The 57,671-nt window shown below is 73.5% G+C and carries 46 protein-coding genes and 1 pseudogene (2 of these 47 cut by a window edge); 34 read left to right on the top strand and 13 right to left on the bottom strand.

What is annotated here, in order from left to right; genetic code table 11:
* The 3 genes from IE286_RS14835 to IE286_RS14845 form a co-directional block, all read left to right on the top strand.
* Positions 1 to 1,103, top strand: partial view of a glycosyltransferase family 4 protein gene (locus IE286_RS14835; RefSeq protein WP_229862733.1) — the 3' portion only. Its footprint begins 1 nt before the window's first position; the window shows 1,103 of its 1,104 coding nt (coding positions 2-1,104); only part of the start codon is in view: it crosses the left edge, with 2 bases visible at positions 1 to 2; the stop codon is at positions 1,101 to 1,103.
* A 325-nt stretch (positions 1,104 to 1,428) separates the two neighbouring features.
* Positions 1,429 to 2,919 (top strand): MFS transporter, encoded by a 1,491-nt coding sequence (locus IE286_RS14840; protein WP_372462552.1) that lies wholly within the window; start codon positions 1,429 to 1,431, stop codon positions 2,917 to 2,919.
* Positions 2,920 to 3,135: 216 nt separating this feature from the next.
* Positions 3,136 to 4,143 carry a zinc-dependent alcohol dehydrogenase family protein gene (locus IE286_RS14845; protein ID WP_189797237.1) on the top strand — a complete coding sequence of 336 codons (1,008 nt, stop codon included), beginning with the start codon at positions 3,136 to 3,138 and terminating at the stop codon, positions 4,141 to 4,143.
* A gap of 58 nt (positions 4,144 to 4,201) precedes the next feature.
* On the opposite strand, the gene crcB (IE286_RS14850) is transcribed toward IE286_RS14845, so the two are convergent.
* The 3 genes from crcB (IE286_RS14850) to crcB (IE286_RS14860) are packed head-to-tail and all read right to left on the bottom strand — an operon-like array spanning position 4,202 to position 5,435.
* On the bottom strand, positions 4,202 to 4,576 hold the full coding sequence (gene crcB, locus IE286_RS14850) for a fluoride efflux transporter CrcB (protein WP_189797184.1): 375 nt from the start codon (positions 4,574 to 4,576) through the stop codon (positions 4,202 to 4,204).
* On the bottom strand, positions 4,573 to 4,968 hold the full coding sequence (locus IE286_RS14855; RefSeq protein ID WP_267969805.1) for a DUF190 domain-containing protein: 396 nt from the start codon (positions 4,966 to 4,968) through the stop codon (positions 4,573 to 4,575). The genes crcB (IE286_RS14850) and IE286_RS14855 overlap by 4 nt, the downstream gene beginning before the upstream one ends.
* Positions 4,953 to 5,435, bottom strand: a complete 483-nt coding sequence (gene crcB / locus IE286_RS14860) for a fluoride efflux transporter CrcB (RefSeq protein WP_189797186.1) — start codon at positions 5,433 to 5,435, stop codon at positions 4,953 to 4,955. The genes IE286_RS14855 and crcB (IE286_RS14860) overlap by 16 nt, the downstream gene beginning before the upstream one ends.
* Positions 5,436 to 5,880: 445 nt before the next feature.
* Between crcB (IE286_RS14860) and IE286_RS14865 the strand changes: the two genes are divergently transcribed.
* The 13 genes from IE286_RS14865 (at position 5,881) to IE286_RS14920 (ending at position 19,205) form a co-directional block, all read left to right on the top strand.
* A complete protein-coding gene (locus tag IE286_RS14865; RefSeq protein ID WP_189797187.1) occupies positions 5,881 to 6,438 on the top strand; it encodes a DoxX family protein in 558 nt (185 codons plus the stop codon).
* 306 nt (positions 6,439 to 6,744) lie between these two features.
* Positions 6,745 to 7,074 (top strand): putative quinol monooxygenase, encoded by a 330-nt coding sequence (locus IE286_RS14870; RefSeq protein WP_189797188.1) that lies wholly within the window; start codon positions 6,745 to 6,747, stop codon positions 7,072 to 7,074.
* Positions 7,075 to 7,497: 423 nt separating this feature from the next.
* Positions 7,498 to 10,806 carry a GH92 family glycosyl hydrolase gene (locus tag IE286_RS14875; protein WP_372462551.1) on the top strand — a complete coding sequence of 1,103 codons (3,309 nt, stop codon included), beginning with the start codon at positions 7,498 to 7,500 and terminating at the stop codon, positions 10,804 to 10,806.
* A gap of 201 nt (positions 10,807 to 11,007) precedes the next feature.
* A complete protein-coding gene (locus IE286_RS14880) occupies positions 11,008 to 11,814 on the top strand; it encodes an SAM-dependent methyltransferase (protein ID WP_372462550.1) in 807 nt (268 codons plus the stop codon).
* A 159-nt stretch (positions 11,815 to 11,973) separates the two neighbouring features.
* The gene (locus IE286_RS14885; RefSeq protein WP_189797189.1) at positions 11,974 to 13,197 is read left to right on the top strand and encodes a Tm-1-like ATP-binding domain-containing protein; all 1,224 of its coding nucleotides are present in this window, start codon (positions 11,974 to 11,976) and stop codon (positions 13,195 to 13,197) included.
* A 161-nt stretch (positions 13,198 to 13,358) separates the two neighbouring features.
* Positions 13,359 to 14,186 (top strand): phosphoenolpyruvate hydrolase family protein, encoded by an 828-nt coding sequence (locus IE286_RS14890; RefSeq protein ID WP_189797190.1) that lies wholly within the window; start codon positions 13,359 to 13,361, stop codon positions 14,184 to 14,186.
* A 337-nt stretch (positions 14,187 to 14,523) separates the two neighbouring features.
* Positions 14,524 to 14,703, top strand: coding sequence for a hypothetical protein (locus tag IE286_RS14895; protein ID WP_189797191.1), 180 nt, complete (start codon positions 14,524 to 14,526; stop codon positions 14,701 to 14,703).
* A complete protein-coding gene (locus IE286_RS14900) occupies positions 14,688 to 15,671 on the top strand; it encodes a ThiF family adenylyltransferase (RefSeq protein ID WP_189797192.1) in 984 nt (327 codons plus the stop codon). Before IE286_RS14895 ends, IE286_RS14900 begins: the two co-directional genes overlap by 16 nt.
* Before the next feature lie 113 nt (positions 15,672 to 15,784).
* Positions 15,785 to 16,171 carry a VOC family protein gene (locus IE286_RS14905; RefSeq protein ID WP_189797193.1) on the top strand — a complete coding sequence of 129 codons (387 nt, stop codon included), beginning with the start codon at positions 15,785 to 15,787 and terminating at the stop codon, positions 16,169 to 16,171.
* A 153-nt stretch (positions 16,172 to 16,324) separates the two neighbouring features.
* Complete coding sequence (locus IE286_RS27630) at positions 16,325 to 16,453, top strand: hypothetical protein (RefSeq protein ID WP_268255396.1); 129 nt, start codon at positions 16,325 to 16,327, stop codon at positions 16,451 to 16,453.
* A gap of 26 nt (positions 16,454 to 16,479) precedes the next feature.
* Positions 16,480 to 16,758 carry a hypothetical protein gene (locus IE286_RS14910; protein WP_189797194.1) on the top strand — a complete coding sequence of 93 codons (279 nt, stop codon included), beginning with the start codon at positions 16,480 to 16,482 and terminating at the stop codon, positions 16,756 to 16,758.
* Between the two features lie 172 nt (positions 16,759 to 16,930).
* Positions 16,931 to 17,875 (top strand): RNA polymerase sigma factor SigJ, encoded by a 945-nt coding sequence (gene sigJ / locus IE286_RS14915; RefSeq protein ID WP_189797195.1) that lies wholly within the window; start codon positions 16,931 to 16,933, stop codon positions 17,873 to 17,875.
* Between the two features lie 133 nt (positions 17,876 to 18,008).
* Complete coding sequence (locus IE286_RS14920; protein WP_189797196.1) at positions 18,009 to 19,205, top strand: NAD(P)/FAD-dependent oxidoreductase; 1,197 nt, start codon at positions 18,009 to 18,011, stop codon at positions 19,203 to 19,205.
* A 145-nt stretch (positions 19,206 to 19,350) separates the two neighbouring features.
* On the opposite strand, the gene IE286_RS14925 is transcribed toward IE286_RS14920, so the two are convergent.
* On the bottom strand, positions 19,351 to 20,190 hold the full coding sequence (locus IE286_RS14925) for a TetR/AcrR family transcriptional regulator (RefSeq protein WP_189797197.1): 840 nt from the start codon (positions 20,188 to 20,190) through the stop codon (positions 19,351 to 19,353).
* Positions 20,191 to 20,493: 303 nt separating this feature from the next.
* Between IE286_RS14925 and IE286_RS14930 the strand changes: the two genes are divergently transcribed.
* The gene (locus IE286_RS14930) at positions 20,494 to 22,206 is read left to right on the top strand and encodes an MFS transporter (protein WP_189797198.1); all 1,713 of its coding nucleotides are present in this window, start codon (positions 20,494 to 20,496) and stop codon (positions 22,204 to 22,206) included.
* 57 nt (positions 22,207 to 22,263) lie between these two features.
* Here IE286_RS14930 and IE286_RS14935 read toward each other — a convergent pair whose 3' ends face one another.
* Both IE286_RS14935 and IE286_RS14940 read right to left on the bottom strand, forming a co-directional pair.
* On the bottom strand, positions 22,264 to 24,723 hold the full coding sequence (locus IE286_RS14935; protein WP_189797199.1) for a SpoIIE family protein phosphatase: 2,460 nt from the start codon (positions 24,721 to 24,723) through the stop codon (positions 22,264 to 22,266).
* Positions 24,723 to 25,499, bottom strand: coding sequence for a TetR/AcrR family transcriptional regulator (locus IE286_RS14940; protein ID WP_189797200.1), 777 nt, complete (start codon positions 25,497 to 25,499; stop codon positions 24,723 to 24,725). The genes IE286_RS14935 and IE286_RS14940 overlap by 1 nt, the downstream gene beginning before the upstream one ends.
* A gap of 445 nt (positions 25,500 to 25,944) precedes the next feature.
* On the opposite strand from IE286_RS14940, the gene IE286_RS14945 reads away from it, so the two are divergent.
* Both IE286_RS14945 and IE286_RS14950 read left to right on the top strand, forming a co-directional pair.
* Positions 25,945 to 26,532: a hypothetical protein gene (locus IE286_RS14945; protein ID WP_229862736.1), complete on the top strand. Its 588-nt coding sequence runs from the start codon at positions 25,945 to 25,947 to the stop codon at positions 26,530 to 26,532.
* Between the two features lie 172 nt (positions 26,533 to 26,704).
* Positions 26,705 to 27,343 (top strand): annotated as a pseudogene (locus IE286_RS14950) (HAD-IA family hydrolase).
* Between the two features lie 39 nt (positions 27,344 to 27,382).
* Here IE286_RS14950 and IE286_RS14955 read toward each other — a convergent pair.
* Together IE286_RS14955 and msrA are read right to left on the bottom strand one after the other, a co-directional pair.
* Entirely contained in the window at positions 27,383 to 30,307 is a 2,925-nt protein-coding gene (locus tag IE286_RS14955; protein WP_189797201.1) for a type 1 periplasmic-binding domain-containing protein, read from the bottom strand.
* Between the two features lie 125 nt (positions 30,308 to 30,432).
* Positions 30,433 to 30,945 (bottom strand): peptide-methionine (S)-S-oxide reductase MsrA, encoded by a 513-nt coding sequence (gene msrA, locus IE286_RS14960; protein ID WP_189797202.1) that lies wholly within the window; start codon positions 30,943 to 30,945, stop codon positions 30,433 to 30,435.
* Positions 30,946 to 31,320: 375 nt separating this feature from the next.
* Between msrA and IE286_RS14965 the strand changes: the two genes are divergently transcribed.
* Positions 31,321 to 31,779: a nuclear transport factor 2 family protein gene (locus IE286_RS14965; RefSeq protein ID WP_189797203.1), complete on the top strand. Its 459-nt coding sequence runs from the start codon at positions 31,321 to 31,323 to the stop codon at positions 31,777 to 31,779.
* Positions 31,780 to 31,862: 83 nt separating this feature from the next.
* On the opposite strand, the gene IE286_RS14970 is transcribed toward IE286_RS14965, so the two are convergent.
* Positions 31,863 to 32,291, bottom strand: a complete 429-nt coding sequence (locus IE286_RS14970; protein ID WP_229862738.1) for a hypothetical protein — start codon at positions 32,289 to 32,291, stop codon at positions 31,863 to 31,865.
* Between the two features lie 64 nt (positions 32,292 to 32,355).
* Between IE286_RS14970 and IE286_RS14975 the strand changes: the two genes are divergently transcribed.
* The 6 genes from IE286_RS14975 (at position 32,356) to IE286_RS15000 (ending at position 42,622) form a co-directional block, all read left to right on the top strand.
* Positions 32,356 to 32,850, top strand: a complete 495-nt coding sequence (locus tag IE286_RS14975; RefSeq protein WP_229862742.1) for a nucleotide exchange factor GrpE — start codon at positions 32,356 to 32,358, stop codon at positions 32,848 to 32,850.
* 65 nt (positions 32,851 to 32,915) lie between these two features.
* Positions 32,916 to 34,487 carry an Hsp70 family protein gene (locus IE286_RS14980; RefSeq protein ID WP_189797205.1) on the top strand — a complete coding sequence of 524 codons (1,572 nt, stop codon included), beginning with the start codon at positions 32,916 to 32,918 and terminating at the stop codon, positions 34,485 to 34,487.
* Between the two features lie 64 nt (positions 34,488 to 34,551).
* A complete protein-coding gene (locus IE286_RS14985; RefSeq protein ID WP_189797206.1) occupies positions 34,552 to 37,224 on the top strand; it encodes a SaeA-related protein in 2,673 nt (890 codons plus the stop codon).
* A gap of 63 nt (positions 37,225 to 37,287) precedes the next feature.
* Positions 37,288 to 38,382: a TRAFAC clade GTPase domain-containing protein gene (locus tag IE286_RS14990; RefSeq protein WP_229862745.1), complete on the top strand. Its 1,095-nt coding sequence runs from the start codon at positions 37,288 to 37,290 to the stop codon at positions 38,380 to 38,382.
* 172 nt (positions 38,383 to 38,554) lie between these two features.
* Complete coding sequence (locus IE286_RS14995; protein WP_189797207.1) at positions 38,555 to 40,345, top strand: GAP1-N2 domain-containing protein; 1,791 nt, start codon at positions 38,555 to 38,557, stop codon at positions 40,343 to 40,345.
* 3 nt (positions 40,346 to 40,348) lie between these two features.
* Positions 40,349 to 42,622 (top strand): hypothetical protein, encoded by a 2,274-nt coding sequence (locus tag IE286_RS15000; protein ID WP_189797208.1) that lies wholly within the window; start codon positions 40,349 to 40,351, stop codon positions 42,620 to 42,622.
* 33 nt (positions 42,623 to 42,655) lie between these two features.
* Here IE286_RS15000 and IE286_RS15005 read toward each other — a convergent pair whose 3' ends face one another.
* Positions 42,656 to 45,361, bottom strand: coding sequence for an NACHT domain-containing protein (locus IE286_RS15005; protein WP_189797209.1), 2,706 nt, complete (start codon positions 45,359 to 45,361; stop codon positions 42,656 to 42,658).
* A gap of 216 nt (positions 45,362 to 45,577) precedes the next feature.
* On the opposite strand from IE286_RS15005, the gene IE286_RS15010 reads away from it, so the two are divergent.
* The 4 genes from IE286_RS15010 (at position 45,578) to IE286_RS15025 (ending at position 50,347) form a co-directional block, all read left to right on the top strand.
* Positions 45,578 to 46,006, top strand: coding sequence for a MarR family winged helix-turn-helix transcriptional regulator (locus IE286_RS15010; RefSeq protein WP_189797210.1), 429 nt, complete (start codon positions 45,578 to 45,580; stop codon positions 46,004 to 46,006).
* Entirely contained in the window at positions 46,003 to 47,523 is a 1,521-nt protein-coding gene (locus tag IE286_RS15015) for an MFS transporter (RefSeq protein WP_373312705.1), read from the top strand. The genes IE286_RS15010 and IE286_RS15015 overlap by 4 nt, the downstream gene beginning before the upstream one ends.
* A 736-nt stretch (positions 47,524 to 48,259) precedes the next feature.
* Positions 48,260 to 48,790: a hypothetical protein gene (locus tag IE286_RS15020; protein WP_229862748.1), complete on the top strand. Its 531-nt coding sequence runs from the start codon at positions 48,260 to 48,262 to the stop codon at positions 48,788 to 48,790.
* Between the two features lie 318 nt (positions 48,791 to 49,108).
* Positions 49,109 to 50,347 (top strand): MFS transporter, encoded by a 1,239-nt coding sequence (locus IE286_RS15025; RefSeq protein ID WP_189797212.1) that lies wholly within the window; start codon positions 49,109 to 49,111, stop codon positions 50,345 to 50,347.
* 450 nt (positions 50,348 to 50,797) lie between these two features.
* On the opposite strand, the gene IE286_RS15030 is transcribed toward IE286_RS15025, so the two are convergent.
* Positions 50,798 to 51,847, bottom strand: a complete 1,050-nt coding sequence (locus tag IE286_RS15030; RefSeq protein WP_372462549.1) for a glycoside hydrolase family 64 protein — start codon at positions 51,845 to 51,847, stop codon at positions 50,798 to 50,800.
* Between the two features lie 423 nt (positions 51,848 to 52,270).
* Here IE286_RS15030 and IE286_RS27905 point away from each other — a divergent pair, with 423 nt between their 5' ends.
* Together IE286_RS27905 and IE286_RS15040 are read left to right on the top strand one after the other, a co-directional pair.
* Positions 52,271 to 53,032 (top strand): lectin, encoded by a 762-nt coding sequence (locus IE286_RS27905; RefSeq protein WP_372462555.1) that lies wholly within the window; start codon positions 52,271 to 52,273, stop codon positions 53,030 to 53,032.
* A 104-nt stretch (positions 53,033 to 53,136) separates the two neighbouring features.
* On the top strand, positions 53,137 to 54,237 hold the full coding sequence (locus tag IE286_RS15040; RefSeq protein WP_373312706.1) for a lectin: 1,101 nt from the start codon (positions 53,137 to 53,139) through the stop codon (positions 54,235 to 54,237).
* 682 nt (positions 54,238 to 54,919) lie between these two features.
* On the opposite strand, the gene IE286_RS15045 is transcribed toward IE286_RS15040, so the two are convergent.
* On the bottom strand, positions 54,920 to 55,078 hold the full coding sequence (locus IE286_RS15045; RefSeq protein ID WP_189797214.1) for a hypothetical protein: 159 nt from the start codon (positions 55,076 to 55,078) through the stop codon (positions 54,920 to 54,922).
* A gap of 146 nt (positions 55,079 to 55,224) precedes the next feature.
* Here IE286_RS15045 and IE286_RS15050 point away from each other — a divergent pair, with 146 nt between their 5' ends.
* Positions 55,225 to 55,938, top strand: coding sequence for a chitinase (locus IE286_RS15050; RefSeq protein ID WP_189797246.1), 714 nt, complete (start codon positions 55,225 to 55,227; stop codon positions 55,936 to 55,938).
* 279 nt (positions 55,939 to 56,217) lie between these two features.
* Positions 56,218 to 56,700 carry a GNAT family N-acetyltransferase gene (locus tag IE286_RS15055; protein ID WP_229862764.1) on the top strand — a complete coding sequence of 161 codons (483 nt, stop codon included), beginning with the start codon at positions 56,218 to 56,220 and terminating at the stop codon, positions 56,698 to 56,700.
* A gap of 206 nt (positions 56,701 to 56,906) precedes the next feature.
* Here the strand turns inward: IE286_RS15055 and IE286_RS15060 are convergent, their stop codons facing one another.
* Positions 56,907 to 57,671: the 3' end of a TIM-barrel domain-containing protein gene (locus tag IE286_RS15060; protein WP_505014456.1), read on the bottom strand. It continues 2,520 nt past the right edge of the window; the window shows 765 of its 3,285 coding nt (coding positions 2,521-3,285); its start codon lies off the right edge, out of view; the stop codon is at positions 56,907 to 56,909.

Genomic DNA, 57,671 nt, shown 5'->3' on the forward strand with positions numbered 1-57,671 from the left:
TGAGCAACCGGCCGCTTCGTATCGCCATGGTCGCGCCGCCGTGGTTCGAGCTTCCGCCGCGCGGCTACGGAGGCATCGAGGCGATGTGTGCCGACCTCACCGACGCCCTGGTCGACCGCGGCCACGACGTCACCCTGATCGCCGCCGGCCGCAACGGCACCCGGGCGCACCGGATGCTGCGCACCTACGACCTGCCGCAGGGCTCGCGGCTGGGCGAACCGCTGCCGGAGGTGCTGCACGCCGCGGCCACCGCCCGGCTGCTGGAGGACCTCGACGTGGACGTCGTGCACGACCACACGCTCGCCGGTCCGCTGCTCGCCCGCGGCCACCGGGTGCCCACGGTGGTCACCACCCACGGGCCGCTGGACGGCGAGCCCGGCGACTACTACCGGCACCTGGGCGGCAGCGTGCACCTGGTGGCGATCTCGCAGTCGCAGCGGTCCCAGGCCCCGGATCTGAACTGGGCGGGCACCGTGCACAACGCGCTGCGCGCCGCCGACTTCCCCTACCGCCGCGACAAGGAGGACTGGGTCTTCTTCCTTGGCCGCTGCACCCCGGACAAGGGCATGCACCTGGCGATCGACGCGGCTGTCGCCGCCGGCCGGAAGATCAAGCTCGCCGCCAAGTGCAACGAGCCGGCCGAGCGCGCCTACTTCGAGGCCGAGATCGAGCCGCGGCTGGGCCCGGGCGTCGAGTGGCTGGGCGAGGTCACCGGCGACCGCAAGAAGCGCCTGCTGGCCCGGGCGCGCTGCCTGGTGTTCCCGCTGCAGTGGGAGGAACCGTTCGGCATGGTGATGATCGAGGCCATGGTGTGCGGCACTCCCGTGGTGACGCTGCGCCGGGGCTCGGTGCCGGAGGTCGTGGTGGACGGGGTGACCGGCCTGGTCCGCGAGGACGCCGCCGACCTGCCCGACGCCATCGAACAAGTGTCCGTCATCGATCCGCGGGCCTGCCGGGACCATGTGATCGACCACTTCCAGCCGGAGACCATGGCGGCCGGCTACGAGGCCGTCTACCGCAAGGTGCTCGAGGCCCGCACCCCGGCTCCGGCGGCCCCGCTCAGCTCTCCGCCGGCCCAGCAGGGCATGCGGCCGGTGGCCTGACCGGACACCCGGCGGTGCGCTGGGTGCCGCCGGTGTGTCATCGGTGTGCCGGGGCGGCGTGGCGTGCGGTGGTGCGGGCCGGACCGCCGCACGCCGCGCCGGACGCCGCCCGGCCGGGGTGCGCCGCGCCTGGCGCGGGACATGGCCGGCCGGGTGCGGCCCCGGACCGGCCGGAGCACGGGGTCCGTCCCGCGGACCGCTCGCACCGGCGACCCGGGACTCACGGGGATCCCGGACCGCTGTGGCGGCCGGGCCGCTTTCGCGGTAGACCGGTCTGCAGCGCCGTCTCTTCCCCGGCGCTCCCGGCGGCGGAAGGCCGACGATCGTGGACCACTCCCCTGTCCCGGCTCCGGTGCGGGTCTCCAGCCGCACCGGCCGCTGGATCCTGGTGACCACGGTGCTCGGTTCGAGCATGGCGCTGCTGGACTCCACCGTCGTCAACGTCGCCCTGCCGCGCATCGGCCGGGATCTGCACGCCGACCTCGCCGTGCTGCAGTGGACGGTCAACGCCTATCTGGTCACGCTGGCCGGGCTGATCCTCCTCGGCGGCTCCCTGGGCGACCGCTACGGCCGGCGGAGGATCTTCGTGCTCGGCGTCTGCTGGTTCGCCGCGGCCTCCGCACTGTGCGGACTGGCCCCGAACGCGGCCGTGCTGGTCGTCGCCCGCGCCCTGCAGGGGATCGGTGGTGCCCTGCTCACCCCGGGCTCCCTGGCGCTGATCCAGGCCTCGTTCCACCCCGACGACCGGGGCCGGGCCGTGGGCCTGTGGTCCGGATTCGGGGGCATCGGCGCGGCGGTCGGCCCGTTCCTCGGCGGCTGGCTGGTGGACGGCCCGGGCTGGCGCTGGGTGTTCCTGATCAACGTGCCGCTGGCCCTGGTGTGCGCGCCGGTCGCGCTGCGGCATGTGCCGGAGTCCTCCGGCACGCCCGGGCACGGCCGGTTCGACGTGCTCGGCGCCGCCCTCGGCGCGCTGGCCCTCGCCCTGGTGACCTACGCCCTGATCCAGGCCCACAGCGGTGCCGTCGTCGTCGCGTCCACCGCGGCCGCCGGAGTCGTCGCCGCCGTCGCCTTCGTCCTGGTCGAACGCCACGTGTCCGATCCGATGATGCCGCTCGACGTCTTCTCCTCCCGGCAGTTCAGCGCGGTCAACGCGGTCACGCTGGGCGTCTACGCGGCGTTCGGCGGTTTCTTCTTCCTCGTCGCTCTCCAGCTGCAGGTGGTCTCCGGGTACTCGCCGCTGCGCGCGGGCACCGCGCTGCTGCCCACGACGGTGCTCATGCTGCTGTTCTCGGCCCGCTCCGGCGCGCTGTCCGACCGGATCGGCCCGCGTCTGCCGCTGACCCTCGGCCCGGTGCTGTGCGCGGCGGCGATGCTGCTGATGCTGCGGGTCGGCCCGCACGCCCACTACCTCACGGACGTGCTGCCGGCCCTGGTGATCATGGGCGCCGGCATGGTCACGCTGGTGGCTCCGCTGACCGCCTCGGTCCTCGCCTCGGTGGACACCGCCCGCGCGGGCCTGGCCAGCGGCATCAACAACGCGGCGGCCCGCGCAGCCGGTCTGCTCGCGGTGGCCGCGCTGCCGCTGCTGTCCGGGATGGGCCCGCAGTCCTACCGTTCGGCCGAGGGCTTCGACGCGGCGTTCCGGCGGGCCATGCCGATCTGCGCGGCGCTGCTGGTGGCGGCAGCGGTCGTCGCCTTCGCCACGGTCCGCCGTCCGGTCGCCGGCTGCCGGCGGCCGCAGTGCCGCACCCACGGCTTCGTGACGGCCCCGCCGCTCGAGGACGGCCGCAACGGCCCGCCGCCCCGCACGGGGTGACCGTACCGCGGCAGCAAGGGGGGTTGGCCCGGGAGCGGAGGGCCGTCCCCGCCTCGACCGCCGGAGCGGACCGCGGTCTCATGGACATGGGGGCGGACGCGGTCGGGCGGACGCGGTCGCACGGACGGACGTGAATGCGGTCTCGCGGACGGACAGGGAGCGGTCGCACGGCGAGACAAGGAGGTGCCGCGTATGGGAGAGACGATTCCGCCGGTGATGCGGGCCTGGGTGGTCTCCGCGCACCACCCGGGCAAGGTCGAGCCCGCCGAGCTGCCGGTTCCCATCCCCTCGGGCGACGAGCTCCTGGTGCGGGTGACGGCGTGCGGAGTGTGCCGTACCGATCTGCATGTGCGGGACGGCGACCTGCCCGCGCACCGGCAGCGGGTGGTGCCGGGACACGAGGTGGTCGGTGAGGTCGTCGCGACGGGCCCGGACGCCGCCGGATGGGAGCCCGGCACCCGGGCCGGGATCGCCTGGCTGCGCCGCACCTGCGGGACGTGCACGTACTGCGTGCGCGGGCAGGAGAACCTGTGCCCGTCGTCCCGTTACACCGGCTGGGACGCCGACGGCGGCTACGCCGAGTACACCACCGTCCCCGCCCCCTACGCCTACCGGCTGCCGCCCGGCCGCCCCGAGGAGGAGCTGGCCCCGCTGCTGTGCGCCGGGATCATCGGCTACCGGGCGCTGCGGCGCGCCGAGCTGCCTGCCGGCGGTCACCTGGGGATCTACGGTTTCGGCGCCTCCGCCCATCTCACCGCGCAGATCGCTCTCGCCCAGGGCGCCACCGTGCATGTGTTCACCCGGTCCCCGGCCGCCCAGGAGCTGGCGCTGCGCCTGGGCGCCGCGTCGGCCGCCGGCTCCGCGGTCCCTCCGCCGCGCCCGCTGGACGCCGCGATCCTGTTCGCCCCGGCCGGTGAGCTGGTCCCCGTGGCCCTGGAGGCTTTGGACAGCGGCGGCACGCTCAGCATCGCCGGGATCCATCTCAGCGACATCCCGGGGCTGGACTACCAGCGGCATCTGTTCCGCGAGCGGACGGTGCGCAGCGTCACGGCCAACACCCGCGCGGACGGACGGGAACTGCTCGCCCTGGAGGCCGAGCGGCCGCTGCGCGTGATGGCCGGCACCTACGACTTCGAGCAGGCGCCCCAGGCCCTGGACGACCTGGCCGCGGACCGCGTCACCGGGGTGGCTGTCCTGCGGGTCGCGTCACCGGCGCCGTCGTGACCGGCTCGGCGCGGCCGCCGCCGGGGCGCGGCCTCGTCCTCGTCCGCGCCCGCGTACGTCACGCCCACAGGGCGTCGGCGAGCGACGCCCCGAGGAGCGCCGCCCCGAGCCCCGCCACCACACTGGCGACGGCATTGGCCACGGCGAAGAGGCGTGCCCCGTTCTCGGCCAGCTTGAGCGTCTCGTAGGAGAACGTCGAGTAGGTCGTCAGCGCCCCGCACAGCCCGGTGCCGATCAGCAGCTGCACCTGCGGCGAGGCGACCCCGGCCGCCACGGCGCCCGTCAGCAGGCCCAGAACGAGGCTGCCTGCCACGTTCACCGTGAAAGTGCCCCACGGGAAGACGGTGTCGTGCCGCCTCTGCACCGCCCGGTCGGTCAGGTACCGCAGGGGCGCGCCGGCCATGGCACCGACGATCACGAGCACCCAGGTCACGCGTCCTCCTCCCGGTCCGCGCCGGTGGTCTCCCCGCGCGGGCGCAACGGGGGCCGGCTGAGGGCGACCTCGCACTCGTCCAGCACGGCCAGGCCCTGTGTCACCAGCTCGTCCAGCTCGGGCAGGAAGGCCCGCACCTTCTCCTCGGTGTCCACGATCACGATCGCCACCGGCAGGTCCTCGCTCAGCGACAGAAGTCGCGAGGTGTGGATCAGCGAGGAGGCACCGAACCCCTCCATGCCGTGGAAGACGGACGCACCGGCGAGCCCGGCCCGGTGCGCGCGGTGCACGATCTCGCTGTACAGGGGCTTGTGCCGCCAGACGTCGTTCTCCCCGACGAAGATCGTCAGGCGCAGGGCGCTGCCCGCCGTTCCGGTCACCGCTGCCTCCATGCCACCAGGCGGCGCGTCACCGTCGCCGCGAGCCGGACCGCCGCCAGCGCCGCGCACGGCGTCAGGGCGAGATACGCGAACCCGGTCCGCGGCCGGCCGCCGTCCAGAAGCGTGTGCGCGTCCACGGCGTAGGTGGAGAACGTCGTGAACCCGCCCAGCACCCCGGTGCCGAAGAAGGGCCGCAGCAGCGGATGGACCGTACGGACCTCGGTGATCAGCACCATGAACACGCCCATGACCGCGCAGCCGGCCACGTTGACCCACAGCGTCGTCCACGGGAAGGCACCGGCGGCCGTGGGCCACAGCAGCGACGCCCCGTACCGGGCCGAGGCGCCGACGGCGCCGCCGAGCGCCACCGCCGCGACCGCCGGCGCCTGGTCCCATGGGGGCCGGCGGCGTGCGAGTGTGCGGGGACGGGCGTCCGCGCGGGCGGACGTGCCGGTGGTGCTGGATCGCGGGACTGTCATGAACGTACGTCTCCTACTCGCCGGGGCCCGGCGATCCGGGCCACACGTCATCGCAAGTAGGGACTGTCGGCGGCACCTGTGCCGCGGTCCGGGTACGGCGAGCCCCACCGCCGCGCTGCGGTCGCGACCGCAGCTGCCCACCACCTTATCATTCCTTCCTCACGGTCCTCACCCTGCCCTCGCCGCCCGGTACCGGGCCCGGCGGCACGGAGGACCGGGGACGGGCCGGTCGCCCGGCCGTGCGCGAGGCGCGCCGGGGAGGTGCCGCACGCCCGGGCGCAGGCAATCCGCGTGCTCCGGATGCACGCGTCCCGCCGGTGCGGAAGCGTGGCCAGGGGCGGCGGATCGAGGTGCGGTGCGGTGCGCGCGAGGCCGGTCGCCGCCCGGTGACGCGGTGTCCCCGCCCAGCGGGGGCCGAACTCGGTGGCTTTCTCTGGAGCATCCCATGATCGTCAAGCGCAACATCCTCCGGCCGCCGGTGTCCGCGGAACCGGTGGCGCATCCCGGCGCGACGGCCGGGTCGTCGGCCGCCGCGTGGGGACTTCTGCTCATCAGGCTGACGTTCGGCCTGCTGATGGCCGGCCACGGGGCGCAGAAGGTGTTCGGTCTCTTCGGCGGCGGTGGCCTGGCGGCGACCGGCCGAGGGTTCGAGGCTCTCGGCTATCGCCCGGGAGAGGTCTTCGCCGTGATCGCCGGTCTGTCCGAGATGCTCGGCGGCCTCGGTCTGGCGCTGGGGTTCCTCACGCCGCTGGCGGCCGCCGCGGTGATCGGCGTCATGATCAACGCCATGGTGACGGTGACCGCGCCCCGCGGTCTGTGGGTGACGGACAACGGTGCGGAATACAACATCTGCATCGCGGTCGTCGCCCTGGCGCTCGCCGCCATCGGTCCCGGCCGGCTCGCCGTCGACCGGTTCTTCCGGTGGCGCGACGGCGGCTGGACCGCGACCGCCGTCGCGCTGGGCCTGGGAGGTGCCGGCGCCGCCCTCAGCCTGGGCCTGTGAGCCGCGGCGACCGCCACGGCGCCGGGACAGGCGACCGTTCGAGCGGGTGCGGCGGAGGGCCGGCGGCCACGGGTCCGGCACCGCCTTCAGTGAAGATCGACTTCACGGGTACTCTCGTGAGCAGCCGCATCATCCTGTGCGGGCCAGGGGGTGCCCGCCGCCCGGAAGCTGGTGCGGCCGCACCCGACCGCGTACCCGCTCGGCCGGGGCCGGGGCGGCCGGCCTGGACGCCGGTCGGGTCCGCGGACCCATGGTCACCGTGGCCCGCAGCCGGGCCCGGTCCGGCCGGCACGGAAGGAGAGTCCCTTGATTTTCATCACGGCGAAGTTCCAGGTGCTTCCGGAGCACGCGGACCAGTGGCCGCAGATCACCGAGGAGTTCACCCGCGCCACCCGGTCGGAACCCGGATGCCTCTGGTTCGACTGGTCCCGCAGCCTGGACGACCCCTCGGAGTATGTGCTCGTCGAGGCGTTCCGTGACGACGAGGCGGGCGCCGCGCACGTGCAGTCCGACCACTTCCGGGCGGCGCAGGAGAAGCTGCCGCGCTACCTGGCCGCCACGCCGAAGATCGTGAACACGACGATCGACCAGGACGACTGGTCGGAGCTGGGCGAGATGGCCGTCAAGCAGCAGTAGACGTCGCGCCGCCGCCCCGGCGGCGTCGGCGTCCCTCGGCCCCCGGCCCGTGCACCGGACCGGGGGCCGACGGCATACCGGGCCAGGCCCGGTCCCGCGGGGTTGGTGGACGCCTGCCGCTGTGCCACGGCCTCGGCCGCCACCGCCCCGACCACCACCGCCCCGACCGCCCGGCCCTTACCGCCACCGCACCGCCCGCCACTCGGCTGAACGCCTGCTTCCGCGACTCTTGACATCGTTCCCGGCGCGGGAGAGCATCCTCGCGTTCCGTTGACAACGTTGTCTACAGTCCGTGCGGGAGCGCCAACACGCCGTCGGGTGGCGTGCTCTGACCTTCTGTCGGACGTGAAGGGCAGGAGCGCGGTGTCAGGTCCATCGATATTCCACACGCAGGCGAAGGGCGGACCGCGTCACAGACGGCGCGTGCTCGGTGTCGTCGCCGCGGGTGCGCTGGCGGTCGCGGCGACGGCCGTGACCGTCACCCCCGCCTCGGCCGCGGCGGCGGGCCACGGCGCGGTCAAGGACCCGGCCGCCTATGTCGACCCGTTGATCGGCTCGTCCAACGCGGGCAACACCTACCCGGGCGCCGTGCGGCCGTTCGGCATGCTGGCCTGGAGCCCGCAGAACACCCGCGGCAACCAGGTCTCCACGCCCGCTCCGGGCGGGTACCAGTACGACGCCACGAAGATCCGTGGCTTCAGCCTCACCCATCTCAGCGGCGTCGGCTGCTCGGGCGCCAACGGCGACGTCCCGATCATGCCGATCGTGGGCGACGTCGACTCCTCGCCCACCGCCGACACCACCGACTCCCGCTACGCCAGCACCTTCTCTCACGACAACGAGACCGCGGCGGCTGGCTACTACACGGTGCGTCTGGACAGCGGCGCCTCCGTCGAGCTGACGACGACCGAGCGCACCGGCTCGGGGCGGTTCGGCTTCCCGGCGGACAAGCCGGCGAGCATGCTGTTCCGCACCTCCAACTCCGAGACCGGCTCCACCGACGCCGAGGTGACGGTGGACGCCGCCAGGCGGACGGTGACCGGGTCGGTCAGCGCGGGCAACTTCTGCGGACCGCAGAGCGCCAACAACCGCAAGGACCTGTACACGCTGTACTTCACGGCGCACTTCGACACGCCGTTCGCGAAGGTCGGCACCTGGACCGACGGCACCCTGCATCCCGGCGCCACCACCGCCTCGGGCGGCACGGGCTTCAGCTCCTCCGGCAACGCACAGGCCGGCAAGGGCTCGGGGGCGTACGTCACCTTCCCGTCGGGCACCACCAAGGTGCAGGCGAAGGTGGCGATCTCCTACGTCAGCCCGCAGAACGCGGAGGCCAACCTGCGTGCGGAGAACCCGCCGGGCAAGACCTTCGACGCGGTGCGGTCCGCGTCGTACGCCGCCTGGAAGCGCGCGCTGAGCGCGATCGAGGTGAGCGGCGGCACCGACGCCCAGCGCACCACGTTCTACACGGCGCTGTACCACTCGATGCTGGAGCCGACCCTCACCAGCGACGTCGACGGACGCTACCCGGGCGCCGACCGCAAGCCGCACCGGCTCGCCAAGGGCCAGAAGGCGCAGTACGGCACCTTCTCCGGCTGGGACCAGTACCGCGCCCAGGTGCAGCTGATGACGCTGCTGAACCCGAGGGCGGGCAGCGACTACGCGCAGTCCCTGTTCAACTATGCGCAGCAGCGCGACGGCGAGTGGGACCGCTGGCTGCTGGAGAACGGCAAGACCAGCGTGATGTCCGGTGACCCGTCGGATCCGGCGCTGGCGAGCATCTACGCCTTCGGCGGCCGTGACTTCGACGTCAAGGGTGCGCTGAAGTCGCTGGTGACGGCCGCGACCGTGCCGACGGAGAACGATCTGAGCAGCGCCGGCTGCAACGTGGAGTGTGTGGGCCAGCGCCCGGCTTTGGACCAGTATCTGACGCTGGGTTACGTGCCGGCCGACGGCTGCCACTGCTGGGGCGGTGCCGCCGAGACGCTGGAGGACGCTGTCGCCGACTTCGGCATCGCCTCGCTCGCCGAGCAGACCGGCGACCACGCCACGGCGAAGACGTTCCTCGCACGCAGCGGCGCCTGGACCAAGGTCTTCGACCCGAACGCCACACCGCAGGGCGGCTACATCCGCGACCGCAGGTCCGACGGGACCTGGGCGGGCACGTTCACCCCGGACACCGGCAGCGGATTCGTGGAGGGCACCAGCGCCCGGTACACCTGGATGGTGTACTCCGACGTGACCGGTCTGGCCCGGGCGATGGGCGGTGACGACGCGGCCGTGTCCCGTCTGGACGCCTTCTTCCGCACCCCGGACGGCGCCTTCGACTTCTCGGCGAAGGACGGCACCCGCTACGACCCGACGAACGAGCCCGACATCCACGTCCCGTACCTGTACGACTACCTGGGCGCGCCGTACAGGACGCAGGAGACGGTCCGGGCCGAGATGGACCAGCTGTGGACGGCCGGCCCGGGCGGCATCCCCGGCAACGACGACGCGGGCACGATGTCGTCCTGGTACGTCTTCTCGGCGCTGGGCATGTACCCGGTGGTGCCCGGCCGGGCCGACATGGCGCTGACGGCGCCGCTGTTCCCGCACGCCGTGATCCACGCCGGCAACCACCGGACGATCACCATCGACGCGCCTGCGGCGTCCGCGGACAACATCTACATCCACGGTCTGAAGGTCGACGGCCGCCCCTCGGGCAAGCCGTGGGTGCCCGCGTCGTTCGTCACCCGCGGCGGCACCCTGCAGTACACGCTCGGCTCGCGGCCCGACACCTCCTGGGGCAGCGCGAAGGCCGACCGGCCGCCGTCGTTCCCGAGCGGCACCGCGACGTACTTCACCGGGATCACCCCCTCGTCGCTGAAGACGGAGCCCGGCGGTGACGCGGCCGCCGCGACCGTCAAGGTGCAGACGCTGCAGGACCAGGCCACCGAGGTGCACTGGCGAGCCGCCGCACCGGAGGGCATCACGGTGACACCGTCCGAAGGGGACATCACCGTGCCCGCCGGCGGGACCGCCGAGGCACACCTCACCGTCTCGGCGGCGGCCGGGACGGACGAGGGCTTCTACACGATCCCGGTGACGCTGACCACGTCGTCCGGCACCCAGCTGCCGAAGACGTCCGCGTCGGTGACGGTCGCCGAGAAGAACAGCATGCTGTGGAACGCCAACAACAACGGCATCTCGGCGGACGACTCCGACCCGCGGGCCAACTTCGACGGCGAGGGCTGGAGTTACTCGGCCGCCGCGCTCGCCGCGGCCGGTGTGGAGCCGGGCGGCACCGTCTCCGCGGGCGGGTTCGACTTCACCTGGCCGGAGGCCGCCGCCGGTGAACCCGACAACATCGAGGTCGTCGGGGGCGGTCAGGTGCTGGCCGTGCGGCCCGTCGCCGGGGCGACGAAGCTGAGTTTCCTGGGCAGCGCCGCTGAGGGTGCGGCGAGCGGGACGGTGACGCTCACCTACACCGACGGCACCACCCAGCAGGCCACCCTCGGCTTCAGCGACTGGACGCTGGGCGGCGGCACGCAGCAGCCGTCGTTCGGCAACATCGTCGCGGTCCACACCGAGTACCGGGACATCCAGGGAGGCGGCAAGGACCCTGTGGGCACCGAGGTGTTCGCCAGCGCGCCGATCACGCTGCATGCGGGCAAGCAGCTCGCGAGTGTGACGCTGCCCGCCTCGACGGACGGCGGCATCCTGCACGTCTTCGCGGTGGCGACCGCCTGACGCGCAGCACCGCGGACGGCGACGTGTCCGCCGTCCGGCCGTGCCACGGGGCCGGTCCCCAGCGGGGCCGGCCCCGTGGCGTGCGGGCTGCGGCGGCGACGTGCCCCGGTGCGCGGGCCGTCGGCGGACGTCACCGATCGAGTACGGGAGTTGGCTGTTTCCGATCATGAAAGAGCGCCGCGCGTGTGTGATGCTTCCGCCATGATGCACTCCGACGAAACCTGGCGCGCGCGACTGCAGTCCGACCGGCCCCACTCGGCGCGGGTGTGGAACTACCTGCTGGGCGGCAAGGACCACTATCCGGTGGACAGCGCGGCCGGCGAGATGATCCTTCGGAACTTCCCGCAGATCGCCGCGATCGCCCGCCAGCAGCGGGCCTTCCTCAAGCGGGCGGTGCGGTTCCTGACCGCCGAGGCGGGCATCCGCCAGTTCCTGGACATCGGCACCGGGCTGCCCACGGCGGACAACACCCATGAGGTCGCCCAGAGCATCGCACCGGAGTCCCGCGTCGTCTACGTCGACAACGACCCGATCGTGCTGGTCCACGCCGAGGCGCTGCTGCGCAGCACGCCCGAGGGGGCGTGTGCGTACATCGACGCGGACGCCCGCGACACCGGCCACATCCTCGCCCGCGCCGCGGACACCCTCGACTTCTCCCGGCCCATAGGGCTCATCATGCTGGGCATCATGGGGCAGCTGCCGGACAGCGACGACCCGGCGGGCGTGGTGAAGCGGTTCGTCGACGCGCTGCCGCCGGGCAGCTACGTGGCGCTCAGCGACGGCACCGACACCAGCGAGGGCCTCAAGAACGCGATCGCCGCCTACAACAGCCGGTCCGCGAACTCCTACCATCTGCGGCCGCCGGAGCAGATCGGGTCCTTCCTCGACGGTCTGCGCCTGGTCGAGCCGGGTCTGGTCAGGACCGCGCAGTGGCGTCCGGACGAGGAGGCCTCCCGGATCGCCCCGGAGGAGGACCACGCGGTCGCCGCCGTCGCCGTCAACGAGTAGCCATTGTCGAGGAGTTGACGGGGGGCGGCTTTCCGTGTCCGCCGTTCGCCCGGGCGCACCGCGGGCCGCTGGGCCGCATGGCCGGAAGCGGACCCTGGCGGTCCGGCGGTGCGCCGGGAGAATGGGCGGGTCGGCTCGACGGTGAGCGGAGGTGGCTGCATGGCGACGGTGGTGCTGGTCGGCACGCTGGACACCAAGGGCGCCGAGTACGCGTGGCTCGCGCAGCGTTTGCGGGGACACCGGGTGGACGTGGTGACCGTCGACGTCGGTCCGCTGTCGGACGCCGCCGCGGACGTCACCGCGGCCGAGGTGGCGCGGGCGGCCGGCGCCGATCCCGCGGCCCTGCGGTCGGCGGGCGACCGCGGGGCGGCGATGGCGGCGATGGCGGCGGGCGCGGCGCGGGTCGTGGCGGACCTGCATGCCGCCGGGCGGCTCGACGGGGTGCTCGCGGTGGGCGGGTCCGGCGGCACGTCGGTGGCCGCCCGCGCGGTGCAGGAGCTGCCGGTCGGCGTACCGAAACTGCTGGTGTCCACGATGGCCTCGGGCGACGTCGCCCCGTACGTGGGCGCGGTGGACGTCACGCTGATGTACGCGGTGGTGGACGTGGCCGGGATCAACTCCGTCTCCGCGCAGGTGCTCGGCAACGCGGCCGCGGCGATCGCCGCGATGGCACGGGAGTACGCGGCCCGCCGCACGGCTCCCGCCGCCGGGCACCGTCCGCTGGTGGGGCTGACGATGTTCGGTCTGACCACGCCCGCGGTGGACGAGGCCCGCGCGGAGCTGGAGCGGCTCGGCTACGAGCCGCTGGTGTTCCACGCCACCGGCGCCGGCGGCCGCACCCTGGAGAAACTGGCCGGTGACGGGCGTTTCGCGGGGGTGCTGGACCTGACGACGACGGAGCTGGCCGACGATCTGGTCGGCGGTGTGCTCAGCGCAGGACCGGACCGTCTCACGGCGGCGGGCGCGCGCGGTGTCCCCCAGGTCGTCTCGCTGGGCGCGCTGGACATGGTGAATTTCGGGCCGCGCGAGACGGTGCCGGCGGCGTTCGACGGCCGCAGGTTCGTGGTCCACAACCCGGCCGTGACCCTGATGCGCACCACGCCCGCGGAAGCGGCGGAGCTGGGACGCCGGATCGGCGCCCGGCTGGCCGCCGCCCGCGGGCCGGTCACGGTGTTCGTGCCGCTGCGCGGGCTGAGCGGGATCGACCGGGACGGCGGACCGTTCCGGGACGACAAAGCCGATGCGGCGCTGTTCGCCGCGCTGCGCGCGGAGCTGGCCGGGTCGGCGGTGGAGCTGGTGGAGGTCGACGCGCACATCAACGACCCGGGGTTCGGGCGGCGGGCCGCGCACCGGCTGCACGAGCTGATCGGCGCGGCGCGGTGACCCGGCACCGGTGCGGTGGACCCCGGTCGCCGTTCGCGGCGGCACAACGGCAGCCGCGTGTCGGGCGTGCCCGGGGCGCACCGGTACCACGACCATCCGGAACGACCACATGACGTGATCGGTTGCCTGTGACACGTAAGGCAGAAAGGCAGGACGACAGCATGGACCGTGACACGGCTCTGCGGTGGCTGCGGGCGACGGTGGCGTCCGGCCGCCCGGTCATCGGCGGCGGTGCCGGCACGGGCATCTCCGCCAAGTCCGCGGAGGCGGGCGGCATCGATCTGCTGATCATCTACAACTCCGGGCGCTATCGCATGGCCGGCCGGGGCTCGCTGGCGGGCCTGCTGGCGTACGGCGACGCGAACGCGATCGTGGTGGAGATGGCCGGCGAGGTGCTGCCGGTGGTACGGGACACCCCGGTGCTCGCCGGGGTCAACGGCACCGACCCGTTCCGGGTGATGGGCCGGTTCCTGGACGAGCTGAAGGAGATGGGTTTCGCCGGGGTGCAGAACTTCCCGACGGTGGGCCTGATCGACGGTGTCTTCCGGCAGAACCTGGAGGAGACCGGGATGGGGTTCGGCCTGGAGGTCGAGATGATCGCCGCCGCGCACGAGCGGGACCTGCTGACCGCTCCGTACGTCTTCGACCCCGCCCAGGCGGCCGCCATGGCCGAGGCCGGCGCCGACATCCTGGTGCCCCACCTCGGGCTGACCACCAAGGGCACCATCGGCGCGACCACCGCGCTGAGCCTCGACGAGTGCGTCGAGAGGATCCAGGCGATGCGCGACGCGGCGGTGGAGGTCGACCCCGACATCATGGTCCTGTGCCACGGCGGGCCGATCGCCGAACCCGAGGACGCGCAGTACGTGCTGTCGCGCACACGCGGCGTCGTCGGGTTCTTCGGCGCCAGTTCGATCGAGCGGCTGCCCACGGAGACGGGCATTCGCCGGCAGACCGAGGCCTTCAAGGCGCTCAGCCTGCCGTCCTGAGCGACGGGCCGACAGGGGCCGCACGCCGTGCCGAGCGACCGGCCTTCCTGACCGGCGACCGGAGCCGGCCAGGTTCCGTCCGGCCGCCGTCCGGCGACACGGTCCCGCGAGCTGCCGCGCCAACGCCCGGACCCGGCCCGGCGACCCCTGCGCTGCCGGGATGCGAGGTGCATACCGGGGAGTAGCGTGGGAAGAGCGGATGGGCCGTCCCGCAGCCTGGTGTGCCCGTCCGGTTCCGCGGTCCGCACGCGCATGCCGCCGGCAGGCCGTGTGGGACGGAACGAAATGGAACACCGCGCACACGCCGTCGCCCCAGAGACCGGGAGGAGTGGTTCGCGTGGGTGCAGCACCGAACAGCCTGCAGCAGGCGGAACTGACCGAGGAACAGGCGCGCGAGAAGGAGCGCGAGTGGTTCCTCGACGCCGAGACCGGAGAACTCAAACCGGACGAGCGTCCCGGTGACGACCCGCGGTCGCAGCCGCGTCCGGTCCGGGCCGCACGATGGACCTTCGACTGACCGAGCGCTCGGCCGAGCCGCTCACCGAGGACCGTGTCTGGGCGCGGCATCCCCGGCGTACGGGTGCGGTCCTGATCGTCGGTGCGGGGGCGGTCGGCGGCTTCGTCGCCGAGGAACTGGCGCGGATCGGCTTCAGCCCGCTGCATCTGGTCGACCCGGACACGCTGGCGCTGGAGAACATCGTGCGCCACCCGCTCGGGGCGCCCGAGCTGGGGCAGCCGAAGGCGACGGCGCTGGCCGGCCGGATCCGCCGCGACTTCCCGTCCTGTGCCGCCGTGGGCCACTGCGCCGACTTCACGGCACTGCCCGACGAGGAGCGGTGGTCGCTGGTGCGCTGGGCCGACGTGCTGGTGGCGGCGACGGACTCGGCCGCGTGCCAGCGCGCGGTCAACAAGGCCGCGCTCATGGCCGGCAGGCCGGCGGTCTTCCCCGCGGTGTGGGTGGACCCGAGGATCCGCGACGCGGAGGTCGGCGAGATCCTGTGGACGCTGCCCGGCAGGCGCACGCCCTGCTACGAGTGCGCCGCGGCCTTCCGGCGGGCGGCGTCCGACACCCAGGCGGCTCGCGGCGCCCGGGTGGACATCCAGCTGATCGCCCTGGCGACCGCGCAGGTGGTGACCGCGCTGGCGCATCCCGACGACGCCCGCTCGGCGCTCCTGGACCGCCGGCACACCGCCATCTACCTGCACGGCTTCACCCCCACCTCACCGGGTGTGGAGGCCGTCTTCCCCACCGACGGACTGAGCAGCCGCAGCGTGCGGGTGCCGTTCCCGCCCCGGCCCTGCCCCGTCTGCCGGGGCTGGCGGTACGTGGCCTCCACCGACGCGTCGGCGGGCCGGGACGACGGCCTGCCCCCTCCGCGCGGCGGCGCGCAGCCGCGGTGGCCGGTGGGGGCCGTGCTCACCGCGGTGCTGCTGCTCGTCACGGTGCTGTTCGTCGTCTCGCTCGCTCAGAGCACCCACTCGTGAGACGGCCGGCCCGCGCGCCCGGCGCGTCGGCGTCGTCCGGCGTGAGGAACGGCCGCCGGACCCGCACCGTCGGCTCGGACCGTGGCCCCGGCAGCCAGGCAAGGAGGCCGAGAATGACCGTCGAACTCAACCACACCATCGTCGCCGCGCACGACAAGTGGGCGTCCGCCCGGTTCCTCGCGGACCTGCTGGGCCTGGAGGTGTCACCGGAGTACGGCCCCTTCGCGCCGGTGGAGATACCGAACGGCGTGACCCTCGACTTCATGGAGACGGACGGCCCGGTCACGCCGCAGCACTACGCGTTCCTCGTCTCCGAGGACGACTTCGACACGATCTTCGCCCGGATCCGGCAGGCCGGCCTGGCCTACTGGGCGGACCCGCATCACCACCGGCCCGGCGAGATCAACCACAACGACGGCGGCCGCGGAGCCTACTTCGACGATCCGAACGGCCACCGCCTGGAGATCCTCACCAGGCCCTACGGCAGCGGGGCGGACTGAATCCGCACCATCGAACGCAAGCCGCCTCTCCCACGCCGGCCCGCGGGCTTGGTCCGCCGGACGGTGCGCCGGCGCACGGCGCCCCCTTGCCGGACTGCGGGCGGCTGCACCATGCTGTGCGGCACCTGGTGCCACGCGCGGGCCGTGCGCGGGGTGACCCGGCCGCAGCTGGTGCTGCCGTCGACCGCGCACACGGCGTTCCACGAGGCGGCGCACCGCCTGGGCCTGGAGACTCTGGTCGTGCCGGTCGACCCGGTGACCTGCCCCCGAACCTGCATCTGACCCTCACCCCCGCCACCGGCGACCGGGTGGATGCGCTGCTGACGGATCCGGCCGCGTCGGTCGCGGCGGCCCGGGCGAGCGAGCCGGTGACCGTGGATCCTGCGCTGGCGGAGCTGGCCGCCGGGCTCGACCCCGACGCGCTCACCGCCGAGAAGGCGGCCCGGCTGCCGGCGTTCCCCGGGCTGGACGCCGCGCGGGGCCTGTCGTCCAGGACCGCGCCGGTGCCGGCCTTGCTGGACTCCCTGCCGCCCCGGCTGAAGGAGCGGATGCTGACCGAGTTCATCGGGTTGCTGCCCCGCATCTGACGGCTGACGGTGCGCCAGGTGCCGGGCTGTCGCGTCTTTCGCCGGTGAGGGCGCCGGTGTGTACCGCACACTCCAGGGCAGGCGCCGGTGTGGACCGCGCAGCCCACGGCAGGCACCGGGTGGTGCCGTGAATTCCAGGGCAGGGAACGCGCCCGGCCCGTAAGATCCTGGCATGGCCCTGAGCGCGAGCGCCGTCCAGCTGTTCCAGGCCGCCAGGCCGCGCCTGGAGGCCACCGCCTACCGTCTGCTGGGCTCGGCGAGCGAGGCCGAGGACGCCGTGCAGGAGACGTTCCTGCGCTGGCAGGGCGCCGACGTCGAGCGGATCGAGAAACCCGAGGCGTGGCTGACCAAGGTGCTCACCAACCTGTGTCTCAACCAGCTCGCCTCGGCCCGGGCACGGCGCGAGACGTATGTGGGCCAGTGGCTGCCGGAACCGCTGCTCGCCGGTGACCCGATGCTCGGCCCGGCCGAAACCGCCGAGCAGCGCGAATCGGTCTCGTACGCGGTGCTCGCCCTGCTGGAGCGGCTGTCCCCGTACGAGCGGGCGGTGTATGTGCTGCGGGAGGCCTTCGGCTGTCCGCACCGGGAGATCGCCGAGATCCTCGGCATCACCGAGGCCGCCGGCCAGCAGATCTTCCACCGGGCCAAGAAGCACGTCGCCGACGGCAGGGCCCGCCTCGAGGTCGACGAGGCCGCCGCCCGGCGGATCGTCGAGGAGTTTCTCGAGGCCGCCGCCAGCGGCCGGACCGAGCCGTTGGTGCGGTTGCTCACCCAGGACGCGGTGTCCGTCGGTGACGGCGGCGGGAAGGTCCCGGCGCGCGCCAAGGCGGTCGAGGGGGCTTTGGCGGTCGCGACGTTCCTGCGGGGCCTGTTCAAGCCCAGCGCCGCCAAGCGTGCCCTGGCCGGCGGGTCGCCGCAGCTGTACGCCGCGATCGCGAACGGCGGCCCGGCGGTGGTGGCGGTCCTCGACGGCCGGGTTGCGGGCGTGCTCTGCCTGGAGGTCACCGCCGACGGCATCGCCGGGCTCCGCAATCAGCTCAACCCCGACAAGCTCCGGCGTGCGTCCCGGCAGTGGGCGGCCACCGGCCACGGCGAGCCGCTGCTCACCCTCTACTGATCCGATGTGACCTCTCCACCGGCCTGATGTGACTTGTTTCACACACCGCTGCTGTCAGGAAACGGCGCGTCATCCGGTTCAAGAAGCGAACCAGTTCAGACAGCAGTCACGCGTGCGAGACGGGAGTCAGCACATGCAGCACCGCATCGTCGTTCTCGGCGCCGGATACACCGGGGCCCTCGCCGCCGGGCGCCTGGCCGGACGTCTGCGTCCCGAGGACGTGTCCGTCACCCTCGTCGACGCCGAACCGGACTTCGTCGAGCGGGTCCGGTTGCACGAGGTGGCGGCCGGCCGCCCGCTCCGGCCGCGGCCGTACCGCGAGATGTTCGCTGGCACGGGCGTCGGTCTGAGGACCGCCAGGGTCACCGGCATCGACGTGGACCGCAGGAGCGTCACCGTCAGCACGGCCGGCGGCACCGAGGAACTCGGCTACGACACCCTCGTGTACGCCCTCGGCAGCGGCTGGGACGCCGAGGGCGTCCCCGGAGTCGCCGAGCACGCCCACGAGATCGCCGGCCGTGCCGGCGCACTCCGGCTCCACGACCGCCTGGCCCGGCTGGAGGCGGGCCGGCCTGTGGTCGTGGTCGGCGGTGGTCTCACCGGCCTGGAGTGCGCGGCCGAGATCGCCGAGGCCCGCCCCGATCTGCAGGTCGCTCTCGCCACCCGCGAAGGCCTCGGTGACCGGCTGTCGGACGCGGGCCGCCGGCATCTGCGGCGGGTCTTCCGCCGGCTCGGCGTCACCGTGCACGAGCACACCGACGTCACCCGGGTCGAGGCCGGCCGCGTCCTCACCGCCGACGGCACATCCATCCCGGCCGCGGTCACCGTGTGGGCCACCGGCTTCGCCGTCCACACGATCGCGAAGGCCACCACGCTGGAGGTCGCCGGCACCGGGCAGATCGTCGTCGACCGGACCATGCGCTCGGTGTCGCACCCGGAGGTGTACGCGGTCGGCGACGCGGCCTGGGCGCTGGGCCCCGGCGACAAGCCGCTGCGCATGTCCTGCGCCTCCGGTCTGCCCACCGCATGGCAGGCCGCCGAGGCCATCACGGCCCGCCTGACCGGTGCGACGCCCCCGAAGGTGCCGCTGCGCTATGTCCAGCAGTGCGTCTCGCTGGGCCGCGCGGACGGTCTGATCCAGTTCGTCACCGCCGACGACCGTGCCGTCCCGGCGATTCTGACCGGCCGGCCCGCCGCCGGCTACAAGGAGCTGACCTGCAAGGCCGCCGCCTGGGCCGTCACCCACCCGCGCCTGCTGCGCCGGCGCCACCGGCCCGCCGTCCGGGAGCGGCGGCACCGGGCGGAACCGGCGGGCGCGTCGGCGGCCTGACACCCGGCGAGGCGGGGGCCAGGGCACCTCGTGGAAGGGGGATCCTGCGCGGAAGGGTCCTGTGGCTCCCCTCGGCGCAGGGCGCCCGTCCTCTCGTACGGGTCCTCGCTCGGCGGGCCCGCGGACGAAATTCGTCCGGGGCCCGTCAGCTCTTGTCCTTCTTGTCGTTCTCTCCCTTGCCGTCCTTGCCGTTCTCTGCGCCCTCGCGGCGCTCGTCCGGCAGATAGCTCGCCAGGCCGCGCAGGATGATCTCCAGACCGATGTCGAATCTGTCGTCGGAGGAGTCGGTGACCATCAGCCCGGCCAGGGCGTGCAGATGGGGGAAGTCCTCGGCGGGCAGGGACGCCAGATAGTCCCGCATCTGTTCGGCCATGCCGCGCCCGTCGCCGGAACCGCCCCCGGCGGAACCGTCGCCGCCGTGGGCGGCCATCCGGTCCTGCCACAGGCTCTCCTCCAGGACGAACCCGTCGATGTAGGTGGAGATGAGGTCGCCGGCCTCGGCCGCGATGCGGTCGGGCAGCCCGGCGGCGCGGAAAATGGCGAGGACGCCCTCCACGTGCGGCAGCAGTTCGGCGGTGAACGGGGCATGGGCCATGGAGATCCTGGCCATGTCCCGGTGCTCCGTCAGGCGCCGGCGCCCGAAGTGCGCGTACTCCCGGACCTGCTCCTGCCATCGCTCCGGGTCGGGCGCCGGCATCGTGAAGCCGTCGAAGAGCCGCGTGTACATCAGCTCCACCAGTTCGTCCTTGGAACTGACGTGGGCGTACAGGGCGGAGACGGTGACCCCCAGAACGGCCGCGACCCGGCGCATCGTCAGCCCTTCGTAGCCCTCCCGGTCCAGCACGGTGAAGGCGGCGTCGACGATCCGGCCACGGGTCAGCGCCGGCCGCGCGGGGGCGCCGGAGACACGCGCCGGGCGGGCGCGGTTCCAAGGGGACGGCGGAGGGACGGGCGGGGTGTCGGGGTCGGCGGCCGCATCGGTCATGGGCTCAGTCTAGGTCGCGGGAGAACAGTGTTCACCGCTGGCCGACGGCCCGGCGGAACGCGGTACACGATATAGCTTGATTGAACCGGCACACTTGCGCTATATCTTGATGAACAGCGTTCCTTCTGCTGAGCAGTGTTCTGTTACGGTGAACACCGTTCTCCCGGTGTCGTGGGCCACCCGTGCCCACCGGATCGCCGTGTCCGCACGGGGAGCCGGCGCGTCACCAGGTCCGTCCGTCCCGTCGTGCCCGCGGTTCGCGACCGCGGGGGCGCGACCCGTTCCGTGAATCAGGAGTCGCCGATGTCCACCACCGGTGTCGCGTCCGCCGAGACGCCCACCGACGCTCCGGCGCCGTACCGCTGGCGCTGGCCCGCGCTCTTCGTGATCCTCGCCGCCGAGGTGATGGATCTCCTCGACGCGATGGTCACGACCATCGCCGGCCCGTCCATGCGGGCCGACCTCGGCGGCGGCGCCGCCACCCTGCAGTGGCTCACCGCCGCGTACACCCTGTCCATGGCCGTCGGGCTGGTCACCGGCGGCCGGCTCGGGGACATCCACGGACGCCGGACCGTGTTCCTGGTCGGCGCCGTGGGCTTCACCCTGGGTTCGCTGGTGTGTGCGGTGTCCGTCACACCCGGGATGCTGATCACCGCCCGCGTCCTGCAGGGACTGTTCGGCGCGGTGATGCTGCCTCAGGGCCTCGGCATGATCAAGGAGATGTTCCCGCCGCAGGAGTCGCAGAAGGCCTTCGGCATGTTCGGCCCGGTCATGGGGCTGTCCGCGGTGTGCGGCCCGGTCCTGGCCGGCTGGCTCGTCGACGCCGACTGGTTCGGCACCGGCTGGCGCATGATCTTTCTGATCAACCTGCCGCTGGGCGCCGCGGCTGTGCTCGGTGCGCTGCGCTTCCTGCCGAGGACCCGTTCCGGCAGCGCTCCGCGCCTGGACATCCCCGGCATGCTGCTGGTCTCGCTGGCCGCGCTGCTCGTCATCTTCCCGCTGGTCCAGGGCCGCGAGTACGACTGGCCCTGGTGGACGTTCGCGATGATGGCCGCCTCGCTGGCCGTCTTCGTCCTCTTCGGCCGGTACGAGTCGCGCCGCAGTGCGGCCGGCCACGACCCGCTGGTCGTCCCGAGCCTGTTCCGCAAGCGCGGCTTCGTCGGCGGTCTGGTCCTCGGGCTGGTCTTCTTCTCGACCATGCAGGGCTTCATGCTCGTCTTCACTCTCTACACCCAGATCGGCCTCGGCTACGCGCCGCTGAAGGCGGGGCTGGTCATGGTGCCCTGGTCGGGCGGCATGATCGTCGGCTTCGGGATCGCGCAGGGCGTGGCCCGGTTCGGACGGGCCGTGCTGCAGGCGGGTGCGCTCGTCATGGCGCTCGGCGTGTTCGGGGTGTGGCTGACCCTGGAGAGGGCCGGCAGCGGCGTCGGCCCGTGGCACTTCGTGCCGTCCCTGCTCGTCGCCGGCATGGGGATGGGCCTGCTCATGGCCCCGTTCTTCGACATCGTGCTCGCCAGTGTCGACCGGCACGAGACCGGGTCGGCGTCCGGCACGATGACGGCGATCCAGCAGCTCGGCGGCGCGTTCGGCGTGGCCCTGCTCGGCACCGTGTTCTTCGGTCTGCTGGGCGGCGGCATCGCCACCGCCGTCGACCACCGTGCGGACGGTCTGCGGGCCCAGCTGTCCGCCGCGCACGTGGCCCCGGCCGTCCAGGACCGTGTGATCGCCGATCTGCGTGCCTGCGCCTCGGACCGGGCGACGGCCAAGGACCCCGCGGCGACTGTGCCGTCCTGTGCGCGCCTGGAGCGGGACACGCGGTCCGCCGTGACGTCCCCTCAGGCCGCTGCACGGATACCCGGTGCGCTGGAGGCCACCGCGTCGTCCGCCTTCCGCGGCGGTTTCGGCTCCGTGATGAAGACGGTGCTGTGGATCGTCGACGGCATGCTCGCCGTGACCTTCCTGCTGGCGTTCCTCCTGCCGCGCCACGCACGTCCCGAGGAGACACCCGGGCACTGAACCAGCGCCCCGGGCCGGTGGCGGGCCGGGTCGTGCAGGCCCTCGAAGCCCGGCCTTTCAGGCCTCCGGAGGGGTCAGCTCCTGCTCGGCCCAGACGACCTTGCCCTCGGCCGTGGTGCGGGTGCCGTGACGGCGTGACAGCCGGGCGACGAGGAACAGTCCCCGGCCGCCCTCGTCGGTGGCACGGGCGTGACGCAGACGCGGGATGCTGTCGCTGGCGTCGAAGACCTCGCAGGCCAGGACGCGGTGACGGATCAGCCGCAGGGTGATCGGTCCCGCACCGTGCCGGACGGCATTGGTGACCAGCTCGCTGACGATGAGTTCGGTGGTGGGCGCCAGGTGCTCCAGGCCCCAGCCGGCCAGCAGGCTCTGGGTGAGCGCCCGGGCGTGGCCGACGACGGCCGGATCCCGGGCCAGACTCCAGGTGGCGACCTCGCCCGGGCTGAGGGCGTGCGTCCGGACCAGCAGCAGCGTGGCGTCGTCGGCCGGCGCCGAGGACGGCACGGTGTCGAACACGGAGGTGCACAGCTCGTCCAGGGAGCGGCCCGGCCGTGCCACCGCCTTCCCCAGGCGGCGCATCCCCGCGTCGATGTCGGCGCCGCGTTCCTCGACGAGCCCGTCGGTGTACAGGGCGAGGACGCTGCCCTCGGGCAGTTCCAGCTGCACGGCCTCGTAGGAGGCCATGCCCACGCCGAGCGGCAGGCCGGTGGGCAGCCGGGGGATGGCGACGTCGCCGTCCGGTGAGACGATCACGGGCGGAGGATGCCCGGCCGTCGCCATGGTGCAGCTCCGGTTCACCGGGTCGTAGACGGCGTACAGGCAGGTGGCGCCGAGGACGGTTCCGGTCAGGGCGTTGGCCTCCAGGTCCTCGTCGCTGAGGCGGAGGATCGTCTCGTCGAGCCGGGTCAGCAGCTCGTCGGGGGGCAGGTCCATGGTGGCGAGCGTGTGCACCGCGGTACGGAGCCTGCCCATCGCCGCCGCCGCGTGGATGCCGTGTCCGACCACGTCGCCCACGACCAGGGCGACCCGGGCGGCCGACAGCGGGACGACGTCGAACCAGTCACCGCCGACACCGTCCTCCCGGTCCGCCGGCAGGTAGCGGGACGCCACGTCGACGGCGGCTCCGCCATGGAGACGATGCGGCAGCAGATTGCGCTGGAGGGCCAGGGCCGTGGCACGTTCCCGGATGTACTGGCGGGCGTTGTCCAGGGCCAGCGCGGCGCGGGAGACGAGTTCCTGGGCGAAGAGCAGATCGTCCGCCTCGAACGGCGTGGGGTCGGCGCTGCGCACGAAGACGGCCACGCCCAGGACGGCGCCGCGGGCGTGGATCGGCACGATCATCAGGGAGTGCATCCCGTGGCGGCGGACCTTCTCCGCCCGCATCGCGTCCTGGGCGAGCCATCCCCCGGGCGAGGTGTCCAGCACCGGTTCCAGATAGGGGGTGCCGGAGGTGAGGACAGCGCTGAACGGCGAGGACTCACGGACGAAGACATGCTCCCCGCGGGGCCACAGGGACTCCGGCGCACCGTCGTGCACCGATGCGAGGCCGGCGCGCCGGAAGGCCGGTGTGCTTCCGCCCGCCGCGCCGATCCTCACCGGGAGTTCCTCGCCGAGCCGTATCTCCTCGGCCAGGTCGACCGTGACGTAGTCCGCGAGCGACGGCACGGCGAAGTCGGCCAGTTCCTGCCCGGTCCGCATCACGTCCAGGGTGCTGCCGATCCTCGTGCTGGCCTCGGTGAGGACGGCCAGCCGCTCACGAGCCCGCTCACGGTCCGTCACGTCCAGACTCATGGTGCACACGCCCGAGGGACGGCCCTCGCCGTCGTCGAGACGGAAGAACGATACGGAGTAGGTGCGTTCCCGGTGCGGGTGGCGCGGGTCGCCGCGCCGGAACTCGTGGTCGACCACCGGGACACCGTCGGCGAGGACCTGCCGCTGCGCGGCCTCGGCCCGCTCGCCCTGCTCACCGGACAGCACCTCGGAGACGCGGCGGCCGAACCGCTGCTCCCGGGTGACACCGTCGTGCATGGCCAGGGCGTCGTTCGCCCAGGTGCAGCGCAGCTGCGCGTCGCGGACACAGATGCCGAGGGGGGCAGCCGACAGCAGCGACTCCACGTCCAGTCCGTCCACCGGTGAGGGCCGGGCGCCGGCGGGGGCCGCACAGACGAGCCACTGCCGCTTCCCGTCGAGCCGGGCCAGCGGCCGTACGCGCAGGGTCAGGTCGATCGGACCCTGATCACGGCGGCGCACACCGGCGACGCCCGACCAGCCGTCCTCGGCGCGGCAGCGCCGGGCCTGTGCCGCCGCCCGGAGGGCCGCCTTGGCCGGCACCAGCATCTCCACGGCTCTCTTGCCGACCACGTCCTGGGCGGTGAACCCCGTGAGGCTCTGTGCGGCACCGGTCCAGCCGATCACCGTACCCTCGTCGTCGAGGACGGCGACGGCCGCACCGGCCGACCGGCCTGCTCCGTCGTCCGCGGGCACCGCGCGGGGCGGCGTCCTGTCGTCATGCGTCATCACGGCCGTCCCTTCCTGCCGGATGGTTCGTTCCTGCGGCCCGTCGCGGCCGCCGCACCGGCGGAGCCGGCGTCGTCCGTGTCGGCGAGGCGATCGAGCCAGTCGGCCAGCAGCGCGCTCTCCGACCGGGTCAGCACCGTGGTGCCGCTGGTGTGCAGGGCCTCGCGCAGGGCCGCGGCCCGGTCAGCCACGCCGGACGGTGCGCCGGCCGCGCTGTCGCCGTCGACGGTGATGGTGCGCAGCACATGCTCGAAGGCCGCCGTCGCCAGTTCCGGATCCCGCTCGAGCGGCGGCATGGCGATCAGCGACAGCACGGCTCCGACGCCGTTGGCGTGCAGCAGCCAGGTCGCGCGGTCCACGCTCATCCGCAGCCGGCCCGCGGCCGCGATGCGGGCGACGTTCCGGCGCAGCAGGCCCATGGTCTCCGCCCCGGCCTCGGTGAACCCGCGGCGCCGGCCCTCCCCGTACATCAGGACGTAGCAGGCCGGACGGGACAGACCGAAGCCGACATGGAGATCCCAGGAGCGACGCAGGTCGGCGACGGGGTCGTCGGTCTCCTCGAGCGCCTGTTTGCCGGCGAGGTACTGCTCGAAGCCGTAGGCGGCGAGTGCGTCGAGCAGCCCGGCCTTGTCGCCGAACAGACGGTAGAGCGTCGGCGGCTGGACTCCTGCGGCAGCGCTGACGGCCCGCGTGGACAGCGCCGAACGGCCCTCGCGGTTCAGCAGCTCCGCCGCGGCGCCCAGGATGCGCTCCCGCGTATGTACAGCTCGCACCATATCGATACATTAACACCGTTATTATGATGTTCTATATCAATGATGACATTCACGCGTTGAGCGGCGAAGGCGCGCACACAAGGAGGCGCCGGCACATCGGCCCGAGGCACGCCGAGGCGGCATGGATCACATGACAGTCCACTCATCAAGCACCGACACGCCGGACTCGGGCGGACCCCCGCAACCGCGGAGGGTGAGGCGACACGAAAAGATCACTATTCCGGCCTATTAGTCATTCAATCATCCCGATTTCCGACACACTTGACCTTCCATCAGGTCGACCGACAGGCCACGGACACCACTCTTCTGTACCCCATTCGGCCCCGTACACCTTCCGCCTGTTTCCACTCGATATGACAGCAATTGCGGTGATCAGTACGTTCGATCATGCGTCGGCCGACACAGCCGATCACTCTCTGAGTCCGAGACAGGAGCAGAAGCGACCATGATCATGAAGCGTTCCCACGCGATCACCGCGGGTATCGCGGCCGCCGCGGCACTGACCGCGACCGGCATCACCTACGCCACGGCCGCCCCCGCCCCCGAGGCGGCCCCGGCCGTGCAGGCGGCCCCGGCCCCCGCACCCGCCCAGGCCCCTGCGCCCGCGCAGGCCCCCATGGGCGGTGACAACGGAAACAACAACAGCAAGGGCAACGAGGGCGACGACCACGACGACTACGACGACTACGACCACGACAAGGGTGGCCACCACCGCGACAAGAAGCACGACGAGGGGTGGATCCACATCAACGAGCGGTCGTACTCGGCGCACCCCACCGGCTGCGTCACCGTCGTGAGCGGACTGGGCTCCAAGAGCTTCAACATCCGCAACGACAGCCACAAGACCGTCGAGGTGTTCCGCGGCGCCACCTGCGACAACGGCGCCCCGATCGCCACCGTCGGCCCCCACAGCACCAGCAACGGTGTCGACCCGGGCTGCTTCCGCGGCGTCAAGGTCAAGGACGGCGTGGTGGCCAGCTTCCGGATCGTCCACCGTCACGACCACGACGGGGGTGGCAAGGGCGACTACTGAGCCGTCCACGGCACCTGGGCACCGCCCCGGGTGACGCAGGACCCCGGCCAGCCGTAATCGGGCCGGGGCTCCACCCCGAGGCATGGCACCGCACCCCGGCCCGGTACGAGCGGGCCGGGGTTCGGTGTACTCCGCGCCGGCACATACGAGCGGACGAGCACCCGGGGGTCACGTGGGCGAGGCCTGCGTCGTACTGGACATCGGCGGCGTGCCGGAGATCACGGCGCCGACGGGGTGGGAGGCACGGTGGGAGAAGCGGCTGGGTCTGCCGCCGGGCACCGTGGACGAGCGGCTGGACGACGTGTGGCGCGCCGGTGCTGTCGGCACGATCAGCGAGCAGGAGGTCCGCGAGCAGGTGGCGGCCCGCCTGGGGCTGGACGCACCCCGGACCGAGGCGTTCATGGACGGTCTGTGGACGGAGTACCTGGGCACGGCGAACGAGGACCTCATCGCCTCCGTGCGCGGCCTGCGGGGACGGTGCAGGCTGGGCATCCTCAGCAACAGCTTCGTCGGTGCGCGGGAGCGGAGGCGGCGGCGCGCGGCTTCGACGAGCTGGTCGACCACATCGTCCACTCGCACGAGACCGGGGTCGGCGAACCCGACCCGCGCGCGTTCCGGGCAGCATGCGACGCGCTGGGCGCGGCCCCGCGGGACTGCCTGTTCACCGACGACGCCGCCCCTCATGTGCAGGCCGCCCGGGCGGTGGGGCATGCAGGCGCATCTGTTCCAGGACGACGCCGCCACGATCGCCCGGATCGCCGCCCACCTGGACGCCGGGCCCGTGCCGGAGGGGCCTGTGCCGGTCGGCTGACGTGGTGTCCGCCCACCCGCGCCCGCAGCGGCGGACCCCTCAGTCCAGGCGGCACACCGTGTGCGGGTCGGCCCCCTTCGCCCCGGGCGGTGCGGTGAGCCGTTCCTCGCTGCCGGCCGGACGGCCGCACACGCTCTCCGACCGCACCGTGCCGTCCCGGTAGGTCACCCGCGTGATCTCGTAGCCGTGGCCGCGCTGGTCGGCGTACGGGCGGCTGCCGGCGAAACTGACCGTCCCCACCGGCAGGTTGGGGTTGGGGCGCCAGCGCAGGTCCGCCCAGGTCTCCGCGGCGGACTGCGGCCGGTCCCCGTTCTTCGCGGCGCGGTAGAGCACCGCCGTGGCGCTGTAGGACATCGCCGTCTGCCCGCTGGAGAACATCGGGTCGCTCCAGGGACGGGCGGGGTCGGTGAACGCCGGGGTCGGTGAGCCGACGGGCAGCAGAGCGGTGAGCGTGCGCTGCGTGTCCTCGTAGAAGCCGCGGGTCGCGGCGAGGTCCATCGGCGCGAGGGAGAAGTGATAGAGGGTCACCTGCTCCGGGATCCGCAGGGTCTCCCCCTCGTCGTAGGCGCTCTTGGTGAGGTCGTCGCCGGTGAACACCGTGATGGGGCGGCCGGAGCAGCCGGGCGTGGAGCCGAGCTGGGCCATCAGGTTCGGTACGTCGTCGACCCGGCCCGCGAAGTACACCGCCCGGGGCACCGGATCGCTGGAGCAGATGGTGCCGACGGGCTCGGTGAGTTCCGGTTCCCCCTGTGCGCTGAGCCGGTAGCTGCGGGCCGGGGCGAGGGTGAAGCCCGCCTCGGCCAGCATGCGCCGGCCGACCCTGGCCTGCTCGGTGGTGTACAGGTCCTTCTCGCTGCCGACGGACCGGGACAGCACCACGGCGTGCGCACCGGGCTCGCGGGCGGCCAGCTGCCGGGCCAGGACCAGCAGCGCGTCCGCCTCCTCCTCGTCGGTGGCGGCCAGCCCGAACCAGTTCGACAGCCGGCGCGCCAGATGGCTGCCGGAGTTCGTGGTGCTCACCACGGGCAGACCGGCGCTCTTGAGGATCCGGGCCGCCTGCTCGGTCTCCGTGGTGTCCCGGCCCATACCGACCACCCCGACCACCGACCGGTCGTGCCGGGCCAGACCGGCGATGTGCCGGGCCATGGGCAGCACGTGCAGCATGTTCTCGCCGGCGTTGGCGAGCAGCACCTTGATCTTGGTGGGCTGGTCGGTGATCACGTTGGTGTAGTGCTGGTAGAGATACACCCCCGTGATCTCCTCCAGCCCCTTGCGGGTGCCGGCCGGGTCGGCCGCGGTGACGGGGCCGGCGTAGACGATCGTGACGTGCGGGTCCTTCGGTCCGATCGCCGCGTTCTCCGCCCTGATGGCCTCCTCGACGGTCTCGAAGGTGACGTCCTTGCCGATGCCGAACAGGCTCAGCCGGTTGTCCTTCGCCAGCCGGACGTCCCCGGTGGCCACCCCGATGCACTCGCCGTCCAGGCGCTCGGAGTCGGTGTTGACGCCCAGCAGCCGGCCCTGGCAGTACTCCTGGGCCAGCCGGTGGTTGCCGAGGAAGCCGGCGCCCAGGACGAGGGCCAGGATCACGATCAGGCAGGGCCGGGACCACAGCAGCCAGGCGGCCGTGCGGCGGATCCGGGTGGTGGAGTGCTGGACGGAGTGACGGTGCAGCAGTTCCTCGGTGGACAGCGGTATCCGCAGGATCCACGGCGAGGACGCGGCCCGGCCCGGGGACTGGCCGATGTTCAGGCCGGTCACCCAGCGCTGGTACCGGGCGTCCGCGTTCGGGTTCTGCTCCTCGTCGCCGGGGGCGATGCCCGGATCCCCGCCGGCTCCCAGGTGGCGCAGGCGCTCATGGGCCGGTACGGCGGCCAGGACCAGCAGCGGGTCGACCTCGCTGCGCCGGCTGCGCACGTCGCTGATGGCGCGGAGCAGCAGCAGGCCGCCGTTGTCCTCGGTGGCGCGGGGCAGGTACACCACGGGCGGCACGGTGCGTTTGCGCCGGCGCATGTCCAGGGCGTGCGGCCGGAAGTTCTGCCGCAGGTCCTCCAGGAGCGCCAGCACCCGCAGCTCCACGTGGAACTGGCGGGCCGTCGGGTCGCCCGCCTGTGCGGCGGCCACCTGCTGGGCCACCGCGAAGGCCCGCCCGCGGATGGTCTCCCAGGACTTCGCCGGCCGCCAGCGGGACCAGTCCGCGGCCTCCGGACGCTCGCTGAGCGGAGCCAGGAAGGTCGTGGTGGCGAACCACCGGCTGGCCCGGCGCAGCCACAGCAGCGGGGGCGCGCTCCGCGCCAGCAGGTGCACCAGACCGAACGCCACCAGGGCCAGGACGCCTCCCCAGACGGCCGTCCGCCAGCCGCCCTCGCCCAGCAGCACGCTCAGGCAGGCGATGAACACCGCGCCGGCGAAACCGGAGGGGTTCATCACGGCCCCCGCCGTGTCCAGCAGGGCCGAGGTGCGCCGGCCGCCGGCACCGTCCATGCCGCCGGCGGGCCGCCAGCGCAGTTCGGCCAGCCGGCGCATCAGCCGCTCACGGCGCTGCGGTGCCGTCCAGACCGTCGGCTCCTCCGGCCCGACCTCCGGGGCGGCCTGCTCGATGGCCCGCAGCAGCCGCGAGCACGGGAAGGAGAAGGGCTTGTACTGCGACTGCCGGTGGTTGTCCCAGGGGTGCTCGCACAGCTGGCGCACCATGCCGATCGCCGAGGAGTAGGCGTCCGGTCCGTCGCCCCCGTCGAGCCGCATGGCGAGCAGTCCCCGGGGCAGCTGGCTCTGGCGGACGAACTCCACCACCCTGGCCACATGGCCGTCCAGCAAGCCCGAGGGGTCCTGCTCCTCGGCCTGGAGCACCACCAGCGGGGTCACCGGCGGATTGCGGCGGAATCCGTCGATGAGCCGCCTCATCAGATCGAAGACCGTGTCCGCCGCCTCCAGTCCGGCGCTCCCGGTCCACACCTGTCTGGCCATCCGCTCCGCCCCCCGTGGCATCCGCCGGATCGAACCTGCCGCGCTCGATGGGGATACCCATACAGGAGCGGCGCCGCACCACGGAAGTGGTGTGCACGTCCGCGGCGGGCGCCGCTGGGCCCGGATCAGGACGCCGCGCGCTTGGGCAGCACCCAGTTCGGACGCGGGAAGTGACAGGTGTACCCGTCCGGGTAACGCTGCAGGTAGTCCTGGTGCTCGGGCTCGGCCTCCCAGAACGGGCCGGCCGGCACGACCTCGGTGACCACCGGTCCCGGCCACAGCCCCGACGCGTTCACGTCGGCGATGGTGTCCTCGGCGATGCGCCGCTGCTCCTCGTCGAGGTAGAAGATCGCCGAGCGGTAGCTGGAGCCGATGTCGTTGCCCTGACGGTTCTTCGTCGTGGGGTCGTGGATCTGGAAGAAGAACTCGAGGATGGTGCGGTAGTCGGTCACGGCGGGGTCGTAGACGATCTCGACCGACTCGGCGTGCCCGTCGTGCCGCAGATAGGTGGGGTGGGAGATCTCCCCACCGCTGTAGCCGACCCGGGTGGACACCACGCCGGGGAGCTTCCTGATCAGCTCCTGCATTCCCCAGAAGCATCCGCCCGCCAGCAGGGCCTTGCGTACGTCGTTGCTCATCTGCCTCACCTTCTCTGCGAGCCGGGCAACGTTCTCCACGGCCGTTCTGTTCCCGGGCCGACGACCGGTACTCCCGGCGGCGGCCCGCACACCGGCCGGAACCGGTCACGCTCTTCCGGCCCGGCAGGCCGTGGTCCTCCTCGCCCGGCCGCCGGGTCAGGCCCGCCGTCACCAAGGACCGGACCGGCTCGCCGGGTCTCGGGGCCCATGGCGTCGAGGTGATCTGCGGCTTCGGCCCGAGGTGAGGACCCGGCCCGCGGGTGAGCCGGCGCCGTCGCCGCCGCGTCCCTCGGGTGCGCCGAGGGACGCCGTCGCCTACCGTGGCCGGCAGCACCGCCGTCCCCGTACGTCTTTTCTTGTGTCGAGGAGGCCACCGTGACCGACCGGCCGCCCCTGCCCCCGTTCACCCGTGCCACCGCCGCGCAGAAGGTCCAGGCCGCCGAGGACGCCTGGAACACGCGGGATCCCGAGAAGGTCGCGCTCGCGTACTCGGAGGACTCCGTCTGGCGCAACCGTGATCTCTTCCTCACCGGCCGCGCCGAGATCGTCGCCTTCCTGACCGACAAGTGGCGGCGCGAGCTGGACTACGCGCTGCGCAAGGAGCTGTGGGCCTTCGACGACAACCGCATCGCGGTGCGGTTCCAGTACGAGTGGCACGACACGCACGGGCAGTGGTGGCGGTCGTACGGCAACGAACTGTGGGAGTTCGACCGCCACGGCCTGATGACGCGGCGCGAGGCGAGCATCAACGACGTGCCCATCGCCGAGCACGAGCGCCGCATCCACGGCCCGCGCCCCGACAGCGAACGGGGCCGTCCCCTCCCGCTGCGCTGAGGGACGGCGGCTGCCGCGGGCCCGCCCGGGCAGGGAGCACGGTGCGAGACGCCGTGCTCCACCGGGCGCGGCGCTGCCGCGTCTCAGCCGCCGAAGCTGATGGAGCCGTGGATGTCCCGCGCCTGGACGACGTTCGTCTGGGTGCCGCCGGAGACGGTGTTGTGCACGTCGCCCCGGCCGGCCGTCTCCTCGCGGGCGGCTTCCGCCCGCCGGCGCCACTGCTGGAGGGCCTCGGCGAACGCCGGGTCCTGCCGGGCGCGCCGGGCCAGCACCTCGGCCAGCTCACGGGCCCGCCGCGCGTCGTCGCTCACCTCGTCCAGGGCCCGCCACCGGTCCTCACCCTCGGACGTGAGGTCCTCGCCGTTTGCACCGGCGGACCGGGAACGGCGGCGCACCAGGTCCCGCAGGGACGTCCACAGCTGCTGGCCCGCGGCGCTCGCGGCACCGCCGGCCAGCGTCATGAGCAGTTCGGGTGCGATCGGGTCCACGGCCACCCCCGTGTGTCGGCGCATGCGTCGGAACCCGAGAGTAACGCTTCGCTGACGCGGAGCACCCGACTGGGCTAGTGTGATCCGCGTGACGGATCGTGCCGAAGCCTGCGCGCTGGCGAACGAGTTCACGGCGGCCCTCGCCCGCCAGCAGGAGCTCGCCCTGCGCCGCGAGGAGATCGTCACCCGCCTGCACGACGAGGTCGAGCGGTTGCGGCGGGGCGAGACACAGACGGCGCTGGACCTCGTGCGCCACTCGCTGATCCGGCTGCACGACCAGATCCTGCGTCAGGCCGAGCAGGTGTCAGGACCGCTGGAGGCCGAGCACGTACGGGAGTTGCTGACCGCGCTGGCCGACGAGGCCGCGGACGCGGTGGCCAGGACGGGCGTGGACCGGGACGTGCCGGAGCCGGGCGAGGCGTTCGACCGGGGGCGGCACCGTCCGGTCGGCCGGGTCCGCGCCGCGACGCCCGAGGAGGATCTGACGGTGGCCCAGGTGGTGGCGGCCGGGTTCGTGCAGGGAGACCGGGTGGTGCGCAAGGCCGAGGTGGTGGTCGCCCGGTGGGACGCAGAGGCGGGCTGAGGCCTCGGCGCGCGCCCGCGGATGGTGCGGGGCGAGCGGACGACGACGGACGGGGGTGAGGCCGCATGGCCGTGTACGGAATCGATCTCGGGACCACCTACTCGTGCATCGCACGGCTCGACGAGGTCGGCCGGCCGACGGTGCTGCGCAATCTCGAAGGGGAGGACACCACGCCGTCGGTCGTCTACTTCGAGAGCGCCGACAGCGTCGTCGTCGGGCAGAGCGCCAAGGACGCCACCGTCCTCGATCCCGGCCACGTGGTGCAGCTGATCAAGCGGGACATGGGCGAGTCGGTTCCGCGCGAGTTCCACGGGCGCAGCTACACCCCGGAGGAGATCTCCGCCCGGATCCTGCGCAAGCTGGCCGACGACGCGCAGATCACCGGCGGCGAGCCGGTGCGGGACGTGGTGATCACGGTGCCCGCGTACTTCGGGCTGGCCGAACGCGACGCCACCAAGAAGGCCGGAGAGATCGCCGGGCTGCGCGTGCTGGACGTGGTGGCCGAGCCCATCGCGGCGGCGCTGGACTACGGGGCCCTGGACGGCGACGAGGACCGGCCCGACCGGGCGCTGCTCGTCTACGACCTGGGCGGCGGCACCTTCGACACCACCGTGCTGACCCTGCGCGGGCGCGACCTGAGCGTGCTGTGCACCGACGGTGCCAAGGAGCTGGGCGGCAGCGACATCGACGACCGGGTGGTGCTGCATCTGGTGGAGCGGTTCCGGCAGCGCTTCCCCGACGCCGGTGACCCGCTGTCCGACCCGCAGTCGGAGACCCAGCTGCGCAAGGACGCCGAGGAGGCGAAGAAGGCGCTGTCCTTCCGGGAGCGCTACATGGTGCGGGTCATGCACCATGGCCTGGTGGAGCCGGTGGAGCTGACCCGCTCGCTGCTGCAGGACCTCTCCCGCGATCTGCTCGACCGCACCCTGGACATCACCCGCCGCACCCTCGACCTCGCGGCGGAACGCGGCGTGACCCGTTTCGACGACGTGCTGCTGGTGGGCGGCGCGACCAAGATGCCGGCCGTCGCCGAGGCCCTGCGCAGCGAGTTCGGGTTCGCCCCGCGGCTGCACAACCCGGACCTGGCGGTGGCCCGCGGTGCCGCTCTGTACGCCCGGGACCGGGCCGCCCGGCTCGTCGCCGACGGCGAACTGCCCGCCGACCAGGTCCCGGAGCTGCCCGACGGCCTGACCCACCGGCCCTATGAGATCACCACGGTCGCCTCCCGCGGCTACGGCATCAAGGTCACCGACCCGGACACCGAGCGGCAGTACGTCACCCACCTCGTGCACGCCAACGACGTCCTGCCCGCCTCCGTGACCGACGACCTCTACACGCTGCGCGCCGGGCAGCGGCGCGTGCTGATCGAGGTGATGGAGCAGGCGGGCGCGGTGGAGTCGGAGGAGGTGGAGCACAACACGGTCGTGGCCCACGGCACGCTGCGGATCCCGCCGGACAAGCCGGCCCGCTGGCCGTTCCAGTGCGTGTTCACCCTCGACACCTCCGGGCTGCTCACCGTCGTGGCCACCGAACGGGAGACCGGCGAGCAGATCGAGATCTCGGTGCAGATCGGCGGTCTCACCCAGGAGGCGGTCGACGAGGCACGGGTCGCCATGAAGCGCCAGCGCATCACCTGACCGGGGCACCGGCGGGCACGGGGACACGGGCGGCAGACGGACGGGGAACGGGGGTGAGCGGGCAGTGGCGTTCGACGAGATGCGCTACCGGCGCGAGGTGCTCGACGCCGGGCTGCCCGTGCCGGAGGACCTCCGCATCCGCTACCAGCTGCCGCCGGGCCTGGACCCGGACGGGGTTGCTGCCGTCGTGGCGGCGGTGCGCGCCTGCTGGCGCCGCCACCGCACCCGGCTGAAGTACCGCCCGGTCATCGAGGAACTGGAGGCCGGATACCTGCTGCACGCCCCGCTGCTCAGGGCCGCCGCTCTCGGCGACACCGCACCGCTGCGGGAGGCCCTCGGCACCCAGGAGCAGCGCTTTCGCGCGGAGCGTGAACGGCTGCGCAGCGCGCTGCTGGAGGCGGCGGGCGGGCTCGGTGTGCTCGCCGAGACCACCGCCCGGGATCTGGCCGCCGCCCACGGGGTCGCCCCGGCTCTGGTGCAGCAGATGCTGCCGGACCTCGGGCTGCGCGTCGCCGACCCCGACCGGCTGCCCCGCACCCCGCCGCATCCCGCCTACGGCCGCTGCGCCGGCCATCTTCAGGTGCTGCGGCTGCGCCACCTCGCCGACTTCCTCGCCACCGGCACGCCCGGCGGCCGTGCCGAAGGGCCGGTCCGGGTCTTCGGCGGCCCCGGCGGCGGGCCCGCTGCCCCGGCGGACGAGGCCGGCGTCCAGGCGGCCGCCCGCCGCTGGGCCCGGCTTCCGCACGGTGCCGCGCACACCGCCGCGCAGGCCGTGGTCGCCGCCGTCCGTGTCGTCCTGGCCGAGCGGGGCGAGGCGGGGCTCGCCCAGGCGCTGCTGTACGACCTGGCCGAGCCGCTGCGGCGCCGCCGCGCCGCCCGCGCCACGCCCGCCACGCTGCTCGACCACGCGGTGCGGGACCTGTCGGTGGCCGAGGAGGACGCCCGGCGGCTGGTGTTCGCGGTGCTGCACGAGACGGACGAGGACCCGGCGGTGCGGCGGCTGCGGCAGCTGGCCGCGGACGGCCGGCTGGCGGAGGCGGCGGCCGTCGCGGACCGGGTGCCCGAGGACGTGCTGCCCGAGGAGGCACGCGAGCTGGCTGGTCATGTCCGCGCCCGGCTGGCCGAGGCCCGTGCCCTGGTGGAGCAGGCCCGCCGGCTGCCGGCGCCGGAGTCCGACCGGGCGTGGGAGCTGCTGGAGCGGGCCGAGGAGACGGTCCGCGACCTGCCGGAGGCGGACGCGGTGCGCCGCGCCCTGCCCGTGCCGCCCGCCACCGGCGTCACCGCCGATGCGGACGGCACCGGCATCACCGTCCGCTGGCAGCCCTCGCCGGCCGCCACGGGCAGCCCCGGACACACCGTGCTGCGCACCGAGGGCCGTCCGCCGCGCGACGCCGACGACGACACCGCGACCCGTATCGCGCCGCCGACGCCGCACGCCACCTCGTGCACGGACCCGGCGCCGCCACCGTGCGTCCCGCTGTACTACGCCGTCGTGGTCCGCCGGACCGCGGAACCCGGCAGCCCGCCCTCCCCGCCGGCGGTGTGCGGACCCGTCGTGCACCTGCCGGAGGTGTCCGCGGTGCGCGTGGCCGCCGGGGACGGCGAGGTCCGGGCCACCTGGACCTGTCCCGCGCCGGCCCGCTCGGTGGAGGTCCACCGGGTGGCGTCCGACGGCACCGAGACCCCGGTCCCGGCCCGCCGCGACGGGTTCACCGACCGCGGGCTCGCCAACGGCACGGCGTACCGGTACCGCATCCGTGCCGTGTACGACGCCGTGGCCGGTACCGGCGGCGACGGGCCGGTGCGCACCGCGGGCGTGTGGCACACCGCCACGCCGCTGACCGCGCCGGAACCCGTGGCGCGGCTGGAGCTCGAACCGGTGCCCGGGGCGCCGGGCACCCTGCTCGCCCGCTGTCCCGAGCCGGCCTCCGGGGTGGTGCGGCTGTACGGCTTTGCCGGCCCGCCTCCGTGGCCCGCCGGCACCCGGATGCGCGTCGCCGAGCTGCCCGCGCGTCCGCTGCCGGCCCGCCGGGAACCCGACGGCCTGCGGGTGGGTCCGCTGTCCGGGCCCACGGTGGTGGTCGCCGTCACACAGGCCGGGGAGCGCTGCGTGGTCGGCGCGCACGCGCTCGCCTGTCCGCACGTTCTGGGGCCGCTGGTGCTCTCCCGGCACGGCGGGCGCGGCGCGACCGCCGTGTTCGACTGGCCGGCGGGTGCCGGGGACGAGGCCGAGGTGGTCTGGCGTGTTCCCGGCACCGGCGGCACCGGGCGCCGCCTGATCACCCGGGCGGGCTACCGCGCCGAGGGAGGTGTGCGGCTGCCGGTGCCGGGCGGCGCCGCGGTCGAGGCGGAGGTGCGGCCGGTGGTGACGGTGGGCGGGCTGCGCGCCCACGGTCCGGTGACGCGTGCCGCGCTGCCCGCCCGTGCCGAGGCCGGCTACCGGATCGTCCGGGGCGGGCTGCCCGGCCGGCGCACGGTCACCGCCGTGTTCACCGCGCCCGCCGCCACGCACGTCCGGCGCCTGCTGCTGGTGCGCTCGCACGGGCCGGTGTGGCCGCTGGAGCCGGGCGACGGGGAGATCCTCGCGCAGGCCGCCGACGTCACCCTCGGGCCCGGCGACGACGTGCGGCTGTCCGTACGGCTGCGGCGCGGACCGGGCCGGTGGCTGCGGTGTTTCGCCGAGGGCGACGGCCTGGTGCTGCACGACCCGCCGCACTCCACGCTCCTGACCCGCTGAACGCCGGCGGGTTCCCCGGAGCAGCACACCGACGCACGACGACAGGGAAGGGAGGGCGATGCGGTGAGACAGCCCGGGCGGCGCACCTGGGTGTGCCCGCACTGTTTCCGGCGCATCGGCCGTGGCCGGCTCGCCTACCTGTGCCCGACCCCGGGCTGCGACGGCCGCGGCCTGTCCCGGGCCGACCCGCTCGCCGGCACCGCGGTGTGCGCGAGCTGCGGCCGCGCCACCACCCGTGTGTGCTGCACCGTGTGCGGCGACCGCCTGCCCGAGGGGTATCTGCGCACCCCGGGCCGGTTCGTCGCGCTGGCCGGGCCGGTCGGTTCCGGCAAGAGCACCTACATCGGGGTCCTGGTGCACGAGTTGCTGCACGGGCTGGGCGCCGAGCTGGGCGCCGCCCTGGTGCCCTGCGACGACGACACCATGGCCGACTACCACGAACGCTACGAGCGGCATCTGTACGGCGCGCGGCGCACCGTGCCCAAGACCGCCGAGCACGACGGCGGGCGGCCCCTGGTCCACCGGCTGTCCCGCACCCGGCGCGGCCGCTTCGGGCGGCGCCGCGACGAGGTGCTGACGCTGGTGTTCCTCGACACCGCGGGCGAGCACTTCGCCTCCCAGGAGCGGCTGGAGACCGAGCTGCGCTATCTCGCCGCCGCCGACGCGGTGATCGTCCTGGTGGATCCGCTGGACCTGCCGGGTGCCCCGGTGCACGGCCCGGGCGGCGCCCCCGGCCGCTCCGGCGAGGTGCTGGTCCGTGTCCTGAACCATCTGCGCAGCGTCCACGGTGTCGGCGGCTCGGACCGGCTGCGTCTGCCGGTCGCGGTCGCGGTGACCAAGGCCGATCTGCTGTGGCCGCACCTGCCGGACAACTCGGCGCTGCACCGCACCCGCCGGCCCGGCCCGGTGTTCGACGCGGAGGACCGTCTCGCGGTCCACACCGAGCTGCGGGCGCTGCTGCGGCGCTGGCAGGAGGACCAGCTCGGCCTGCGGCTGGAGCAGCTGTGCGCCGATCACCAGTTGTTCGCGCTGTCCACGCTCGGCACCCCGCCGCAGGCCGGCGGTGCCCTCGGACACGGCGGACTGGTGCGGCCGCACCGCGTGGAGGACCCGCTGCTGTGGCTGCTGCACCGGTTCGGGGCGCTGGACCGGGGGTGAGGCCGCCCGGGCACACCCCACGGTCCGCTGCCGCGGCGACCGGCGCCGAACTCCCCTTCCGCGGGCGGCACCGGAGCCGGACGGCCCTGCCCACGGCTCAGAGGAGAGCTCAGAGGAGAACGGCCCTGCCCACGGCTCAGAGGAGAGCTCAGAGGAGAAAGGACGCAGCGGTATGGCCGGACAGGCCCACTACACCTCGGCCCCGCCGGGCACCAGCGGGCGGTACGGCGGGTTCCGGTTCACTGCCGTCTCCCCGGCGGCCCGGCCCGCCCTGGAGATGCTGCGCCCGCTGACCGCCGGCACCGCACCGCCCGGCGCCGAGCGGCCCGGCGACTTCCCCGCCGTCCTCGCCTACGACCGGCCCGCCGAGGACCGGGCGGTGTGGACCCTCACCCGGTTCACCGGGCGGGACTACAGCGGCCGTTGCGGCAACCGCTTCTGCCACGTCCTGGTCGCCGGCCCCGACGAGCTGACCGGGCTGCGCCCCGTCGACCTGTGGGACAGCCCCCACTGGGCCGCCGTGCCCGCCGCCGACGACGGCCACGACCTGCCCGACCTCGCCCGGCTGGAGCCCGGCCGGACCGTCGGGCCGGACCGGGTGAGCCGCCTGCTGCGGGCCACGGGCGAACCCGGCGCGCAGCTGCTGGAGCGGCTGCTGACCGAGACACTGCGTGCCCTGGCCGGGGAGGGCCCCGGCGTCACCCTGGTCTCCGAGGACCCGCTGCGGGTCCTCGACTGGATCACCGCCGTCTGCTACGCCCTGCCCGCCGCGCTCGCCGCCCGTCTGACCTTCACGACGTACACGGCCCGCCCCCAGGACGAGCACCGGCACCTGGCCGGCACCCTGCCGCAGACCGCCGGCCGTGCCCGCGGTCCCGTCCTGCACCTCGGCCCGGCCTCCGGCACCGCCCGGGCCGGCGGCCTTGCGCCCGCCGCCGTTCCGCCGCCGTGTCCGGCTGCCCGCTTCCTCGCCCGGGCATGGTCGGACGGGGACCTCGACGCGCTGGACACGGCGGCCGACCTGTGGGAGGCGGCGCCCCGGGACGGGACCTCGGCCGAGGCCGCCGCGGAGGGAGTGCGCGGACTGCGGGCCGCCTGCGCGCTGCTCGGCGCCGGCCCGGCGCGGGAACGGGAGGACCGTCCGGACGGCCCGGACGGCATCGCATGCGATGCCGGTGCCGGTGGTGATGTGCCGGCCTGGCTGGACCGGTTCGCGGCGGCGGGCCGCACGCTGCCGCAGTCCGCGCAGCGGCGGCTGGCCGCCCGCGCCGTCCCGTTCGGTCTGCCGGTCGCCGTGCGGCTCGCCTCGGTCGCCCCGGCCGTGCGGGAGCAGGTGCGCCAGGAGGTCGAGGCGGCCTTGGCGGACGGGCGCGCCACGTCCGCCGTACCCGACGACACCGAGCCGGCCGGGGACGCCGGACGGCTGACCGGGTTCGCACGGGCGCTGGCCGGGCTGCGGCTGCCCGACATGCGGGTGCGTCCCGAGGCGGTGCGGGACGCGACGGCCCGGCACCTGCTCCGGCCCGCCGGCCACGGGGCACCGGCTCGCATCGGCGACGTGCGGGCCGCGCTCGCCTCGCTGCCCGAGCCGTACCGGGGTGCCGTCCTCGCCGGTCTGCTCGCCGCCCTGGAGGACTCGCCCGGCCTGCGGGCCGCCGCGCTCGACGCGCAGCTGTGCGCCCTCCTCGCGGACGAGGAACTCGATCCGCTGCGCGAGGACGCCGGCACACGGCGGGAGGCGGACCCGCTCGCGGCCGCCCCGCGCACGGCCCTGCACGTGCTGCGCCGTGCCGCCGGGCCGGATCCCGCCCGCACCGCCCGGCGCGTGTTGCGCCTGTACCGGGCGGGCCTGCTCACCGAGACCGAGACGTACGACGCGGTGCGCGAGCTGGCGTGCGCCGATGTCCCGCAGCGGGCCTCGCGCCTGCCGTGGCGGCGCGGCGGGGCACGCGGGAGGGAGTGAGCCGTGGGCAACCCCGTCGTGCTGGTCCTCCAGGCCGCCCTGCTGTCGGTGACGGTCGCCGGGTACAGCCTTGCCGTGACCCTGCCCCGCATGCTGGCGGCCGGCGCACGGTGGGTGTGGCGGGTCTTCGGTGCGGCGCCGGCCGCCCGGGCCCCGGGGGGCGAACCGGCCCGTCCCGTGTACGCGGTGGTCACCGCGCCGCGTGACCTCGCATCCGCGTGGCGCGAGGCGCTGGCCGAGCAGAGCCGGCTGCTGGAGGAGCCGGAGCGGTTCCTCGTGGACCGGCTGCGCCGCGTGGACGGTGCCGCGGGCAGGCGCGACGGTCTCGGCCTGGCGCGCGTGCTGCTGTATCCGGCGCTGGTCGCCTCCCTGGTCGTCGTCATCCTGGTCACGGCGGCGCTGTGCCTGGTCCCGGTGCTGTCCGCGCTGCTGGTGTGGGGGCTGGGCTGCGCGGTGTGGGTGCCGTGGTGGGCGCTGTGGGCCGCCGTGGCACGGGTGGAGCAGGCCCTGCGCCGGCAGCCGGCGCCGTGCCCGTACCCCGACTGCGGCCGTACGATCCGCCGTCCGGTGGTGCTCTGCCCGGCCTGCGGCGCCCGGCACCGCCGTCTGCTGCCCGGCCGCTACGGCGCCCTCGTCCACCGCTGCCGGTGCGGCGCCCGCCTGCCGGCCGTGGGCCGGCCGAGGCACCGGACGGTGTGCTGCCCGTACTGCTCGCGCACTGTGCCCGCCGGCTACGACAGGGCGCGGGTGGTGGTCCTGGCCGGCGGTGCGGACGGCGTACGGGAGGCGGTGCACCGGCGGGTGCTGAGCGCGCTGGGCGCGCCCGGCGACGCACAGCCGCCTGTGGTGCGCGGCACGAACCGGCCCCTGCTGTTCTTCGCCCCGCCGCACGACGCCTACGACAGCCAGGAGGCCGTGGGCCGTCTGGACGTGCTGCGCCATGCCGATGGGCTGCTGCTCGTGGTGGGCGATCCGGCCGTCCACCACGCCGACGTCCGGGCCGTGCACCGGGTCCTGAACGCGCTGGCGGCCCTGCCCGCCCGCCGCCGGCCGCGCCGTGCGGCCCTGCTGTACCCGCCGGCGCCGCCCGGCGACGACAGCGCCGTGCGCCGGCGGATCGCGCGGGACGGCGGCGGTCATCTGCTGCGGGCCGTCGAGGCGAGCGGTGCCCGGGTGCGGTGCGCCGGCGGAGCGGACGACGCGGCGGACCTGGCCGGCACGGTGCGGTGGCTGGCCGGGGCCGACGGGGTGCCGGCGCCGGACGGGCATCTGTCCGCTCCCGTGCCCGCCCGTGAGCCCGCCCGGCCGGCCGGGTGGCGGCACCGGCTCGGCCGCAGGGTGCTGCTGAGCGTGCAGGCCGGCGGCGTGCTGGTGCTGCCGATGCTCCTGGTTCTGCTGGAGGCGCGCCTGCTGCCGCCGCACGCGCTGTTCGGCGCCGCCGGCGCCTACGACGCCTGGCGCCGCCCGCTGACCGGCACCGTCCACCGGGTGGACATCCTCGCCACCACCACGCGGGACTGGCCCAGGCTGACGGCCAGTCACGCCGCCGCCGGACACCCGCCGTCGTCGGTCCTGCCCGGGCACGACGGGTACTGGTCCGTCAAGGGCACGCCCGGTCCGGACAACTGGCTGCGGATCGATCTCGGCCTTCCGCTGCCCCTCACCGAGGTCTCCTACGACTTCGTGCCGGCCAGTGTGCGGACGCCGCAGGGGTCGCTCATGAGGTCGCCCGGCTTGCTCACCGCGCAGCGCGGCAGCCTCGTCTACCACCTCCCCGGTTCACCGAAGGAGCGCATACGGCGCGTCGGCAACGGCCTCTTCGGCGAGGCGTACGGCTGGGACATCCCCATCCCCGACAGCGCCGGCCCGATCGACGCCCTCCGGATCGGCCTGGGCGGTCTCGTCACGGACACGGCCTACGAGGAGCAGTTGCAGCTGCGCGAGGTCCACATCCGGTGGACCACCTCCGACGCGCTGCGGCTGCACCCGGAGGACGGGGGCCGGCTGCGCATCGAGAACACCACCGGCCGCGACCTCGCCCTGCACGTCCAGCCGCTCACCCTGCCCGAAGGGGTGCGCGCCACCCTGGTGGAACGCCCGCCCCGCGTCCTGCCGGCGCGGAGCTCGACGGTGATCCGCTGGCGTCTGACCGGGGTGCCGTCCACCGGACGTGTTCCGGTGGCCTACGCGGTCGGCGCGAGCGAGGACGGGCACACGGTCACCGCCCGCTGTCTGGCGCTGGTCGACGAGGCCGGCCGGACGCGGTCGCTGTGCTGAGCCGGCCGCCGCGGGGACGGGGGCGGCGGGGGCTCAGCCGGTGCCCGCCGGCCGCCAGCGCTGCCCGGCGAAGTCGGCGAGGGCAGCGGCGAGCTGCGGGTCCACGTCTTGCGTCAGCCCCAGCGACAGCACGTGGTACCAGCCGCCGTCCAGCCGGAGACGGCGGCCGGGCACCGGCGCCCCGTCGCGGAGGCGCACCTGCAGGGCGTAGGACGGGATGCGCAGGCCGTGCAGGGAGACCCGGCGTACCGCGATCTGTGTCACGTCCGTCCAGGTGTAGTGGGCATGCAGCCGTCCGAAGCGGCCGCGCACGGCCTGACGGGTGAGTTCGAGCTCCAGCCGCCGGCTCGGCATCAGCAGGCCCAGCACGCAGAGCAGGATCCCGAAGACAGGGAAGAACAGCAGGGAGACCCAGCCGATGGGTTCGCGCCATTGCCCGGTCACGGAGAACCGGACGGCGGTCATCACGGTCATGCCGGCGATCACCGGCCAGTGGGCCATGGGCAGCCGCCGTGAGCGGCCCCGCACCAGGAAGTGGTCGGCGGTGTGCTCGACGTGCATGCCGCGGAAGAGGGAGGGCTCCTGACGGTCGCTTCGGACCGTCTCGCCGTTCCCGCCGTCCGCGCCCTGCGGCTGCCCTCGGCCGCCGGCGGTCTGCGCGCGGGCGGCGGCCGGAGCCGGCCGGAGCGGACGGCCCTCGTCCACGGCGGAGGACGAGCGGCCCGCGAGGTGGTCCTGGAGCCGGCGGTTGCGGAACCGGTAGGTGCCGCCGGAGCGCTGCAGCAGGCCGGCCGTGCGGGCGTCCTCCAGAAACGTCATCAGCGACCACGGCACCCGCCCGGTCGTCGCGAGCGTCACCTTGGCCAGCAGCCAGCGGCTCGACGGGCTGACCAGGAAGAGGGCCGCCGACGCCCCCAGCCAGGCGATGATGCCCGGCCACAGGCCGTCCCCGCCGCTCAGCTCGTAGAACGCCGCGGTCCCCAGGCCGATGAGCGGGGCCACCAGGGTGACGGTGGCCAGCAGCGCCGACCGTTCGCCGCGCAGCAGCTCCGTGGGGGTGGCCGCGTCCAGGGCGTCGGCGGGAGCGGCGACCACCACCATCAGCACGGCGGGCAGCACCACGCCCACCGCCAGCAGCACCAGCACGGGATCGTGGTCGCCGAACGCGTACAGCGCCAGCAGCAGCACGGCCACCGCCGGGGCGCCGTGGAGCACGGCCAGACGCACCAGCGGGCCGACGCGGGAGTGCCGTTCGGCGGCGCGCAGGGCCGCGATGAACAACAGCGGGTTGGCGGTGCGGCGCGGCTGGGCGAGCCGGTGGCCGAAATAGTACTCGGTCGCCCATCGGGCCACGGTCGCGTAGATCACCCCGCCCAGCACCGTCGTCCGCACGCTCATCTCGCCCAGGAGGCTGTCGGCCGCGTATCCGGCCGACACCAGGTCGATCAGCAGGGACACCACGATGCCGGCGGCGATCAGCGCGGGCAGCGCCAGCAGCCGCGGCAGGGGCGCCTGCGACAGGCGCCACCAGGCCAGTTCGGACTCGCCTCGGCGGCTCAGCTGCCGGGCCAGGAAGGCCAGCCAGACCCTGGCCCGCTGCGGGTCCCAGGTGCGCGGCGGGTGCAGCCGGCCGTCGTCGGGAGGCAGGCGGGGGAAGGCCGCGGGCACGATCCGGTCCAGCAGATGCGTCTCGACGGATCTGCGGTCGCGGAAACGGCCGTCCAGCAGTTCGCGCGGGTCGGCGGGGGCGGCGGCGTACGCTTGCCGGACCAGCCACACCATCAGCGGGCTGCTCAGCGCCTGGGCCAGGGGCCCGGACGGCTCGTCGGCCAGCGCACGGATCAGCGGTGCCCAGGCGTCCGGGCGGCCCGTGTGCCGGGCCAGCTGCTCCAGGTACCGGGCCACGTCCCGGGGCCGCAGCGGCAGCGACTCGATCACCGTGGCGCAGGGCAGGGCGCGCCCGGACGCGCTCAGCGTCTCGTAGGCGTCGGTGCGGGAGACGAGCACGGCGTCGCCGTCCGTGCCGAGCCCCTCGGTCAGGGCGTCGAGGACCTCGGCGCGGCGCGGCGCGGGCAGTTCGTCCAGCCCGTCCAGGACCGGCAGCACACGCCGCCGCCGCACCAGCAGCCCGGCCGGGTGTTCTCCGTCGACGAACGGCAGCCCGGGGTGGTCCAGCCGCAGCCGTTCCTCCAGCCAGGCGGCCAGCGACAGCCGCCGGGTGTCCCAGGACTCCAGGGACAGCAGAAGCGGGATGGGCGTGTCCGGCTCCGCCGGGCTCCGCGGCTCGGTGCCGTGGCCGTGCTGTGCGAAGATGCCGAGCTTGCGGGCGAGGAGGTCCAGGGTGAGCAGCACGGCGAGGACCGTCTTGCCGGAGCCGCCGCTGCCGAGGACCACGAGGCGGCGGTGCGGCAGGCCGAGGAAGGTGTCCGCCAGGGAGCTGCCGGTGTCCGCCCAGAGGGACTCCCCCGTCGAGGGCACACGAGCGCTCGGCGTCCACCGCACCGGCAGCGGCGCCGGACGGGCCATCCGCCAGGCGTCCGCCTCGGCCCGCCACTGGCCGAGCAGGCTGAGCGCCAGCTGCCGTTCGGCGGCCGCCTGCGGGTCCTCCGGCTCCGGCGCGCGCAGCGTCAGGTTCAGGTCGCCGTGCAGCACCCCGACCTGGATCAGATAGTCCGCCGTGCTGTTGACGACGGTGTTGCTGATGGACGGCTGTGCACCGCCACCGTCCCGATCGCTCATACCCCGAGCCCCCCGTGCCGACCGGCTCCACTGTACTGAGCTGACGCCCCGTTGGTTCCCCGTTCGGCGGGCACGGACACCGCAGGCCGTGAGCATTCTCCGGGCGGACGGGCCCGGTCCCGCCGGTCGGCCCGGCTGGCTCGCCGGCTGCCCTTGCCGACGCGGAATCGACAGGCAAACTTGGCAGTTTTCCTGTTGAAATCCTAGGCTGGACGCATGGACACACCCGATCGTTCCCGGTCGGCGGAGGAGCTGATGGCCGTGGTGTCCCAGCTCAATCGCCGGATGCGGGCCGCCTCCCCGCAGGGCTCCCTGTCTCCGTCGCAGCGCATCGTGCTGGGCCGTCTGCACGACGGTCCCGCCACGACCGCGGCGCTCGCCCGCGCCGAGCATGTGCGCCCGCAGTCGATGCGGGTGACCCTGGCCGCGCTGGAGGCCTCCGGCCTGGTCGAGCGCAGCCCGCATCCGACCGACGGCCGTCAGGTCGTCTTCTCGCTCACCGGGGCCGGGCGCCGGCGGCTGACGGAGCTGCGGCAGGCCAAGGAGACATGGCTGGCCGACGCCATCGCGGCCCGGCTCGACGCCGACGAGCAGCGCGTTCTGGCGCAGGCGGTCGAGTTGATGAAGCGGCTGGTGCAGTCGTGACCCGGACCGGTTCCGCCTCCTCCGTCACGCCCGCCGGGGCGCCGCGGCGCGGGCGTGTGCCGGCCGCTGCCGCTCCCGGTGGCGGGTTCGGGCCACGGCTGATCACACCGTTGCTGCTCGGTTCGGTCCTCAATCCGGTCAACTCCACGATGATCGCCACCGCGCTGGCGTCCATCGGTGCCGATCTGTGTGTCGGCGCGGCGCAGACTGCGTGGCTGGTGGCCTGCCTGTATCTGGCGAGCGCCATCGGCCAGCCCGCCATGGGACGGATGGTCGACCTGTTCGGACCGCGGCGGGTGTTCCTCGCCGGGCTGGTGCTGGTGTGCGCGGCGGGCCTGGTCGGCACGGTCCTGCCGTTCCTGGGCTGGCTGATCGTCTCCCGGGTGCTGCTGGGCCTCGGCACCTCGGCCGCGTATCCGGCGGCGATGGCGCTGCTGCGGGCTCAGTCCCGGCGTCTGGGACGGGAGACCCCGCGTCCCGTGCTCGGCCTGCTGTCGCTGGCCGGGCTGTCCAGCGCGGCGGTCGGGCCGGTGCTCGGCGGACTGCTGTCGTCCACCCTGGGCTGGCGGGCCATCTTCGCGGTGAACGTCCCCCTGGCGCTGGCCGCGCTGGTCCTGGCCGTGTGGTGGCTGCCGTCCGGCGACCGGACGCGCGGCGGACCGGCCCCGGCCGGTGCCGCCGACGGCGGCGACGTCGCGGACCGGGAGGCGGCGGGGGGCACGGACGGGCGCGGGGGGCACCGGACGAACCGGGCCGCGTCGCTCGACCCGCTGGGCATCGTGCTGTTCACCGCGACCCTGGTGACGGTGATGCTGTTCCTGATGCACCTGGACCGGCCCTCGTGGTGGCTGCTGCCGCCGGCCGCCGTCCTGGGCGGGGCACTGGTGTGGTGGGAGCGGCACCGCCGGGCCCCCTTCATCGACGTGCGCATGCTGATGCGCAACCGCGCGCTGGCGACCACCTATCTCCGGCACGGCATGACCTACCTGGTCATCTACTGCGTGATGTACGGCTATGCGCAGTGGCTGGAGGACGCGCACGGCCTGTCGTCCTTCACCGCGGGATTCGTGATGCTGCCGATGTCGGTGGCGGCGGCCGTCTGCTCGCTGCTGGGGGCGCGGACGAAGGGCATACGGGCGCCGCTGACCGTGGCCGCCGTGCTGCTCGCCGCGGGCAGCGGTCTGCTGCTGCTCACCGGTCACCGCACCCCGATGGCCGTGCTGCTGCCGGCCGCCGTGCTGTTCGGGCTGCCGCAGGGACTGGCGTCCACCGGCAACCAGGCCGCCGTCTACTCCCAGGCGCCCCACGGCGGCATGGGCGCCGCGGCCGGCCTGCAACGGACCTCGCAATACCTCGGCGCGATCACCGCCGCCGGCCTGATCGGCCTGTTCTACGGCACCCGGGCGAGCGACGCCGGCCTGCACCGCATGGCCGCCGTCACCGCCGTGCTCAGCGTGGGCCTGATCCTGCTGACCGTCGCCGACCCCGCGCTGCGGAGCAGGACCGCACGCCGCTGAACGCCCCGCGGCTCCCGCACACCCGAAAAAATCGTGACAGTAGTCATACACGTGCTGTCACGAATCCCAAATGACCGATCTTCCCGACCGCACCGCCCCCGCCGACCCACGCAGGAGAGCCTCCGGCGGCCGCCGTGGCTGCTCCAGCAGGCCATGGACGCCTACATCGCCCGGCACGCTGCTGTCGGGCGGGCCGGTTTCGACCTCGGCAACCTGCGCGCCGGGCTCGTCGCCGACACCACCTCCACGGCCGTGACCCTGGGAAGGGACTCCCGGGCGGGCCGCGCCCGCCCGGAGCCGCGCCGAGCCCTTCCGCACCCACCCGCCGAGGAGTGTCCACCCGCGCCCCTCGGCGGACGCGCACACCGACCCCGCCCGCCCCGGCCGCCGGCACGCACGCACGCACCTGCCCCGAGACCCCTTGATCAACGGATGTCAAGCAGCGACGCGCTGTCGTTCTGTTCCAGCTGACGGGGCATGGGGTGAACGCAGCGTCAGGAGATCACCTTGTCAGGCTAATAGTCGGTCAATCGCATATGTACAGGGCTTACTTGACGGCACATCAGGTGAACGAGGGGCGGCGTCTCCGGTCCGCGCGTCCCCCGATCGGCCCCCGCCGACAGCCCTTCCGATTCGCCCGAAATGACAGCTTCGATGCGGTGTGAGTACGTTCATCACGCGTCGGCTGCGAGAGCCGAGCTCTCCGACTCGAGACAGGAGAAACAGTGCCATGATCATGACCCGTTCCCACGCGATCACCGCGGGCATCGCGGCCGCCGCGGCACTGACCGCGACCGGCATCACCTACGCGACGGCCGCTCCCTCGCCCCAGTCGGCCCCGGCTGCCGCCGTGCAGGTCCCCGCTCAGGCCCCCATGGGCGGTGACAACGGAAACAACAACAGCAAGGGCAACGAGGGCAACGACCACGACGACCACGACAAGGGCCACAAGAAGCACCGCAAACACCACCGCGAGGGCTGGATCCACGTCAACGAGCGGTCCTACTCGGCCCACCCCAGCGGCTGCATCACCGTCATCAGCGGACTGGGCTCCAAGACCCTGAACATCCGCAACGACAGCCACAAGACCGTCGAGGTCTTCCGCGGCGCCACCTGCGACAACGGCGCCCCCATCGCCACCGTCGGCCCGCACAGCACCAGCAACGGCGTCGACCCCGGCAAGTTCGACTCCGTCAAGGTCAAGGACGGCGTGATCGGCAGCTTCCGGATCGTCCACGACCACCGCCACGGCAAGGACGACCACTGATCGCAGCAGCAGCCTTCGCAGTCGCCCTACGAGAGACACGGTGCCCCGGCCCGCCGTAATCGGGCCGGGGCACCGCGGACAGACGCAGAACATGGAATCCCGGCCCGCCGTAATCGGGCCGGGCTTCTGGGCTGACCCCGGCCGACGGCGCCCCTGCCGGGGGGCTCGCTTCCGGCCACGGGCCGCAGCGCCCGTGCGCCTGCGTTGCCATGGTAGAACCGGACACCCGACGCGGCGAGCCTGCCCGGATCCGTCCGTATCGCGGACGGGGTCCGTACACCCGGAAGAGTGACGGGTCCGGGGCGCTTATAGACAGGTGTGACGCATCTCCACCAGGACACCGATACCTCCCCCGCGGCGAGCGACAGCGCCGGTACGGCGCCCGACCAAGGCCCCTCCGGCCGGCTGGTCGGCCTGCTCGCCGCCGCCTGCGGCCTCACCGTCGCCAACCTGTACTACGCGCAGCCCCTGCTGTCCTCGCTGCGCGGCTCGTTCGGCATCGACGCCGTCACCGCGGGAGCTTTGATCACCATCACCCAGCTGGGGTACGCGGTCGGCATGGTGCTGCTGGTCCCCCTCGGCGACCGCATGGGCAAGCGCCGCCTGGTCGCCGTCCTGCTGGCCGTGACCACGGCGGCGCTGGCGGTGTCCGCCACCGCCCCGGTCTTCCCCGTGCTGCTGGGGGCCGCGCTCGTGGTCGGGCTGACCTCGGTGGTGGCGCAGATACTCGTACCGCTCGCGGCCGACATCGCACCCGAGCAGGCGCGGGGCCGGATCGTCGGGCGGGTGATGAGCGGACTGCTGGTCGGCATCCTGCTGTCGCGGACCGTGGGCAGCCTGGTCGCCGAGGCGGCCGGCTGGCGAGTGGTGTATCTGGCCTCCGCGGTGCTCATGGCCGTTCTGGCGGTGGTGCTGCGTCTCGCCCTGCCCGAGCGCGCCCCCACCACGGACGTCCCCTACGGCAGACTGCTGGCCTCCACCGCGCGGCTGCTGCGGGAGCACGCCGCGCTGCGCCGCCGGGCGCTGTACCAGGCGGCGATGTTCGGCGCGTTCAGCGCCTTCTGGACCACCGTGTCGTATCTGCTGACAGGCCCCGGCTACCACTACTCGGAGCTCGGGGTCGGTCTGTTCGCGCTGGTCGGGGCGGCCGGTGCGGCCGTCGCACCGCTCGCCGGGCGATGGGCCGACCACGGCCTGGGCCGGGCGGCCACCGGGGCGGCGTTCGCCGTGGGCGCCGCCGCGTTCGCGGTGGGGGGATTCGGCCGGCACAGCGTGCTGCTGCTCGGTGCGGCGGCCGTCCTGCTGGACATGGCCGTGCAGACCAGCATGATCGTCGGCCAGCACACCATCTACCGGCTCGACGCCGCCGCCCGGTCCCGGCTCAACAGCGCCTACATCGCCGTCTTCTTCGTCGGCGGCGCCCTCGGCTCCCAGCTCGGCTCCTTCGCCTATCACGCGGGCGGCTGGACGGCACTGTCCTTCCTCGGCGCCGCGCTGCCCGTCCTGGGTCTGCTGGGCTGGCTCACGGAACGCAGGGCCACGGCACCGGCCGTGTGAGGTTCCCCGTGCCGCCGGCTCGCACCGCCCGGGTGCGGGCCGGCGGCACATCCATGCGAGGTGACGGCACCCCGGGGCGCCGCGCCACCCCGTGTGCTCGGACACACCTGCCGTGACCGGCACACCGTCGCCGTCGGCTCGTGTCACCGCAGTGAGCGGATGCGCCTGCCCTGGTCACCGGCATGTCACGGCGGAGTCGCTCCGCGCCCCGGGTGCTTGCCCGGTGCCCTGCTCCCCGTTCGGCACACCTGGTGGCCAGGTGTGCGTCGAGCGCCCGGCCGACGCGACACACGTCTGCACCCGGCTCCGGTGCGGCGTGTGCGCCCCTGACCGGCCGCCATCGCCGGACCTCTCCGGCACAGCCCCGGGGCGGGCCCGGACGGATGCGTCCGCGCTCGCCCCGGTCGTCGCCGTGGCCGTGCACCGGCAGCCGGGCACGGCCGGAAGGGGTCAGAAGCCGACGGCGACCAGCAGCCACTGCGGGTTGTCGTGCGACACGTAGGAGGACTGGTCCGCCACGTCGTCGTACGGGAAGCCGTAGGCGAGGCCGTTCAGGGCGTTGTCGTGCCAGAACTTGGCGTAGTAGTTCGCCGGCTCGGCCGAGTAGAACTGCGCGGGGTCGTGCTGCTGGTTCGCCGGCAGCGTCGCCACGTGCCGGTTCAGGGCCGCGCACCGCTCGGCGTCACCGGCCAGCGGGCCGGCGCAGCTGAAGATGTCGGCGGTCGACGCGTTCACGCCGGCGGACTGGGCGTAGGCCGTGAAGTAGTCGGCGTTGGCACCGCCGGGGCGGAAGCTCGGGTCGCTTGCCGGGGCGATGATCCGGTAGGGCGCCTGCGACTGGGCCAGCACCTTGAAGGGCTGCGGGACGGAGTCGATGAAGCGCTGGAAGGTGGTGGCGCGATCCTCGGTGAACAGCTGCCGGCTGTCACCCACCTCCACGTCGTAACCGTCCTTGGTGTGCAGACGCATCGCGAGCGGCAGGCCGTAGGCGTCCACCCGCGTGGTGTTCCCGTTGAAACGGTTGTCGCCGACGGTGAACTCGATGAAGTCGTAGTACGGGCCGTCGGGAGACCCGAGGTGGAAGTACATGCGGCCCGAGGAGTTCACCGGCATGTCGAGGTAGGGCTGCTCCGCGATGGAGTGCGTCTCCCCGTTGAACGTCCAGTACACCTGGTCGTCGGGGTACGCGCCGTTCGTGCGGTTGAGCACCTTCACCTGCAGGACGTTCTGCGCGGGCGGGATGTTCGAGGTGTCGCCCCAGAAATCGTCGGTGATCTTTCCGCCGCTCGGTGCCGGGCCGTCGGCCCGTGCGGGCGCCTGCGTCAGGGTGAAGAAGCAGGCGGCGAACAGCGCGAGCACCAGAGCAAGAGCTGTGCGGGTGCGGGCGGCGCCGGTCAGGTGTGCAGGCGCCGGCATGCGGGGGGAAGTCGGCATGCGGTCTCCAGTACGAGAGGCCCGTGGGGGGACAGGGAAACCCGGGAAGTCGGAGAGCGCTCTCAAGACGTTTGTACCGCCACCTCACGCATCCGTCAACAACTGAACACATACACAAGGGAGTTGCGTGCGCCCCGTCGCCCCCTTCCCGCCGCGAACGCGACATGCGGCACATGCTGTGCCGTTCCGGCGGTTCACGGCCGGTACATGTCTTCGACTCCTGCACGGGACGGAACGTCAGAAAGCTTTAATCTTCTACGACTTGACGCTGTTTGGTCCAGACCTTTAGGTTCCGGGTCGGCAGCGCAACCTCCCCCCAGCCGCGACGTGGTCGCCGTTGTCGCGTGGACGCGCCGTCAGCTTCGTCAACAATCATTCCGACAACTGAAAGAGTGTGAACCTCCAGCCATGGTCGGACACTCTCCGAACCGCTCGACCGTCGTGAAGAGCGGTCTGGCGGCGACCGTGCTCGCCCTGTCGGCGGCCCTGATGACCGCCGCTCCGGCTCAGGCCGCCACCGGCTCCATCACCGGCCTGGACGGCAAGTGCCTCGACGTGGCGGGCGCCAGCTCCGCCAACGGCACCCCCGTACAGATCTACGACTGCAACGGCACCAACGCCCAGCAGTGGACCGTCGGCTCCGACGGCACCATCCGCGCCCTCGGCAAATGCCTCGACGTCGTCGACCGGTCCACCGCCGACGGCGCCAAGGTGCAACTGTGGGACTGCACCGGCGGCGCCAACCAGCAGTGGGTCGTCACCGCGGCCCACGACATCGTCAACCCGGCCGCCGACAAGTGCCTGGACGTCACCGACCGCAACAGCGCCAACGGCACCCGCGTCCAGATCTGGACCTGCACCGGCGGCTCCAACCAGAAGTGGAACGCACCGGCCACCGGCGGCGGCACGGGCGGTGGCGGCGGCGACACGGACACCTGCTGGGCGACCCACTACGGGCCCGAGCCGGCCGGCGCCCTGACGGCCAGCGGCGAGCTGTTCGACAACAACGCCGACACCGCGGCCACGTCGCTCAGCCGCAACCCGCAGCTGCCGTTCGGGACGCAGGTGAAGGTGACCAACGTCGCCAACGGCCGCTCTCTGATCGTCCGGATCAACGACCGCGGCACGTTCGCCTACACGCCGCAGGAACCCAAGTGCCTCGACCTGACCGACGGCGCCTTCAGCCGGCTCGGCGGCAGCCTCAACCCGGACGACGGCCACATCGTCGTCACCGAGCAGGTGCTCGGCTGACGTCCGCACCGGGCCGGTGATCCCAGCCGGCCTTCCCTCCCTTCGTTCAAGGAGACATCTTGTCCGTTTCCGCCCCCCGCAGGGGACTGTTCAGACGCCTCGGCCTGCGCCGGGCCACGTTCGGCGCCGCGGCCGCCGGCCTCCTCGCCGCCCTGTTCACCGCCGCTCCGGCTCAGGCCGCCACCGGCTCCATCACCGGCCTGGACGGCAAGTGCCTCGACGTGGCGGGCGCCAGCTCCGCCAACGGCACCCCCGTACAGATCTACGACTGCAACGGCACCAACGCCCAGCAGTGGACCGTCGGCTCCGACGGCACCATCCGCGCCCTCGGCAAATGCCTCGACGTCGTCGACCGGTCCACCGCCGACGGCGCCAAGGTGCAACTGTGGGACTGCACCGGCGGCGCCAACCAGCAGTGGGTCGTCACCGCGGCCCACGACATCGTCAACCCGGCCGCCGACAAGTGCCTGGACGTCACCGACCGCAACAGCGCCAACGGCACCCGCGTCCAGATCTGGACCTGCACCGGCGGCTCCAACCAGAAGTGGAACGCACCGGCCACCGGCGGCGGCACCACCGTGCCGTCGGGCTTCGTGGTCTCCGAGGCCCAGTTCAACCAGATGTTCCCGAACCGGAACCCGTTCTACACCTACCAGGGTCTGGTCCAGGCGCTCAGCGCGTACCCGGGCTTCGCCAACACCGGCGACGACACGACGAAGAAGCAGGAAGCCGCCGCCTTCCTGGCCAACGTCAGCCACGAGACCGGCGGCCTGGTGTACGTGGTCGAGCAGAACACCGCCAACTACCCGACGTACTGCGACTGGAGCCAGCCCTACGGCTGCCCGGCCGGTCAGGCCGCCTACTACGGCCGCGGCCCCATCCAGCTGAGCTGGAACTTCAACTACAAGGCCGCGGGTGACGCGATCGGCGTGGACCTGCTGAACAACCCCTGGCTGGTCGAGAACGACCCGGCGATCGCCTGGAAGACCGGCCTGTGGTACTGGAACACCCAGTCCGGCCCCGGCACCATGACCCCGCACAACGCCATGGTCAACCACGCCGGCTTCGGCCAGACCATCCGCTCCATCAACGGCTCCCTGGAGTGCGACGGCCGGAACCCCGCGCAGGTGCAGAGCCGCGTCGACGCCTACCAGCGCTTCACCTCCATCCTCGGAGTGAGCCCGGGCAACAACCTGTACTGCTGATCCGCTCCTGAGCAGCGACACCATGTGTGCCCACGGCAGGAAACGCCGTGGGCACACGTGCTGTTTCCACCGCCGGCGCCGGGGACGCGCGATCAGGCCGTGTTCCCTCACGCGGACAGCCGCCCTGGTGCGAGCGGCGCCGGACAAGGATTCCGGCGCCGGCCTGTGGGGGAGGTCGGCATGGGGTCTCCAGTACCGGAAGGGCCTGTGGGGGGACAGGGGACGCACACGGCTGAGAGCGCTCTCACGATGAGTTGTACCGCCACCGCTCGCACCCGTCAACGCCTGAACGCGGACGGAGATCTCCCCTCATCGCTCGTCACCCACCCGCCCGCCATAAACGTGATGCAGCGCACATGTGTGCCGCTTCCGGTGGTCCACGGCCGGCACGCCCTTCTCCTCGACTGCACCGGACACGACGTCAAAAACCTTGCTGAATTCAACACTTGACGCCAGTGGTGCAGACCTTTAGGTTCCAGAGCGACAGCGCTACCTGCCTCAGATGCGGCTGTGTCGCCGTCGCCCGGTGGGCGCGCCGTCGTCTTTGCCCCCCACCCCCCATTGAAAGAGTGTGAACCCCCACCATGGCAGGACACTCTTCGACCCGTTCGGCCACCGTGACGAGTGGTTTAGCAGCGACCGTGCTCACCGTGCCCACGGGCCTGACGACCGCCTCCCCCGTTCAGGCCGCCGTCGGCACCATCACCTGCTTCGCCGACGAGTGCCCCGACATCGCGGGGGCCGCCTCGGCCCACGGCATCTCCGTGTAGTCCAGGACTGCCTCGATCCGGACGACGGCCACATCGTCGTCACCGAGCAGCTGCTCGGCTGACGTGCGCATCAGGCCGGTGATGCCATCCGGCCTGCTCTTCCTCTCTTCAAGGAGCGATCTTGACTGCTTCCACCACCCGTCAGGGACTCTCGGCCCGACGCCTCGGCCTGCGCCGGGCGACGCTCGGCGTCGCGACGGCCGGTCTTGTCGCCGCCATGTTCACGGTCGGGCCGGCCCAGGCCGCGACCGGCCCCGTCGCCGGCAGCACCCACGTGAGCGCGTCGGCCGCCGGCAGCGACGCGATCCAGGCGAACTTCGTGGTCTCCGAGGCCCAGTTCAACCAGATGTTCCCGAACCGGAACCCGTTCTACACCTACCAGGGTCTGGTCCAGGCGCTCAGCGCGTACCCGGGCTTCGCCAACACCGGCGACGACACGACGAAGAAGCAGGAGGCCGCCGCCTTCCTGGCCAACGTCAGCCACGAGACCGGCGGCCTGGTGTACGTGGTCGAGCAGAACACCGCCAACTACCCGACGTACTGCGACTGGAGCCAGCCCTACGGCTGCCCCGCCGGTCAGGCCGCCTACTACGGCCGCGGCCCCATCCAGCTGAGCTGGAACTTCAACTACAAGGCCGCGGGTGACGCGATCGGCGTGGACCTGCTGAACAACCCCTGGCTGGTCGAGAACGACCCGGCGATCGCCTGGAAGACCGGCCTGTGGTACTGGAACACCCAGTCCGGCCCCGGCACCATGACCCCGCACAACGCCATGGTCAACCACGCCGGCTTCGGCCAGACCATCCGCTCCATCAACGGCTCCCTGGAGTGCGACGGCCGGAACCCCGCGCAGGTGCAGAGCCGCGTCGACGCCTACCAGCGCTTCACCTCCATCCTCGGAGTGAGCCCGGGCAACAACCTGTACTGCTGAGGCTCACGCGGCCACACGTATGACGTGTGCCCACGGCGGGAGGACGCCGTGGGCACACGTGCTGTCTCGTGGTCCACGGCAGCGCACTTGTCACTGCGGACCGCGGGACGGCGGTACACACACCGCACGACGCCCCGGACGAGCCCGCAATCCGGCGGCGGCCGCACACCGGCGGATACCCTGAGGCACCGTCCGCACCGGCGCCATGAGCGCAACGCGCCCGCATCCGCAGGCGGCCCGGCATCCGCTCACGGCGCCGGACGGAGAAGGAGGTGTGGCGTGAGTTCCCCAGGTCTTTCTCCAGGTGTGCACCTGCGCGAGGTCACGGGCGACAACCGGGACGCCGTGCGCGCCCTCCGTGTCCGGCGCGACCAGCGGCAGTTCGTCGCATCCGTGTCCGAGTCGCTCGAGGACGCCGCGCAGCAGCCACAGGCCCGTCCCTGGTACCGCGCCGTGTATCGGGGCGAGGAACCGGTCGGCTTCGTGATGCTGATATGGCGGCCTTCGGACGGCCCGTTCCGGGACCGGCACTTCCTGTGGCGCTTTCTGATCGACCGGCGGTACCAGAGACGCGGCATCGGGCGGCAGGCCCTCACGCAGGTCGCCGGCCTGGTGATGGCGGACGGCGCGTCCGAGCTGCTGACCAGTTACGAGCCCGGGGACGGCGAGCCGTTGCCTTTCTACCGTGCGCTCGGGTTCGAGGCCACCGGGCAGGTCTGGGACGGGGAGATCGTGCTGCGGCTGGCCCTTCCCGCTCGGTGAGTGTCCCGGCACCGCCGAGGCACCGCACCCGGCCCCTCTCCCCCGGCGGCTCGCCGGACGCGTCCGCGCCGCACCCTGACCGGCCGGTGCGAGGTGTGGGGTCGTACGGCACCGTCACCCCCTCGGCCCCCCGGCACGGCAGCGGCCGCCCGCGCACCAGGCGCTCGACACGCCGGTGCGCGGACGGCCGCACGAGGTGTGCCCGCCTACCGCCAGGTGACGGTGACCGGCCCGTGCACGGTGTGCCGGGGCAGGCTGATCGTGAGGGTTCCGGTCGCACGGTCCCAGTGCCAGTCGGCGCGGGTGAGGCGGACGCCGGTGGCGGACACCTCGGCCGGCGCATGGTCCGTGCCCAGCAGGGACAGCGTCCACCGGCGGTCCTTCACCTGGCCGGGGAAGGAGCCGTGCGCCGCGTCGATGGTCACCGTGTGGCGGGAGCCGTCGCGGGTGTGGCGGACGGTCGTCGTGGCGCTGTGCCCCGGGCCCGTGCCGGTGCCGTCGTCCTCGTAGAGCCGGTACGAGCCGGACGCCCCGGTGGCCACGGTCAGGGTGACGTCGGTCAGCGGTGCCTTGCCGTGGGCCGCGACGTCATGGGTGCGCGTGGGCAGGATCCCGCCGTCCTTGACGAACACGGGCATGGTGTCCAGGCCGGTGGTGACCTCCTGGGTGGTGCCGCCCTGGTAGGTCCTGCCGGTGAACCAGTCGGTCCACCGGCCGGGCGGGAACCACACCGTGGTGGTCGCGGTCGTCCCCGGTGTGGTGACCGGGGCGACCAGGACGTCGGGCCCGTACAGGTACTCGCTGCCGGCGGTGGCGTACGCCTGGTCCTCCTCCGGGTACTCCAGGTAGGTCGCACGGACGATCGGCACACCGGTGCGGTGCGCCTCCTCGGCCAGGGCGTAGGTGTAGGGCACCAGGCTCTCGCGGAGGTTGAGGAACCGGTCGGCGGAGGCGCGGGCCTCGGTGCCGTA

Origin of the sequence: Streptomyces thermodiastaticus (genome assembly GCF_014656135.1) — a bacterium.
Lineage (GTDB): Bacteria > Actinomycetota > Actinomycetes > Streptomycetales > Streptomycetaceae > Streptomyces > Streptomyces thermodiastaticus.

Coding starts and splice junctions, on each gene's coding strand:
- IE286_RS14970 (WP_229862738.1), bottom strand. CDS start 32,291: ATGCGCCGACACACGGGGGTGGCCGTGGACCCGATCGCACCCGAACTG.
- IE286_RS14955 (WP_189797201.1), bottom strand. CDS start 30,307: ATGGCCAGACAGGTGTGGACCGGGAGCGCCGGACTGGAGGCGGCGGAC.
- IE286_RS14855 (WP_267969805.1), bottom strand. CDS start 4,968: ATGGAGGCAGCGGTGACCGGAACGGCGGGCAGCGCCCTGCGCCTGACG.
- IE286_RS14995 (WP_189797207.1), top strand. CDS start 38,555: ATGGCCGGACAGGCCCACTACACCTCGGCCCCGCCGGGCACCAGCGGG.
- IE286_RS14885 (WP_189797189.1), top strand. CDS start 11,974: ATGGCGACGGTGGTGCTGGTCGGCACGCTGGACACCAAGGGCGCCGAG.
- IE286_RS14980 (WP_189797205.1), top strand. CDS start 32,916: ATGGCCGTGTACGGAATCGATCTCGGGACCACCTACTCGTGCATCGCA.
- IE286_RS14940 (WP_189797200.1), bottom strand. CDS start 25,499: ATGGTGCGAGCTGTACATACGCGGGAGCGCATCCTGGGCGCCGCGGCG.
- IE286_RS14935 (WP_189797199.1), bottom strand. CDS start 24,723: ATGACGCATGACGACAGGACGCCGCCCCGCGCGGTGCCCGCGGACGAC.
- IE286_RS14880 (WP_372462550.1), top strand. CDS start 11,008: ATGATGCACTCCGACGAAACCTGGCGCGCGCGACTGCAGTCCGACCGG.
- IE286_RS14930 (WP_189797198.1), top strand. CDS start 20,494: ATGTCCACCACCGGTGTCGCGTCCGCCGAGACGCCCACCGACGCTCCG.
- IE286_RS27905 (WP_372462555.1), top strand. CDS start 52,271: ATGACCGCCGCTCCGGCTCAGGCCGCCACCGGCTCCATCACCGGCCTG.
- sigJ (WP_189797195.1), top strand. CDS start 16,931: ATGGCCCTGAGCGCGAGCGCCGTCCAGCTGTTCCAGGCCGCCAGGCCG.
- IE286_RS14845 (WP_189797237.1), top strand. CDS start 3,136: ATGCGGGCCTGGGTGGTCTCCGCGCACCACCCGGGCAAGGTCGAGCCC.
- IE286_RS15010 (WP_189797210.1), top strand. CDS start 45,578: ATGGACACACCCGATCGTTCCCGGTCGGCGGAGGAGCTGATGGCCGTG.
- IE286_RS14945 (WP_229862736.1), top strand. CDS start 25,945: ATGATCATGAAGCGTTCCCACGCGATCACCGCGGGTATCGCGGCCGCC.
- crcB (WP_189797186.1), bottom strand. CDS start 5,435: ATGACAGTCCCGCGATCCAGCACCACCGGCACGTCCGCCCGCGCGGAC.
- IE286_RS14900 (WP_189797192.1), top strand. CDS start 14,688: ATGGACCTTCGACTGACCGAGCGCTCGGCCGAGCCGCTCACCGAGGAC.
- IE286_RS14890 (WP_189797190.1), top strand. CDS start 13,359: ATGGACCGTGACACGGCTCTGCGGTGGCTGCGGGCGACGGTGGCGTCC.
- IE286_RS15050 (WP_189797246.1), top strand. CDS start 55,225: ATGTTCACGGTCGGGCCGGCCCAGGCCGCGACCGGCCCCGTCGCCGGC.
- IE286_RS14920 (WP_189797196.1), top strand. CDS start 18,009: ATGCAGCACCGCATCGTCGTTCTCGGCGCCGGATACACCGGGGCCCTC.
- msrA (WP_189797202.1), bottom strand. CDS start 30,945: ATGAGCAACGACGTACGCAAGGCCCTGCTGGCGGGCGGATGCTTCTGG.
- IE286_RS14865 (WP_189797187.1), top strand. CDS start 5,881: ATGATCGTCAAGCGCAACATCCTCCGGCCGCCGGTGTCCGCGGAACCG.
- IE286_RS15020 (WP_229862748.1), top strand. CDS start 48,260: ATGACCCGTTCCCACGCGATCACCGCGGGCATCGCGGCCGCCGCGGCA.
- IE286_RS14925 (WP_189797197.1), bottom strand. CDS start 20,190: ATGACCGATGCGGCCGCCGACCCCGACACCCCGCCCGTCCCTCCGCCG.
- IE286_RS15045 (WP_189797214.1), bottom strand. CDS start 55,078: ATGCGCACGTCAGCCGAGCAGCTGCTCGGTGACGACGATGTGGCCGTC.
- IE286_RS15005 (WP_189797209.1), bottom strand. CDS start 45,361: ATGAGCGATCGGGACGGTGGCGGTGCACAGCCGTCCATCAGCAACACC.
- IE286_RS14905 (WP_189797193.1), top strand. CDS start 15,785: ATGACCGTCGAACTCAACCACACCATCGTCGCCGCGCACGACAAGTGG.